Raw genomic sequence first — 57,413 nt, 5'->3', positions numbered from 1 at the left:
AAGACTCCGCTCAAACCGGGCACAGCCATCGCCTACCCGAGCCACCCGGGACCACTCAAGACCTCAAAGCAGCCACCTGTGCACCCGTGAGCCGTTCCACCAACGGAACCGCCCGATACTCCCCGGCGCGACAATCCACCCGCACCGGCCCGGCGATGTGCGGATGCTCTTCCGCCACCCGCAAGGCGGCCGAAACCCGATCGGACGACCAGTCCAGCGCGGACGCGAGCGCCGGAAGTGAGAGGCCTCGGCCGGCGTGGAGGAGTGCGGTGAGCACGGTCAGCGCGTCACCGGCGAAGACTGCGACGCGGTCGTCGTGCATGACTTCGTTGATGCGCGCGTGGAATCGGGAGAGGTCGTCCAAGCGGGCGCCGGCGGGGGTCGCGACACCGAGGACGTCGGCGCCCTGGCGGGAGATCTTGATCCATTCTTGGTTCGAGCGGACGCTTTCGGCCCAGACGCGCTGGGGCATTTCCTCGTCGATGACATACTGCTCCCGGCGGCCGTCCCGGTCTCGCTTGAGCATCGCCTGCGCTTCGAGGTAGGCGACGGCGTTCGAGATCGAGGCCGGGCTGACCTGGAGCCGCCGGGCGAGTTCGGCGGCGGTGAGCACGCCATCGTCGCTGACGGCCAGGCAGGCGAGGACCCGAGCGGTCATCCGGGGCAGTCCGGTCGCCACGATCATCTCGGCGAAGTCGGTTTCGAAGGCGCGTACGGCTTCCGGGTCCCGGCCGTAGCCGTTCTCTACGACGGGGGCGGCACGCTGCTGCGGTTTGCGGCGCCGCGCGCGTTCGCCGGTGACGCGGTTCGCTTCTTCGGCGCGGTAGCCGGACCGGCCGCTGTTGCGCGCGACCTCGCGGCTGATCGTCGACGTCGGCCGCCCGAGCCGCCGGGCGATCTCGGCGTAACCGAGACCGTCCTTGAGCCAGGACGCGATCAGCCGGCGGTCCTCCTGGGTCAGCCTGCCGCCCGGCATGGGCACCTCCTGTGCGTTCACGCGCAGATCATTGCAACGAGACGTTGCATTCATCGACACGACCGTTGCAACGATTTCCGGAAATCTACCAGCATTAACAGTAAAAAGGCCAGCCTGTAGCTTTGAGGAGTTCGTAAATGCAACGTAGCCTTTGAGTATCGGTAAAAACTGGGAGGAACAGAAATGACCACATCGGTGCCTCATCTCACGGAACTGCCCCTCGAACGACCGAAGGGCTGCCCGTTCGACCCGCCTGCCGAGCTCGGCACGCTGCGCGACGAACACCCGCTCGTCCGGCTGACGTTCCCCGACGGTCACGAGGGCTGGCTCGCGACGGGGCACGCGATCGCCCGGGCCGTCCTCGCGGATCCGCGGTTCAGTGCCCGGCAGGAGTTGATGCATTCGCCGCTGCCGGGTACGGCCGCGATGGTGGAGATGCCACCGGCCGCCCCGGGGATGTTCATCAGGATGGACGGCGCGGAGCACGCGCGGTATCGCAAGCTGCTCACCGGCAAGTTCACCGTCCGCCGGATGCGGCTGCTCTCCGAACGGGTGGAGCAGGTGACCACCGAGTATCTCGACGCGATGGAACGGCAAGGTACGTCGGCCGACCTGGTGACGGCCTTCGCACAGCCCATTCCGGCGCTGATGATCTGCGAGCTGCTCGGCGTCCCGTACGAAGACCACGAGTTCTTCCGCCGCAACGTCCTGCCGCTGAACCTGCCGGACGCTCCGGCCGAGGAGCAGGAGGCCGCCATCAACGCGCTGGGGGAGTACCTCTACAAGCTCATCCTGGCGAAACGGTCCGAGCCGACCGACGACATCCTGGGCGAACTGACGACCACGGAACTCACCGACGAGGAACTCACCAGTATCGCGTTCCTCTTGCTGGGAGCCGGTTTGGACACCACGGCCAATATGCTCGCGCTGGGCACCTTCGCCTTGCTGCAACATCCGGACCAGCTCGCGGTCTTGCGCGAGGATCCGGAGCGGATCGAAGGCGCGATCGAGGAACTGCTGCGCTACCTGACGATCGCGCACACCGGTGCGCGTACCGCGCTCGAAGACGTCGAGATCGGCGGCCAGCTCGTCAAAGCGGGGGAGGCGGTCGCGCTGTCGGGCATGGCGGCCAACCGTGATCCGCTGAAGTTCCCGGACCCCGATCGGCTCGACGTCCGCCGGAACGCCGCCGGGCACGCCTCCTTCGGGCACGGGGTCCACCAGTGCCTCGGACAGCAGCTCGCGCGGGTACAGATGAAGGTCGCCTTCACCGGGCTGCTCGCCAGGTTCCCGAAGCTGCGCCTGGCCGTTCCGGCCGACGAGATCCCGATGCGGACGGATTCCGATATCTACGGGGTGTACGCGCTCCCGGTGGCGTGGGACTGATCGCGATGAAACTCGAAGTGGACCGGGAACGCTGTGTGGGCGCCGGAATGTGCGTGCTGACCGCGCCCGCGGTGTTCGAACAGGACGAGGAAGACGGCCGGGTCCGGTTGCTGGACCCGGAACCGGCCGACATCGGCGACGCCGTGCAGTCGTGCCCGGCGGCGGCGATCACGGCGAAGGTGTGAACCCCAGGCCAGGGGGTGCCGGGCGGGCACCCCCTGGCACGGGATCAGCCGATGTCCGCGACGACCTTGCCCGCGTCGGCGCTCTGCACCGCGGTGCCGGCGTAGAGCTGCTGGACCCTGGCCTTCTCCTGGGCGTTGGGGTTCACGCTCTTGCAGCTGACGCCGCCGGTAGAGCCGGACATCAGCGACGAGCACGGGCCGGGCTTCACGTCGGGCAGGCCGAGGCTGTGCCCGAGTTCGTGGGAAGCGATCCGCGGCGTGTAGTAACCCTGCTGAACGGCCTGCCTGCCCATCCACACGGTGACCGTGCCGCTGGGGCGGACCGGGCCGAGCGTGGCGCGCGGCCAGCCGTTGTCGGCGATGACCCGGATGTTGACCCGCTGCCCCGGCGTCGCCTTCACGATCCGGACGTTGGTGACGTTGGTGTTCCAGACGTTGACGCCGGCGGCCACCGCGTCCTTGAACTCCGCGGCCTGGCTGTCGTCGTAGGTCAGGGTGGTCGCCATGATCTCGGCGGCGCCGGCGGAGGGTGCCGAAAGCACCGAGACGGAGAGCGCGGCGCCGGTGAGCACCGCGGCGAAGGTACGTCGAAGCACGTTGAACTCCTCGTGGTAAGGCGTGCTGGAATTTCGGAGCACTGTCGACCCTGACCCTTTCGGGGCGCTCGGGGTACCCGCCGATAGTCGCCTGTCGTTAACCATGATCTTGACGCGACCGGAAGACTGTGCCGTTATGACGACGGCGCGTTTCACCGGACACGAAGAACCGATCCTCGCGGTCGCGGTGAAGGGAAACCGGCTGGTCACCGGCGGTGCGGACCGGACCGTACGGGTATGGGATCTGGAGACCGGAGAGCAGCGTTTCGCGCTGAGCGGCCACGATCGGCCGGTGCTGGCGGTGGGTATTTCGGGGCAGTACGTGGTCGGTTGCGATGGGGCGACGGTGCGGCGCTGGCGGATCACCGGTACCGGTGCGCACGCCCCGGAGGTCCAGACCACCAAGCGGACCGTGGCGGTCGCGGTGGCGAAGGACTTCGCCGTGTCCGGCGCGGGAAGCACCGTCGAGGTCCGGCGGCTGGACGGCGCGACGGTACGAGCCCTGCGCACCGGCGGGCCGGAGGTCGAATCGGTCGCGGTGACCCCGGACGGCCGGGTCGTCGTCGCCGGGGACGACGCCGGTGGCGTGCGGCTGTGGGACGGGGAAATCGTTTCCCACTACCGGTTCGGCGGCGCGGCCGCGGTCCATGTGGTCGCGATCTCCGCCGACGGCAGGCAGGTGCTGTCCGCCGAAGGCGAGATGGTCCGGTTGTGGGGACGCAAGGGCGATCCGGCCCTCGTCTTCCCCGGGCACACCGGCGTGGTGCGGGCGCTGGCCTTCGGCGCGGACGGCAAGTTGGTGCTCTCCGGCGGTTCCGACGGCGAGGTCCGCGTCCGCGAGATCGACGACCCGCGGGACTACACGCTCCTTAAGGGACATCAGGGGAACGTCCGGGCGATCGTCTGCACCGCCGGCAACGAGAAGATCGTCACGGTCGGGGACGATCGCACGATCCGGGTGTGGGACCGCTTCGGCAACCAGATCGACGGCACCGGCTTCGTCGAGCCCAAACCGGGCCGGGCGCGGCCGCGGATCACGCCGGACGTCGAAAGCCCGGTCGACCTGATCGGTTTCCACGACGACGTGCGTACGCTCGCGGCGGTCATCGCGGACCGCGAGACCAGCCCGCCGCTGTGTGTCGCGCTGCTGGGCCCCTGGGGTTCCGGCAAGTCGAGTTTCGTCCGCCAGGTGACCGACCGGGTGGCCGAACTGGCGCGCCGGTCCCGCGGCGACGCCGCCAACAGCGTGTTCGCCGGTGAGATCCGGCAGATCCGGTTCAACGCCTGGCAGTACCACGACGACCATCTGTGGGTCGGGCTGGTGGACCACCTGTTCCGCAATCTCGGCGCGCCCGAGACGCACGCGGACGCCGGCGAGGTCCGCGCCGAACGCGAGGAACTGCGCAACCGGCTCGCGGGGCTGAAGGCGGTCAAGGCGGATTCCCCGCTCACCTGGCGCTGGCGGCTGCTGGTGTCCGGGAAGGACCGGGCCGAACGCCGTCGGCGGAGGCTCGCCGTCGCTGGGTACGCGGTGCTGGGCGTGCTCGGTGTCGCCGGGGCGATCACCGGCTGGGCCTTGTGGCACAACGCGATTCTCGCCGCGGCGGGCGGCATCGTCGCGCTCGGCGCCGTGCTGACCCCGGCCTTCACCACCGCCAGGGCCGCCCTCGCGCCGGTGAAGTCCACATTGGACAATCTGCGGCACGACGTCGACAAACGTGCGGAACGATTCGAGACCGAGGTTCGGGAGACCGAGGAGCGGCTTCGGCGGCTGGACGCGGCAAGCAGGCTCGGCGATCTGATCGAGGAGGCGAAAACCGGCCGGTACGGGGACTACCAAGGGGTTTTCGCCCGGGTCCGCGAAGATCTCGCGAACCTGAGTGCCGATCTGGGGGACGCCAGGGAGGAATGGCTGCGGGCGGGCGGCAAGGGCAAACCGCCGCTGGAACGGATCGTGCTCTACGTCGACGATCTCGACCGTTGCCCGCCTTCGAAGGTGATCGAAGTGCTGGCCGCCGTGCATCTGCTGCTGGCGCTGCCCGCGTTCGTCGTGGTGGTCGCGGTCGACCCGCGGTGGCTGCGGCGCTGCCTCGACCAGCACCACGAAGAACTGTTCGGCGCGGGGGAGGCACGACAGGCGGAGTACCTCGACAAGATCTTCCAGATCGTGTTCGCCCTGCGCCCCATGGGAAGCGCGGCGGACGAGCTGATCGACGCGCTGATGCCGATCGAGGAACGGGCACCGGAGCCATCCGAGCCCGAAGAATGGCCGGAGGACGACGGTGCCCCTGAAGGCGGCGAAACGAGGGAGGTGGTCGTCCAGGAGACGGCCCCGCCGACGTTCTACAACATGCGGCCGGACCGGTTGCGGCTCACCGAGGTCGAACGCGCTTTCGTCCACGTGCTGCGGAAAAGGCTGAACACGCCGCGCGAGATCCGGAAACTGGTCAACCTCTACCGGCTCGTGCGCATCGGCATCCCGGACGCGGAACTGGCGCGGTTCGTCGGGGGTCCCTACCGGGCGGTGCTCGTCCTGCTGACCCTGCTGGTCGCCGATCCGGACGCCGCGCGCAGGACGTTCATCGCCCTTTCCGCCGGGGAATCGGTGCGGGAGGCCTTTCCACCTGAATGGCGGCTAGACGCTGAATCCTTCGATGATCTAAAGGTCTATCGGAATTGGGTGGGCACCCTCGCCCGCTTCAGTTTCGAAACCTACGATCTCGTGACCGAGGAGACAGAACCGGGAACCGCGTTGTAGCTACACTTGCCCGCTACGACGGCTAGGGGGCGGCACATGCGGAGATCAGGCTGGCTTTCGCTCGTCTTCGGCGCGCTCGTCGGGACGCTCGTGATCGTCCTGCTCGCCACCACGGTCACCCCGCCTTCGAACGCGACCAGGGCCGACTGCGTCCGCCTGATCACCAGTTCTTCCACGGAGAAGGGTGATCTGATCGCCGAACTGGCCGAGCGGTACAACAACACCGGCCGGACGTTCGACCGCGGCCGGTGCGCGAAGGTCGAGGCGCACAAGAAGACCTCGGGGGCCACGCTCGACCTCATCGCCGACGGCTGGAACGACCTCGACCAGCACCAGCCCGAGCCCCAGGTCTGGCTGCCCAGTTCGTCGCTCTGGCTCGATCTGCTGCGCCAGCGCGGAAAGGGCGAGCGGATCAAGGCCGGGCCGAAGACCTCGCTCGCGACCAGCCCGATGGTGATCGCGATGCCCGAGCCGATGGCCAAGGCGATGGGCTGGCCCGGCAAGACCCTCGGCTGGGGCGACGTACTGGAAGTGAACCGGAACGGCGGCTGGGCCTCGAAAGGCGCGGCGTATGCCCAGTGGGGGAACTTCACGCTCGGCAAGGACAACCCGCGGCGGTCGACGTCCGGGCTCGCCGCGACCATCGCGACCTACTTCGCCGCGACGGGCGGCGACTACGGCAAGATCGGCACCGCGGAGACCGTGCAGTTCGTCCGCGGGATCGAGGCGTCGGTCGCTTACTACAGCGACGATTCGGTGGCCTTCCTGAAGACGCTGTACGACGAGGACCGCAAGAAACCGACGCCCTACATCAGCGCGATGGCGATGCAGGAGCAGATGGTCTACCTCTACAACCGCGGCGTGCCGACCGGGGATCCGGCTCAGCTGAAGGGAAACCCGGTCGCGCCGCTGCGGCCGTTGGTCGCCGTCCACCCCCGGGAAGGGACGATGCTGATCGACCATCCCTTCCTGGTCACCGCGAACGCGTCCCCGGAACAGCAGGCGGCGGCCAAGGACTTCTACGACTTCCTCCTGGAGACCGAACAGCAGAAACGGTTCCGTGAGCTCGGATTCCGCGACCCCGGCGGTAACGGGACCCCGGAGCTCGCCGGGGTCGTGGGCACCCAGGGAGCCCAAGAGCCGCCGAAGATCGGCGTCCCCACCGGCGAACAGATCCAGAAGATGCTGGACGGCTGGGAGTACACGCAACGGCGCGGCCGGATCCTGCTGGTACTGGACCTGTCCGGCTCGATGAACGAACCGTTCGACAAGAACCGCAAGGACAAGCCGTACTCCGAAAGCCGGATCGCCCTGCTGAAACCCGCGATCCGGAAACAGCTCGAGTACCTGCATCCCGAAGACGAAGTCGGGCTGTGGACGTTCTCCGACGGGTGTGAGGAAAAGATGCCGATCGGCAAGGTGAAGAACGTCCGCGTCCCGATGGTCGACCTGGTCGAAAACCTGACCCCGAAAGGCGATACGGCGCTGTACCAGACCGTGATGGCCGCCAACGAGAAGATGCGGCGGGAGTTCGATCCGAACCTGATCAACGCCGTCGTCTTCCTGACCGACGGCGAGAACACCGAGGCCGGGACGAAGGAGCAGGTGCTGCAGAACGTCGACGCCGAACGGCTGGACAACTCCGTCCGCATCTTCACCATGGCCTACGGCGCGCAGGCCGACAGCCGAGTCCTCGACGAGATCGCGCAGAAGTCCAAGGCCCGCAGCTACCAGGCCGTCGACCCGTACGGCATCGACAAGATGTTCGTCAACGTCTTCAGCAACTTCTGACATGGCCGAGTACGACAATCGTCCGTTCCACGTCGTCGCGGTGGTGCTCAGCCTGATCGCGGGGTTGATCGGCCGCGCGGTGACCTACCCGCATCCGCAGGCCTGGCTGTTCGGCGGCGTCGCCATCCTGGCCGTGCTGATCCCGGCCGAAACCGCGTTCTTCGTGCTGAACGGAAGGCGGCGGAGGCAGGCGCAGCCGAAGCGTGCGCCGGAACCGCCGTCCGATCACTACAGCCTGCTCGGACGGGCGCTGACGGCCATCGAAACGCTGCGGCCGGGCGAGACGGACCTCGCCGGAGTCTTCCGGCAAGCGGTGGCGAGACTGGAAAGCCGGACGGACCGGAGTACTCCCGAAGTCGTCGAGCTACGGGTGACGGTGAAGCAGACCACCGAGAAGCTGGAGCGACACGCGCGGGACGAGAACCCTGATCCGGTGATGCTCGTCGAGCGGATGCGGCTGTACCGGGAAACGCTCGAAGACGCTCTCGCGGCGGTCGAACCGGGGTGAGTGTTCGGTGCCGAACAGACTACGGCCGTGCGTCATGCTGATCTGAGGGCATGCCGTTGATCGGGCGCCGGGTTGTCGAGGGCGTGGAACATGTGGTCGTACCGGTGGAGCACCGGTTCAGCCTGGAGGAGGCCGTGCTGGCGGTGATGGCCGCCAAAAGCACCGTGCGGCCCGCTCCGGGAATCAAGGTCGCTCCGCTGAAGGTGTCGGAGGTACGGTCAGCGCTGCTCTACGCGGCGAAACACGCCGATAGGCGACACCAGATCGTGGACAGCTATTTCGTCGAGGCCGAAGACGGACCGTTGCACCGGCTGGCCGAGTGGATCAGATCGGAGCTGGTCCGGCTGGGCATCTTCACCACTCACGACGGTTCCGCCGCCGGATCGAGTGGCCGACTCGGTTACTCTCCGCGATAGGTGTTCACGACTGCCTGGGAGGGTGTTTCGTGGGTTTGGGCCAGGAGGCCGCCGAAGAAAGAGAACGTCCGTTCCTGGAGCGACTGGACGAACCCGTCCGTGCCCGGTTGCTGGAGATGGGGACCCCGCAGACCTACGAGGGCAGGCAGGCGCTGATGCGGGCGGGCGAGCCCGGCGACTTCGTCATGCTGCTGCGGCACGGCTACGTGAAGGTGACCAGTGCGGACCGGATGGGCGCGACGGTCATCCTCGACGTCGGGGTCCCCGGCGATCTGCACGGCGAGATCGCGGTGATCGCGGGTGGTATCCGGATGGCCGACGTCGTCGCCATCGAGGAGGTGCACGTCCGGCGGATCGCGGCGAGCGAGTTCAACCGGTTCCTGCTGGAGCATCCGGCGGCGATGCGGGAGGTGCTCGTCAGCGTCGCCCGCCGGTTCGTGCTCGCCCAGCGGCAGCGGACCCAGTCGTGGAAACCGCAGGCGGTGGCCAGGGTCGCGACCAGATTGGACTACCTGGTCGACGTCTGTGGCATCCGGACACCCGCCGGCTGGCGGATCGGGATCCCGTTGAGCCAGGACGAACTCGCGCAGTTCATCCCGATGGGCCGGACCATGGTCGCGCAGGCGCTGGACAAGCTCCGGAAGGCGGGAGTGGTGGCCAGTTCGCGCCGTGCGATCACCGTCATCGACCGCGAGGCATTGCGGGTGGTCACGGAAAAAGGTGTGACTTAGCTCACTGGCGTTGACCTGCGCGAGGTCACGTTTTGTTCGGTTCCGAACAGAACTTCCGGTGAGGAGTGGGAACACTGCTTCCTGCCGCCAGTTTTCACCGATCAGGGGAGGGGTCGCAGAGATGCAGGTGCTGACCTCAGGCCGATACAACGCGCACACCCACGCCGTGCTGTCCGTCGACATCGTCGGTTCGTCGAAGGCCAGTGACGACCTGCTGGACCCGATGAAGACCGAGATGGAAACGCTGGTTTCCCGGTCGTTCACCGCGGTCGGGCTCGCGCCGGGGGAAGCGCGTCACTTCCGGGAGACCGGGGACGGGCTGATGGTCGCGTATCCGGACCACGCCGTCGGCCAGCTCTGCGAGGTCGTGTTCCACCTGGACCATCTCCTCCGGACCCGCAACCGCTACGCCCGGGTCCCGATGCGGGCGCGGGTGGCGGTCCACATGGGACCGATGGCGGACAACCACCGCTACCACCGCACGTACATCACGCTGACCCGGTTGCTGTGCGCCTCCACCTTCAACGACGCCGTCGGCTACTGGTGCCGTTCGGATCCGACGGGCGACAAGTTCGGCGCCGGGATGATCGTCTCGCAATCGGTGTGGCGCAACGTGGTCGAGCCGTTCGGGGTCGCGCTGGTCCCGCCCGCCCGCTGCGCGCGGATCAGCGTCACGACCCCGGATTTCGCGGACAGCGCGTGGATCCACCTGCCGGGCCTGGACGCGGAAGCGGTCCTCGCCGAACTGAACCCCGCTGTCGCGGTGCCGCTCGTGTTCGACCGGGTGAGCCGGTTGTCCACGACGGCCTGACCCAGACCGGGCGGTCCGGTTTCCAGGGAGGGAAAGCCGTATCGCTCGCCGGTTCCCGGCCCGGTACCCCTACGCCGGGCCGGGAACCGGACCCCCGGCGCGGGGGGTGGGGGCGCGGGTCATCCCCGCCGCGCCCCCTGCTCGGCCAGTCCGTGAAGGCCTCCTTGAGGGACCCAGAGTCCCTCAAGGAGGCCTTCACGGACTGGCGGCAGGCTCCGCTACTGCCTGCACCTCTTGCCGCTGTTGACACACTTCACCAGCTGGTTCATCAGCCGCTGCGACATGACGTTCGCGAAGTCGTCGTGATCCGAACGGGGATTGTGCTTCTCCTGCGCGAACGCGTCGACCGCGTACTGCCCGGCGGCCTGGACCTCCGGCGGGATGTCGTACACCAGCGTGATCCGCAGCTGCGGCACGTTCTTGAAGCCGCGCGGGCATTTCCCGTTGCGGTCGGAGAACACGATATGCGTCCGGTGGTTGGCGCTGTCGGTGTTCTTCCCGTCCCAGCAGTTCGGGAACGAGTGGATCCGCGTGACCTTGCTGCCCCGCGGGCAGATCGGGTACAGCTCGGTGAGCCGGTCTTCGAAGCCGGTGCAGGTCCAGCTGGGCCGCGCGTTGGCCGGGCCGTTGGTGCTCTGCTTGGCGTCGCCGTAGAGCACGCGCAGGAATTTCGGCATCGCGACGACCCGGCGGGCACCGCCGCTGGTGAAGGTCAGATCGACCTTTTCGGCGCGCTGGATTTCGCCCTCGTTGTCGCCGATCTCGTTGTTGTCGTTCACGCCGGGCAGGTCGGCGGCCTTGCCGTCGGACTTCTTCTTCTCGGCGTCGCCCGCGGCGTTGACGTTGCTGTTGTCGCCGCCGTTGTCGAGGCCGCCCTCGCCGTTCTGCTTCACGGCGCAGCCTGCCAGCTGGTCTTCGTTCTTCGCGACCGGCTTCCCGGCTTGCCGCATGGTGTCGGCGATCTTCTCGATCGACGGCTTCCGCTTGGTCTTCAGTTCGTCGAGTACCTGGGCCGCTTGCTTTCCTTGCGCCAGCTGGTTGTTCGCGTTGTCGGACTCCTGGTCGAGTTTGTCGAGGTTCTCGTCGACCGCGGGCATGGCCTGGTCGGGGACCTCGCTGAGTTCGTCGAGCTCGCTGGCGATGTCGGGGCAGTCGACCTGGGCGGCCGCCTGGTCCTTGGCCGCGTTCACGCGGTCGGCGGCGAGTTTCTCCTCGTTCGCCGCCTCGTTCGCTTCCTCTTCTTCGGTGTTGATCCGGATGACCGGCCAGAAATAGGCCGACTTGTCCCCGTTCTTGCATGTGGTGCCCGCGCGCAGCAGGCTCTTGTTGTTCGAATCCGCGTTGGTCGACAGGTTCCCGACGTAGTCGTGGAGGTGTTCGGCTCCATTGCGGACACCGGGCTGCGCGATGAAGTTGTCGCCGTTGAAGTGGCCGTTCTCGTTGCGGCCGCAGTCCACGGTGAACGTCCCTCGTGCGCCTCGTTTCGCGAGGTCGAGGTTGACGTTGTTACCGCGGGGGACCTTCGTGATGTCGATGAAGAAGGATTTGTCCGCGCCGTCGGCCCTGGCGGCGTCGGGGGTTCCGGTCGTGTTGAGCACGACGATCCCGCCGACGGCGAGGGCGAAGGCGATGGCGCCCGTGGCGACCTTGGTACGGCGCGCCATGCGATGGCGGCCGGCGGTTCTTTGGTTACGGGGCATGAACTTGTTCACCTCGTTCGGTGTCGTTGCGCGGAGCCCGGGGGATGCGGCGCCGGCAGCACCGGCGTCACTGACTCCGCGTTGGCTGAAACGGCCCCGACGGGCACGCGGTTCAAAACGCGATCTCGCCGTTATGCTTTCGTTACCTTACGGCGGTGGTGATAGGCGAGTGCCAGAACGATGGTTATCGGCCCCCAGAGCGCGAGCGGCGCGATGCAGATCGTCGCCAGCGTTTCCCAGGCTTCGTTGACGTAGGCCGCGTTTTCGGTGACGCCGAACAGGGTGAACCGGCGGCCGTCGCCGAGGGGGATCGAGCTGAAGAGCGCGGTGAGGAGCAGACCTCCGGCCACGGCGGGAACGACCGCCGCCATCGGCCGGACTGGTTTGCCGCCGAGGACGGGGATCCATCGGGGCACCACCTCGCCCCAGCCTCGGACCAGTCCGATGGCCAGGAGGGCGATGACCTCGGAAAGCACGCTGAGCGTGAGAACGTACGGGATGCTCAACCAGTAGTCCGGCATCTCGCGATCGTGGACCTGACCCATTTCGAAATGCACGGCGAAGGGCAGCCGCCACAGACACGAAGGCAGCAGAAGCCAGGGGAGCGCGTAGGCCAGGCGTGTCGCCCAGCGGGGAACCGGTCGCTCGGTGTCGCTGACGGCCGGGGGCGCATGCAGGATCTTCATGGAACCGATCCTGTCGCCGCGGGGCGTCGGAAAGATCACTCGCGCGGACAAGTGTCCTCCTTCCGGAGAGGGAGAAGGCCCGGCCTCGGGGCAGTCGAGGCCGGGCCGTATTCCCGCTGGTCAGACGTCCACCTTGTCCTTGGGCTCCGCCTCGGCGGCGGTGGGACGGGCAGGCAGGAAACGTTTGATCAACGGGAAGAACAGGATCACCAGAATGATCACGTAGACCACGATCGCGAACGGGGTGTTGACCAGCCCGGTCAACTCTCCGTCACTGAGCTGCAGCGCGCGCCGCATCTGCTGTTCGGCGGCCGGGCCGAGGATGACGCCGATGATCGCCGGCAGCACCGGCAACCCGTATCGGCGCATCGCGAAGCCGATCAGGCCGATCACGAACATCACCAGCAGGTCGAAGATGTCCGCGTTGACCGCGTACGCGCCGACGCTGGCGAAGAACAGGATGCCCGCGTAGAGGTACGGCCGCGGGATCCGCAGCAGCTTCGCCCACAGCGGCGCCAGCGGCAGGTTCAGCACCAGCAGCAGCGTCAGCCCGACGAACAGCGAGGCGATCAGGCCCCACACCAGCGAAGACTCCCGCTCGAACAGCAGCGGTCCCGGCTGGATGCCGTACTGCTGAAACGCCGCCAGCATCACGGCCGCGACCGCGGTGGTCGGCAGGCCGAGCGTCAGCATCGAGACCAGCGTCCCGGCGGCGGAAGCCGACGCCGTCGCTTCCGGGCCCGCGACGCCTTCGATGGCGCCCTTGCCGAACTCGTCCTTGTGCTTCGAGAGCCGCTTTTCCGTGACGTAGGAGAGGAAAGTCGGGATCTCGGCGCCACCGGCGGGCACCGCGCCGAACGGGAACCCGATGACCGGCCCGCGCAGCCACGGCTTCCAGGTCCGCTTCAGATCGGCACGCGAGAGCCACGGCCTGCCGACCGGGATCGGTTTGAACGCGTTGCGCCGCAGGTGCGCGGCGACCCAGAGCGACTCGCCGACCGCGAACAGCGCGACCGCCACGATCACGACGTCGATCCCGTCGGCGAGATGCAGGGAGCCGAAGGTCAGCCGCTGCTGTCCGGTCATCTCGTCCAGGCCGACCAGCCCGATGGTGAGGCCGATCAGCAGCGACGCCACGCCGCGGATCCGGGAACTGCCGAGTACCGAGGTGACCGCGATGAACGCCAGCACCATGATCGCGAACAGATCCGGGGCGCCGATGTCGACGGCGTGCTTCGCGATCACCGGGGCCAGCACGACCAGCGCGATCGTGCCGAGGATGCCGCCGACGAAATGCCCGATCGCGGCCGCCGCGAGCGCTTGCGCGCCGCGGCCCTTGCGGGCCATCGGGTTGCCGTCGATGGCCGCGACCACCGCCGCGCTCTCACCCGGCGTGTTCAGCAGGATCGACGTCGTCGAACCGCCGAACATCCCGCCGTAGTAGATGCCGGCGAACATGATGAACGCGCCGGTGGGCTCCAGCCCGTAGGTCACCGGGAGCAGCAGTGCCACCGCCATGGCCGGGCCGATCCCCGGCAGGACACCGATCGCGGTGCCCAGCAGCACCCCGATCGCCGCCATCGCGATATGGGTCGGGGTCAGCGCGGTGCCGAAGCCGTCGATGAGTTGCTGGAACATCAGAACACCTCCATCAACGGGCCACCGGGGAGCGGGACTCCGAGCAGGTTGTTGAAGACCAGGAAGGTCACGACGGACATGCCCGCCGCGATCAGCGGGTCACGCACCAGGTTGCGGCTGCCGAGCGCGTACGCCGCACCCCAGAACAGGATCGCGCCCGAGATCGGGAAGCCGACCAGGCCGATCAGCGCCGCGTTGGCGAGGAAGGCGCCGCACAGCAACAGCACCGTGCGCAGGTCGGCGGGCTCGCTGAGGTCGATGTCCTCACCGCCCTCGGCCTCCCCTTTGCCGCCGCGCAGCACGTCGCGCGCCAGCAGGACGGCGACGAGCAGCAGCAGCGAGCCGACCAGGATCGGCACCGCCTTCGGTCCCACCGGGCCGCGCTGGGCGAAGTCGGTGGGGATGCTCAGCGCGTCGGTGAGCACCAGGACACCGAGCACCACGAGCCCGACGCTCACCCCGAGTTCGGAGCGCTCCTTCAGCCACGTCGTCGTCATGCCAGACCCAGCTCTTTCAGCACCGTTGCCACTCGAGTGTTCTCCTCTGCGAGAAACGAACCGAACTGCTCACCTGGCGCGAACGCGCCGGTCCATCCGTTGCGCTGCAAGGCTTCCTGCCACTGCGACGTCTTCTGCAACCGCTCGAACAGGCTCACCAGCTTCGCGCGGTCGGCGTCGGTGATCCCGGGCGGCGCGACGATGCCGCGCCAGTTGGTGAACTTGACGTCCACACCGGACTCCGCGAGCGTCGGCGCGTCGATTCCGGGGATCCGGCTCCCGCTGGTCACCGCCAGCACCCGGAGCGTGCCCGCCGCGATCTGGTCGCGGTACTCGCCGACACCCGACACGCCGAACGCGACCTTGCCGCCGAGGACCGACGCGAGCAGCTCGCCGCCGCCGTCGAACTGGACGTAGTTGACCGCCTTGGGTGCGAGACCGACGGCCTTCGCCATCAGCATCGGCGCCAGGTGGTCCGGCCCGCCCGGCGACGAACCGCCGCCGACCTGTACCGCGCCGGGGTCCTTCTTCCAGGCCTCGACCAGCTGACCGATGTTCCGGTACGGCGAGTCCTTGCCGACCACGACGATGTCCGACTCTTCGATCAGCTTCGCCACCGGTGTGGTGTCGAGCAGCGAAGACGGCGACTTGTTCGTGAACACACTGCCGACCACGCCCAGACCCATCGACATGACGAGCTTGCCGTTGCCGCGTTCGGCGACCGTGCGGCCGAGGCCGACCGTGCCACCGGCGCCGGGGAGGTTGAAGACCTCCGCGTTGCCGAGCAGGTCGGCGTCTTCCATCGCCTTGGTCGCGGTCCGCGCCGTGATGTCGTAACCGCCGCCGGGCGCGTTGGGCACGAGCACCCGCAACGACCGGATCTGCGAGCCCTCGTCGGCCTCGCTGCCCGGGGTGAGCAACGGTGGCACCAGCAAAACGGCGACGAGCGCCGCCGCGATGGCCAACCAGCTACTGGGCTTCACTGTGATCCCCGCCTCTCTGCCGCGTGGTTGGACATGTTGCACTCGTGTAAACAGAGATGTCTCGCTTAGACGCCTAAGGTTTCTTTTGTTCTTTGTGGTCACGCGGAGGTGGCGATGGGTGCTCGGGGTTCCTTGGCCCGCCAGCTCCTCGTGTGGCAACTGGTAGTCGTCACCTGCCTACTGTGCGCGGTGGGCGTGCTGGCCGTCGTCCAGGCGGGGAACAACTTCCGCACGACCGAGGGACGCCGGGCGCTTTCGGTCGCGGAGAGTGTCGCCGCGCAGGGGGTCGTGGGCGACCTCGAGAACGGCCCGTTGGAATTGAACGCGCCCGCGGAGACCGCGCGGAGCCTCTCCGGGGTCGATTTCGTCGTGATCGCGGGAGCGGACCGTTCCGTGCTCGCGTCACCGGATCCGGGTCAGGTGCGGACGCTGCTCGACATCGGCGACAGCTCTGTCCTCTCTGGACGGTCCTGGGTCGGCGAACTCGACGGCTCGATCGTGGCGCACGTCCCGGTGCTCGACGAAAAGGGCGGCAAGGTGATCCGCATGGTCGCGGCGGGTTCGAAGTCGCCCGGCTTCTTCGCCGGTGTGCTCGACTCGCCGGACAACGCGCTGCGCGTGCTGGGGGTCGCGCTGGTGATCGGGGTGAGCGGTTCGCTGCTGCTCGCGCGGCGCGTGAAGAACCAGACGCTCGGCCTGGAGCCGCACGAGATCACCGCGCTGGTCGAGAACCGGGAGGCGCTGTTGCACGGCATCAAGGAGGGCGTCGTCGGCCTGGACCCGCAGCACCGCATCACCCTGGCGAACGACCAGGCCCGCGAGCTGCTGGCGCTGCCGGAGGACGCCGTCGGCCGGTCGGTGGAGGACCTCGACCTCAACGAGCGGATCCGCGACCTGCTCACCGGCCGCGCGACCGGAGCCGACCAGATCGTGTTGCGGCAAGGGAAGGTGCTGACGCTGAACCGGATGCCGATCGACGTACGGGGAGCCGTGGTCACCCTGCGGGACCGCACCGATCTGATGACGTTGCGGGACGAACTCGACGCCAGCAGGCACGCGACCGACACGTTACGGGCGCAGGCGCACGAGTTCAGCAACCGGCTGCACACCATCTCCGGATTGCTGGAACTCGGGGAATACGAAGAGGTTCGCGGCTACGTCAGCCGGATCAGTTCGGCGCAGGGGGAGTGGCGCGCCGAGGTCGGCTCGCGGGTCGGTGATCCGGCGGTGGCGGCACTGCTGATCGCTAAGGCGTCGCTCGCCGCGGAACGCGGGGTCGGGCTGCGCATGGCCCCGGACAGCGAACTCGACCGCGTCGAGGACGCCCTTTCCACCGATTTGGTGACGGTGCTGGGAAATCTCGTCGACAACGCGCTGGACGCGCTGGGTGGTGAGCGGGGCTGGATCGAGGTCGGGGTATGGCAGGAGGAGGACGAAGTGCGCGTGGTGGTCCGTGATTCCGGACCGGGAGTCGCCCCGGAGATCGCGGAAGAAGTGTTCGAACACGGCTTCACCACGAAGGCCGCCGCGCACGGCCAGCGCGGGCTCGGGCTCGCGCTGATCCGGCAGGCGTGCGTGCGGCGGGGTGGTTCCGTCGAGGTGCACAACTCCGGCGGCGCGGTGTTCACGGCGAGGTTGCCGCGATGATCAAGGTCCTCGTCGTCGACGACGATTTCATGGTCGCGAAGGTCCACAGTGGATACGTCACGCGCACCGAGGGGTTCGCCGTGGTCGGGGTCGCCCACACCGGGGCCGACGCGCTCCGTCTCGCCAGGGAACTGAAACCGGATCTGGTGTTGCTCGACGTCTATCTTCCCGATCTCGACGGGCTTTCGGTGCTGCGGGAGCTGCGCGCGACCGAGGACGTCGACGTCATCCTCATCACCGCCGCGACCGACGTGGAAACCGTGCGGCAGGCGATGCGGGGCGGTGTCCTGCATTATCTGATCAAGCCGTTCGAGTACGCGTCCTTGCGCGATCAGCTGACCCATTTCGCGACACTGCACCAGCGGCTGGACCGGCTGGCGGAGGCCGGGCAGGCCGATGTCGACCAGGTCTTCGGCGCGCGGCCGAGCGCGAAACCCGTGCTGCCCAAGGGACTCACGGCGGAGACCGCGCGGCTGGTGGAGACCGCGCTGCGCGGCGCGTCCGGCGGGATGTCCGCGAGCGAATGCGCCGAAGCGACCGGCGTCGCGCGGGTGAGCGCGCGCCGGTACCTGGAGCACTTCGTGGCGACCGGGAAGGCCGAGGTGACCCTCAAGTACGGCGGGACCGGACGGCCGGAGCGACGCTACCTGTGGTCCTGACCCGCAATTCGTCACCTAATTGCGGGTAGTTGGGCACCCGCCCCCGGTGAGCGCGTTGCGAAAGCCACTTTCGCAACGCTCAAGGTTGCGAAAGTGGCTTTCGCAACGCTCCCCCCGGGGCGGCGGGCTCGCGTGTGCGTCGGTCACGACTCACCGGACCGAACGCACCCTCCCGCAATTCGTCACCTAATTGCGGGACGAGAGGAGATCGTTGAGGGTGCCGTAGTCCACGGACTCCTCGAGACGCGAGTACGTGCCCGCCGAGAAGAGTTCCCGGGCGCTTTCCCGCACGACGGCGTACGCGGCCTGGCTGATGCCGGAACCGACGCTCACCCGCGCGACCCCGAGTCCGGCCAGTTCCTTGACGCTGGGCGCGCCCGGGTGGGCCATCACGTTCACCGGCGCGTCGATGCCCTCGACGAGCGCGGTGATCACGGAGGGATCGGTGGTGCCGGGGACGAAGATCCCGTCCGCGCCCGCGGCGAGGTAGGCGGCGGCGCGCTCCAGCGTTTCCGGCACCCCGCCGAGCCCGCGGAGGAAGGTGTCGATCCGGGCGTTGACGAACACCTCGCCGCTGGCCGCGCGGGCCGCCGCGATCCGGGGGACCACCTCTTCGGGCGCTCGCGGGCCGTCCTCGATGTTGATGCCGACCGCGCCCGCCGCGACTACCGCGGCGACGGTTTCCGTGACGCCGCCGGGTGTGTCCGCGTAGCCGCCTTCGATGTCCGCGGTCACCGGAACCGTTGTCACACGGGCGATCCTGGATATCAGGTCCACCGCGAGTGCCCGGCCGAGGCGGTCGCCGTCGGGAGCGCCGAGGCTCCATGCCACGCCGGCGCTGGTGGTGGCGATCGCCGCGGCGCCCGCGTCCTCGACGAGCCGGGCGCTCGCGACGTCCCACGCGTTGGCGAGCACCAGCGGGTCGGACGGGACGTGCAGGGAGCGGAACAGCCGGGCGTCGTCGGTCGTCATGACCTCAGTCCAGCAGTCACGCGACATCCTGGTCTGGCGGATTCGCGACATCGACGTCGGCGCGGAGCCCGGCGATCAGGCGCGCGAGGCCGTATTCGAAGGAGGCGGCCGGATCCTCGTCGTGGTCGCCCTCGACGTGCTGCTGTTCGTCGATGGCGCAGCCGAGCGTGTACCGGCTGATGGCGAGGATCGCGTGCGTCGCGTCCTCTTCGGTGAAACCGGCCCGCAGCAACGGTTTGATCAGCGGCGTCATCGCCGACCGGCCGGTCGGGCGGGAGCCCGCGTGCAGACGGGCGCCGTCCCGGTAGGACAGCAGCGTGCGGCGGATGGTGCGGGCGCGCCGCGCGAGCCACTCGGTCCAATCGTCCATCGCCGAGGGCTCGTCCAGCGGAGCCAGCCGGTCGTCCAGCATGGTCTCGGCCATCTGATCGAGCAACGCCTGCTTGCTCTCGAAGTGCGTGTAGAGCGCGGGACCCCGCACGCCGAGCTTTTCCCCGAGCTTGCGCAGGCTCAATCCGTCCAGCCCGACCTCGTCGAGGAGTTCCAGCGCGGCTCGAACGTAGCCATCCCGTCTCACGACCATGCGCACACCTTCGCCGGTCCGTATCGGACTTGACAACTCGACAGTAGCTTATCACTGTTAAGATCTTAACGGCGATAAGATCAGCAGGTAGGATGATCGGAACTTCCATGGAGCGCTGTGGGGCGGGTTCTTGCCGATGCCCACCTCGACCGTCGCCCTCGGCGCGATCGCGGCCGGATTTCGTGCACTCGCGCTCGCGGGGAGGCCGACCGGCCGGATCGGCGGCGCCCGGGTGATCGCCACCAGGCTGGGTTCGGCGCCCCGAGAGCGAATTGCCCACGCCATTCCGCTCTTCGCCGTGCTGCGACGGATCCTTCGGCACCTCGATTTCGGCGTGCTCGCCGCTCCGGGAAACCGTGGTGGCCAACGCACGCGCCCGCCGGTGGATCGCCGGGATCACCGCGCCGAATCGTCCACAGTGGACTGAGCCGCGGCGGTGGGTTTGTTCCCGCCCGATACGCCCCGAAGGTTCCGAGTGGCATTCGGGACAGCCGGTGGACAACGCCGTAGGCTCAGGTGAATGAGCACGGCACCCACCTCGGAGCATCCGATGGTCGAAACCCGGCACCAGACCCAGCTGCTCACCCTGTTGCGGGATGAGGGACCGATGTCCCGGGTCGAACTGGGGGAGCGGCTGGAGCTGCCACGTGCCCGGGTGGGGGCCGAGGTCGCGCGGCTGGCCGAGGTCGGTCTCGTCGAGACCGCGGGTCCTTCGGCGAGCCGCGGCGGCAGGCGGTCCACGCTGGTGCGGCTGGCGGGAGACCTGCGGGTGCTGTCGGTGGACGTCGGCGCGACGTCGGTCGGGGTCGCCCTCACCGACGCTTCGTGCGAGGTCCTGGTGCACACCGTCGAGGACTGCGACGTCCGGCAGGGGCCGCACGCCGTGCTCAAACGCGTCGTCGCGCTGGCGGAGAAGATCCGCGAAGAGGCGCCGGGCAAGCTGATCGCCGCCGGGATCGGCCTCCCGGGGCCGGTGAGTTTCGCCGAGGGAATGGCGGTCGCGCCGCCGATAATGCCGGGCTGGGACCGATTCTCCGTGCGCGACCATCTCGGCGGGCTGCTGCGCTGCCCGGTCACCGTCGACAACGACGTGAACTCGATGGCGCTCGGGGAACGGCACGCCGGGGTCGCGCGCTCCATCGACGACCTGGTGTTCGTCAAGATCGGTACCGGTATCGGCTGCGGGATCGTGCTCGGTGGCAAGGTGTACCGCGGTGTCGCCGGCACGGCGGGCGACATCGGGCACATCCGCCTCGACGACTACGGGCCGACCTGCGCCTGCGGTGAGACGGGTTGTCTCGAGGCGTACTTCGGCGGCGCCGCGCTCGCCCGCGACGGGCTGACCCTGGCGCGCAGCGGCCGGTCGGCGTACCTCGCCGACGTCGTCGCGGACCGTGGCGTGATCACGGCGCAGGATGTCGGCCGCGCCGCGGCGTCGGGCGATTTCGGCGCGGTCAACCTCATCCGTGACGGCGGGCGGCGGCTCGGGCAGGTGGTGGCCTCGCTGGTGAGTTTCGTGAACCCGGGCATGGTCGTGATCGGCGGCGGCGTGGCGCAGCTCGGGCATCAGCTGCTCGCCGAGATCCGCAGCTCGGTCTACCGTCGGTCGCTGCCGCTCGCGACCGGGAACCTGCCGATCGTGCTGTCCGAACTGGGAGACACCGCGGGTGTCATCGGGGCCGCCTGGTCCGCTACCGATCGGGCCTTCACGCTGAGCAGCTGAGGCGCCTCGCTGCGGCCTATCGCCCGTGCAATGAAGGGGCCTTTCATCGCAAAATTTGCGATGAAAGGCCCCTTCATTGCGCCTGGGAGACGCGCGCGGGAGGCCGCCGTGGAGGCACTGAGGGACCGCCCGGCGGCACGTTGAGCACTCACTCGATTCCGATTAGTAACGTCAAGATCGTACAGACTTTCGCTTGAAAAGTACGAAAGTCTGCGCGGTTCTGGACGGCTATTCGGGTGACGAGGGGTGTTTCTGTCCTGTTGTCACCTTGACGAGTGACACGGACCACCCTACTTTCGCTGGCTAAGTAACAAAGTTTGTTACGGCCGATTCGTAAGTGAGGGCAGTGTGGCCGCGACTGAATCCGGGCAGCTCGACCCGGTCAGCCCACGCACGGCGACCGGCGCCGATGGGTTCTCGGCGGGAAAACGCACCTCGAACCTCGCCGCGCTCTTGCGGGCGTTGCGTGCGGGGCCGCTCTCGCGTACCCAGCTCGCCGCGCGCTGCGGGCTCACCAAGGCGGCCGTCTCCGGGTTGATCACCGAGCTGTCCGAACGCGGTCTCGTCCGGTCCGCCGGACTCCAGGGCGGCGGCAACGGCAGGCCCAGCCAGCTGGTCGAGCTGAACGGGTCCAGTGCCTGCGGGCTCGCGCTCAGTGTCGAGGCCGATCGGTTCGCCGCCGTCGTCACGAACCTCGACGGCCGCGTCGTCGCCGAACGCTCCGAGACCGCCGACGTCGCCGCGCTCGGACTGCACCGGAGCATGGACGAACTCGCCTTCCTCGCCAGGAACGTGCTGCTCGACGACCAGCCGGTCGGGGTCACCGTCTCGGTGCCCGGGCTGGTCGATTCGGCCGCCGCCGTGCTGCGGTTCGCGCCGACCCTGCGCTGGCGCGACGCCGAGATCGCCGACCTGCTCGCCGCAAGGCTCGGTCTGCGGGCCGACGCCATCGCGGTCGACAACGAGGCCAACCTCGGTGCGATCGGCGAGGCCGTCGCCGGAGCCGGTCGAGGTGTGCGGGAGCTCTTCTATCTCAGCGGCGGCACGGGCGTCGGCGGCGGACTCGTGTCCGGCGGCGCGATCCTGCGTGGTGCCAGGGGATTCGCGGGCGAGGTCGGGCACATCACCGTCGACCCGTCCGGCGAACAGTGCCCGTGCGGCCGGGTCGGGTGCCTGGAGACCAAGGCCGGCCTCAGCGCCGTCCTGCGCGGCGCGGCTTCGCCCGGCGACCCGCTGCACGATCCCGCCCTCGGCGTCGACGGCCGGGTCGGGCTGCTCAAGCACCGCGTCCAGCGCGGTGACCAGCGCGCGGTCGCGGCGGTTTCGGAACTCGGGGTCGCGCTCGGCATCGCGGTGTCCACTGTGGTCGACGTACTCGACCCGGACGTCGTCGTGCTCGGTGGCTACTTCGCCGAACTGGGCGAATGGCTGGTCGAGCCGGTACGCCGCGAGCTGTCCGCGCGTCCGCTCGGGCAAGAGCCCACCTGCCGTGTCGAGCCGTCGCCGCTGGGCACCACCGCCCCGTTGCGCGGCGCCGCGCATCTCGCCACCGAACGGCTTTTCGCCGACCCGACGCTAGTTCCCTTCGAGACCGAGGAGGCTCCGGCATGACCCTGCTATCCGTCCGGGGGATCGTGAAGACCTTCCCGGGGGTGCGTGCACTCGACGGCGTCGACTTCGACGTCGAACCCGGCGAGGTGCACTGTCTCCTCGGCCAGAACGGCGCGGGCAAGTCCACGCTGATCAAAACGCTCGCCGGCGCGCATCGCCCCGACGGCGGCGAGATCTTCTGGCAGGGCGAGCCGGTCACGCTGCCCTCGCCGGTCGCCGCGCTGAAGCTCGGCATCGCGACCATGTACCAGGAACTCGATCTGGTGCCCGGGCTTTCCGTGGCGGACAACATCTTCCTCGGCCGCGAGCGCGCGTCGTTCGGGTTCACGCGGATCAGCGAGTCCCGGAGCAAGGCGGCGAAACTGATGGCGCGGCTCGGTCACCCCGAAATCGCACCGTCGACCGAGGTCGGCAAGCTCTCCGCCGCGGGCCAGCAGCTGGTCTCGATGGCGCGGGCGCTCGCGTACGACGCGAAGCTGCTGGTGATGGACGAGCCCACCGCGGCGCTGGCGGGCGAAGAGGTCGACAACCTGTTCCGCATCGTCGGCGAACTGACCGCCGATGGTGTCGCGATCATCTACATCTCCCACCGGCTCGAAGAACTGCGCCGGATCGGCCACCGCGTCACCGTGCTCAAGGACGGCAAGACCGTCTCTACGGGCCTCGACGCCAAGGAGACGCCGACCGCGGACCTCGTCGCGTTGATGGCGGGCCGCAAGGTCGAGACCGTGTTCGGCCCTCGCCACCAGGAGCACGTGGACCCGGACAACGAAGTCCTCAAGGTGGAGAACCTGACCACCGTCGGCGAGTTCGAGAACGTGAACTTCACCGTGCACGCCGGCGAGGTCGTCGGCATCGCGGGTCTCGTCGGCTCGGGACGCAGCGAACTGCTGGAGACGATCTTCGGCGCGCGCAAACAGGACACGGGTTCGGTGTCGGTCGACGGCGAGCCGGTCCGGCCGGGCAGCGTGTCCGCGGCGGTCAAGGCCGGAATCGGGCTGGCGCCGGAGGAACGCAAGAGCCAGGGGCTGTTGCTGGACCTGCCCGTCGTGCACAACGTGACCCTGGCGAGCCTGGGCAAGTACGCGACGTTCGGGTTCACCGAGCGGGGCAGAGAACTCGACGACGCGGGGGAAAGCCTGCGGCGCCTCGATCTCCGGCCCGCCGACCCGCACCGCATCATCCGCACGCTGTCCGGCGGCAACCAGCAGAAGGCGGTGCTCGCCCGCTGGCTGGTCCGCGGCTGCCGGGTCCTGCTGCTGGACGAACCGACGCGCGGGGTCGACGTCGGCGCGCGGGCGGAGCTGTACCGGCTGATCGAAGAACTGGCCGCGACCGGGGTCGCGATCGTGCTCGTCAGCAGCGAGATCCCCGAAGTACTCGGACTGTCCGACCGGGTGCTGGTGCTGCGTGAAGGACGTGTCCTGGCTGAAAAGCCGTCTGCGGAGCTGACAGAGGCGGATGTGCTCGACGTGATTCTCGAGGGGAGTGCGGCGTGACCGACCAGGTCGAATCGGTGCGTACGGGACCCGCCGTGGAACCGTTACCACCCAAGGAAAAGCGAAACTTCTCGCTCGACACCCGGCTGCTCGGGCTCGCCGGGGTGCTGGTCATCCTGTGCATCGTCGGCCAGGTGACGAGGCCCGACCAGTTCTTCACCGACGGCAACATCTCCACGATCCTGCGGCTCGCCGCGGCGATCGGGGTGGTCAGTGTCGGGATGACGTTCGTGATCATCGCCGGTGGCATCGACCTCTCGGTCGGGTCGATCGTGGCGCTCTCCAGTGTCTGGCTGACCACCTTGGCCACCCAGTCCTACGGCCCGTGGGTGATGATCCTTTGTGGACTCCTGGTCGGCCTCGGCTGCGGGCTGATCAACGGGATCCTGGTGTCCTACGGGAAGATCGTGCCGTTCATCGCGACACTGGCGATGTACGTCTCGGCCCGCGGGCTCGCGGAACGCATCAGCGGCCGCCGCACGCAGGTGGTGTCGGAGGCGGGTTTCCTGGACTTCTTCCGCGGTGACCTGCTCGGCATCCCGGTGCTGATCTGGATGTTCGCGCTGGTGTTCGTGATCGGCTGGGTGCTGCTGAACCGCACCACGTTCGGCCGCCGCACCTTCGCCGTCGGCGGCAACGCCGAGGCATCGCGGCTGGCGGGCATCAACGTCAAGCGGCACACCGCACTCGTCTACGGCGTCGCCGGCCTGTGCTGCGGTATCGCCGCGCTGATGGTCGTCGCCCGCACCACCGCGGGTGCCTCGACCAACGGCATGCTCTACGAACTCGACGCCATCGCGGCGGTCGTCATCGGCGGCACGCTGCTCACCGGTGGCCGCGGCTCGCTCATCGGCACCCTGATCGGCGTGCTGATCTTCACCGTGCTGTCCAACATCTTCACGCTCAACAACCTGGACACCGACATCCAGAACATCGCCAAGGGCGTGATCATCGTCCTGGCCGCGCTGCTGCAGTTCCGCTCCGTGAAAAAGACAAAGACGAGCACCTAGTGGTCACCCCCGTCACCGTGGATGGAGAGTCGTCATGACCGAACAATCCCTGCACCGCCGCCGTTTCCTGCTGGGAGGCGCGGCCGTCGGAGCGGGTGCGCTGCTGACCGCGTGCACCTCGAACGAGGCACCGGCGCAGAACAACGCGGCCAACGTGGCCAACGCCGGGGCCAACTCGCAGCCCGGGACGCCCGTCACCATCGGGTTCTCGGCGCCCGCCGCGGACCACGGCTGGATGGCGGCCATCACCAAGAACGCCCGCGCGCAGGCGCAGAAGTTCAGTGAGGTCACGCTCAACGCGACCGAGGGCACCAACGACGTCAACCAGCAGATCTCCCAGGTGGAGACCTTGATCAACGCCAAGGTCAACGTCCTGGTGATCCTGCCGTTCGACGGCAAGGCGCTGACCGCGGTCGGCCAGCAGGCGATGGACGCCGGTATCCAGGTGATCAACCTGGACCGCGTCTTCGACACCCCGCTCGCGTACCGCACCTGGATCGGTGGCGACAACTACCGCATGGGCGTCAACGCCGGGAACTACATCGCCCAGCAGATGAAGGCGAAGAACATCGCCAGCCCGGTGATCGGCGAGGTCGCGGGTATCGACTCCCTGCCACTGACCCAGGAACGCAGCAAGGGTTTCAAGGACGCCTTGGCCCGTCAGGGTTTCCAGGTGGGTCCGCGGGTCGCCGCGGAGTTCACCCCGGAGTCCGGTGAGAAGCAGACGTCGAACCTGTTGCAGTCGGCGGCCAAATTGGACGCTCTCTGGAACCACGACGACGACCAGGGGGTCGGCGTCATCGCGGCGATCAACAACGCCAACCGCAAGAACTTCCTGATGGTCGGCGGCGCCGGCTCGAAGAACGCGATGAACCTGATCAAGTCCGACGCCGAGCCGCTGAAGGCGACCGTGCTCTACAGCCCGTCGATGGCGTCTTCGGCGATCTCGCTCGCGCGGCTGCTCGGCCAGGGCAAGGGGGCCGGTGACTTCGCCGAGCACGAGATCCCCGCCGAGATCACCACGTACTCCGCGGTGGTCACCAAGGAGAACGTCGACAAGTACATGGACGTCGGCTTCGACTCGTAAACCCGCGTACCCGACACACGCACGCATCTAGGAGGGGCATGAGCACGGCAAAGGAAACGATCGGGATCGGCATGGTGGGCCACGCGTTCATGGGCGCGGTGCATTCGCACGCGTGGCGCAGTGTGCACCGGTTCTTCGCGCCACCGCTGATCCCGAGACTCGCCGTGCTCGGCGGCCGTGACGAGGTGCGGACGAAGGCCGCGGCGGAACGGTTCGGCTGGGAAGACGTCGAGACGGACTGGCGCGCGCTGATCGCCCGCGACGACGTCGACCTGGTCGACATCTGCACACCGGGCGACAGCCACGCCGAGATCGCGATCGCCGCGCTCGAAGCGGGCAAGCACGTGCTGTGCGAGAAGCCGCTGGCCAACACCCTCGCCGAGGCCGAAGCGATGGCCGAGGCGGCGGCGAAGGCGCGGGCCGACGGCGTCCGGTCGATGGTGGCCTTCAACTACCGCCGGGTGCCCGCGCTCGCGCACGCCAGGAAGCTGGTCGCGAGCGGGGTGCTCGGCGAGATCCGCCACGTGCGTTCGGTGTATCTGCAGGACTGGTTGTCCGACGCGCAGGCGCCGATGACCTGGCGGCTGCACAAGGACAAGGCGGGCTCCGGCGCGCTGGGCGACCTCGGCGCACACATCGTCGACGCCGCCCAGTTCGTCACCGGCGACACGATCACCGGGGTCTCCGCGCTGACCAACACCTTCGTCAAGGAACGCCCGGACGGCGACGGCGGCACCGGGCAGGTCACCGTCGACGACACCGCGCTGTTCCTCGGCCGGTTCACCGGCGGCGCGGTGGCGAGTTTCGAGGCGACCCGGTTCGCGCTGGGCCGCAAGAACGCGATGCGGCTGGAGATCAACGGGTCGAAGGCGAGCCTCGCGTTCGACTTCGAATCGATGAACGAACTGTCCTTCTTCGACGGCGGCCAGCCCGCCACCGAGGCCGGATTCCGCCGGATCCTGGTCACCGAACCCGAGCATCCGTACGTCGGCGTCTGGTGGCCGCCGGGGCATCTCCTCGGCTACGAGCACACCTTCACCAACGAGGTCGCCGATCTGCTCACCGCGATCGGCGACGGCACGGATCCCGAACCGTCCTTCGAGGACGGGTTGAGGGTCCAGCAGGTCTTGGCCGCGGTCGAGCGCAGCGCGTCCGACGAGGCGCGATGGACCGCCGTGCCCGGCGTCACCGCGAAGGGAAGCAGCTGAGGAGTAGATCCAGCCGAAAGTCGCATGACGACCATCACCGCGACTTGGTTCGATCCGAAACATCCGACCATCGGAGGTCGGGGTTCTCTGGCTGGGAAAGGTGGAGGAAATGCCTGCTCACGAGCGTACGGGCATCTGGTTGATCGGCGCGAGGGGGTCTGTGGCCACCACGGCCGCGGTGGGGCTCCTCGCCCTCCGCGCGGGAGTGACCGGCGGTGGCGGCTGTGTCACCGAGCTGCCCGCGTTCGCCGGGGTTCCGTTGCCGGGCTGGGACGATCTGGTCCTCGGCGGGCATGACATCGCGCATACGCCGCTGGAGAAGCGGGCCGAGCAGCTGGCGCACGCCGGTGTGTTCGGGCACGCGGTGTTCGCCGCGGTGCGGTCGGGGCTGGCCGAGGTGGACGCCGAAATCCGCGACGGCTACCACCCGGCGTCCCACACCGGCGCCCAGGCCGACGCGGCCGCCCGGCTCACGGCGGACATCCGAGCTTTCGCCGACCGGCACGGCCTCGCGCGGGTCGTCGTGGTCAACGTGTCCTCCACCGAGGCTCCGTGTCCCCACCTGCCCGAACACGACGACCTGGCCGCACTGGAAGCGGCGCTCGCCGACCCGGCACGAGCGGTACTGCCGTCGAGCTCCCTTTCGGCTTATGCGGCGCTGAAAGCGGGCAGCCCGTACGTCGAGTTCACGCCGTCCGCCGGGATCACCCTGCCCGCGCTGCGTGAGCTGGCCGAGCGGGAAGGCCTGCCGTACGCGGGCTGCGACGGCAAGACCGGCGAGACGTTGCTGCGCACGGTCCTCGCGCCGATGTTCAGCGCGCGGGCGTTGAAGGTCCGCTCGTGGGCGGGCACCAACCTGCTCGGCGGCGGCGACGGCGAGACGCTGGCCGACCCGGTGACCGCGAACAGCAAGCTCGAGTCCAAAGCACGCGGGCTCGCGGCGCTGCTCGGCGAGGACGTCACCGCGCCGCTGCACATCGACAACGTGCCCGACCTCGGCGAGATCAAGACCGCGTGGGACCACGTCTCGTTCGAGGGTTTCCTCGGCGCGCGCATGAGCCTGCAGTTCACCTGGACCGGCTACGACTCCGCGCTCGCGGCGCCGCTGATCCTCGATCTCGCGAGGCTGGTGACCGCGGCGCACGCCGGCGGCCAGAGCGGCGCGCTGACCGAACTCGGGTTCTTCTTCAAGGATCCGCTGGGCAGCGACGAACACCGGTTCGCCGAGCAGACCGCCCGCCTGATCAGCTGGGCGGGAACCCTGTGAAGGCCTATGTGGAACTCGTGCGGGCGCCCGCCGCGCTGACGGTGCTCGGCGACACGGTCGCCGGATCCGCCGCGGCGGGGCTCAGGATGACCGGGCGACGGCTGCTGCTGCCGTTGTCATCGGTCGCCTTCTACTGGGCCGGGATGGCCCTCAACGACTGGGCGGACCGGAAGCTCGACGCCGTGGAGCGTCCCGAGCGGCCGATCCCGTCCGGGCGGGTGAGTGCCGGCGCGGCGCTCACCACCGGGGCGGCGCTGACCACCGCGGGACTCGGCCTGGCGGCGCTCGGCGGGGGCCGCCGGGCGATGCGGGTCGCGGTCCCGCTCGCGGCGGCGGTGTGGGCCTACGACACCGTGCTCAAGCCGACCCCGGCCGGACCGCTGGCGATGGCGGCCTGCCGCACGCTCGACGTGCTGCTGGGCGCGGGTGACTCTCTGAAGAAGGCGGCCACCGCCGCGGCCGCGGTGGGCGTCCACACGCTCGGCGTCACGGCGTTGTCCACCGGGGAAGTGCACGGAGCGAAACCGGGTACGGCCCGCGCCGCACTGGCCACCAGCTGTGCGGCGACAACGTTGGCATTGACCGGACCGGCGCGGGGCGGCTGGTATCGCGCGGCCTCGATGGCGGCCGGTTCCGGCTACGCGGGCCTGGTCGGAAGGGCGCAGGCGGACGCCGTCCGTGACCCGTCGGCGAAGTCCGTGCGCTCGGCGACGAAATCCGGCATCCACGGCATGGTCCCGCTGCAGGCGGCGGTCACGGCCAAGGGCTCGGTTCTGGGGGCGGCGCTGGTCGCCGCCGCGCTGCCGATCGCCCGCAAGCTGTCGAGGAAGGTGAGCCCCACATGACGTTTTCTTTGGGATACGGCACCAACGGCTTCTCCAACCACCGGCTCGACGACGCCCTCGCGATCATCGCCGACCTCGGGTACACCGGGGTCGCGCTGACCCTGGACCACGACCACCTCGACCCGTTCGCCGACGATTTGGCGCGGCAGGTCGATCACGTGGCCTCCCGGCTTTCGTCGCTCGGCCTGAACCGGGTCGTCATCGAGACGGGCGCGCGGTACCTGCTCGACCCGTGGCGCAAGCACTCGCCGACGCTGCTTGCGGACGATCCCGCGCTCCGGATCGACTTCCTGGCGAGGGCACTGCAAATCGCCGGTGACCTCGGCGCGGACTGTGTCTCGTTCTGGTCCGGTGTGTCCACTGTAGACAACGACCTGGCCTGGTCCCGGTTGCGTGAAGGGGTCGCGACGGTCCTGGAGCACGCCGCGCGGCTGAACGTACGGCTGGCGATGGAACCCGAGCCCGGCCACCTCGTGCAGCATCTGGCGCAGGTCCTGGACCTGCGCAAGGAACTCGGCGAGCCGGACCTCTTCGGGGTCACGCTCGACGTCGGGCACTGCGTCGCGGTTGAGCCGGTCAACGCGGCCGAATGCGTCCGCCTCGCCGGTCCGTTGCTGTGGAACGTGCAGCTGGACGACATGCTGCCGAGAGTCCACGAGCATCTGGAGTTCGGCGACGGACATCTGGATCTGCCGGGGACGCTCGCCGCACTGGCGGAGATCGGCTACACCGGGCTGGCCGCGGTCGAACTGCCCCGGCACAGCCACGCCGCGCCGGACACCGCGCGCCGGGCCTTCGAGGCGCTGACCGCGGCGATGCCGCAGACCTGGTCGGCCAAGGCGGAACGCCGGATCCGGGAGAAGCCGTCGGTGATCGGCTCGCTCTTCCCGGCGGTCGGCCGCGAGGTCGGCCGGGAGGCGCTGCGCCCGGACACCGATCCGCAGGGGCTGGTCCACGGCACCGTCGACGACCGGGAGCGGGTCCGGCTCGTGGCGGTACTGGCCGACGTCCTCGACGACGCCGCGCTGGCCACGGAACTGCGCGACCTCTACCGCTTCGGCGACGACGCCGAGCGGCGCGGCGTCCTGCGGGCGCTCAACGCGCTGGAGTCCCCGGGCGCCGAGGTCACCGATGCCGGGATCAGACTGGTCGAGGACGCTTTGCGCGCCAACGACATCAGGCTGGTCGCCGCCGCCATGGGTGCCTTCGCCCGGTTCCTGGACGACCACACGTGGCGCCACGGCGTCCTCAAATGCGTCTTCGTCGGGGTGCCGCTGGCCGCCGTCGCGGACCTCACTGCCCGCGCGGACGACGAGCTTCGAAGAATGCTCGCCGACTTCGCCGACGAACGCAGGGCGGCCGGGCGTGACGTACCCGCCGACGCCCTCTCCTTGCTCAAGGAAGGCCACTGACCGTGCGTATCTTCGATCCCCACATCCACATGTCCTCCCGGACCACCGACGACTACGAAGCCATGTACGCGGCCGGTGTCCGCGCGCTGGTCGAACCCGCGTTCTGGCTGGGGCAGCCGCGCACCAGCGTCGGCTCCTACACCGACTACTTCGACGCGCTCATCGGCTGGGAACGGTTCCGTGCCGCCCAGTTCGGCATCCGGCACCACTGCACGATCGCGCTGAACCCCAAGGAGGCCAACGACCCCCGCTGCCGCGAGGTGCTCGACGTGCTCCCGAGGTACCTGGCGAAGGACGGCGTGGTCGCGGTCGGCGAGGTCGGCTACGACTCGATGACCAAGGAAGAGGACGAGGTCTTTTCGCAGCAGTTGGCGATGGCGCTGGAGCACGATCTCCCGGTGCTGGTGCACACCCCGCACCGCGACAAGCTGGAAGGCACCAAGCGCACGCTCGACGTCGTGCGCGAAGCCGGCGTCGCGCCGGAACGTGTGGTCGTCGATCACCTCAACGAGGTCACCGTCAAACTGGTCAAGGATTCCGGTGCGTGGATGGGTTTCTCCATCTATCCGGACACGAAGATGGACGAGCACCGGATGGTCGAGATCCTGCGCCAGTACGGGCTCGATCAGATGATCGTCAACTCGGCCGCGGACTGGGGCCGGTCCGATCCGCTGAAGACCGCCAAGACCGGGCAGGCGATGCTCGACGGCGGGTTCACCGAGGCCGACGTCGACAAGGTGCTGTGGCAGAACCCGGTCGGCTTCTACGGCCTGAGCGGCAGGCTCACGCTCGACCCGCTGCCCGGTTTCACCGGCGAGGCCGTGACCTTCGAGGGCAACTCGGTCCTGCGAGGTGCCCGCAAATGATCTCCTACTGTACGAACGTCCACCCCGCCGAAGACGTCGACGGCATCGTCGCGCAGCTGGAGCGGTACGCGCTCCCGGTGCGTGAGCGGCTGGGCGCCGATCGGCTCGGCGTCGGACTGTGGCTTTCCGCGCCGGTCGCGCGCGGGCTCGCCGAAGACGCCGGAGCACGCAAGCGTTTCCGCGCCGAACTCGACGCTCGCGGTCTGTCGGTGTACACGCTGAACGCGTTCCCGTACGGCGGTTTCCACGACGACGTCGTCAAACACGCGGTCTACCGTCCTGAGTGGACGAACCCGGACCGGGTGGCGTACACGATCGACTGTGTGAACGTGCTGTCCGAACTGCTCGCCGAGGATGCTTCTTACGGCAGCATATCCACGCTGCCGTTGGCTTGGCGTGAACCGTGGTCCGAGCACGACGACCGCCGCGCGGCCGAAGCCTTCGGTGAGGTCGTGCGGGCGATCGGTGACCGGCCGATCAAGCTGGCCGTCGAGCCGGAGCCCGGTTGTGTGCTCGACACCGTGGCCGACGCGCTGGCCTGGCTGTCGGGCCGCGTCGACCCGGAACACGTCGGGTTGTGCCTGGACACCTGTCACCTCGCGGTCTCGTTCGCCGACCCGGCGGAGACACTGGCCGCGATCGCGAAGTCCGATGTGGACATCGTCAAGGTGCAGGCTTCCGCCGCTCTGCACGTCGAAGATCCCGCCGAGGCGCGTGAGGCGTTGGCCGTGTTCGCGGAACCGCGCTACCTGCACCAGGTCCGCGAGTTTTCCGGCGGCGCCGTGCGCAAGGCCGACGACCTGCCCGAGGCGTGGACCGACCTGCCGGGGGAGGGGCCGTGGCGCGTGCATTTCCACATGCCGCTGCACCAGGCCCCGGCCGCGCCGCTGTCCACCACCACGGAGGTGCTGCGCACCGTCGCCGCCGGACTGGCCGGCGAACCGCATATCGAGGTCGAGACCTACACCTGGAGCGTGCTCCCGGACGCGGGCGACCTCGTCGGCGGAATCGCCGCGGAACTCGAATGGGCACAGGCGAATCTCGTCAAGGAAGGGGTGTCCGCGTGAAACCCTTGGTCGTCATCGACGTCGTCGGGCTCACCCCGAAGGCGTTGCGGGACATGCCGAAACTGTCCGCCGTCGCGAAGGACGGCTGGCAGGCCGAACTCGGCACCGTGCTGCCCGCGGTCACCTGCAGCGCGCAGTCGACGTTCCTCACCGGGCTCATGCCCGCGCAGCACGGGATCGTCGGCAACGGCTGGTACTTCCGCGAACTCGGCGAGATCTTCCTGTGGCGCCAGCACAACCGGCTCGTCGGCGGCGAAAAGCTGTGGGAGACCGCGCGGGCGGCGCATCCCGGCTACACGGCGGCGAACGTGTGCTGGTGGTATGCGATGGGGATGAGCACCGACGTCACGGTGACCCCGCGGCCGATCTACCACGCCGACGGACGCAAGTCGCCGGACGCCTACGTCCGTCCGCCCGAGCTGCACGACCGGCTGACCGGCGCGCTGGGGGAGTTCCCGCTCTTCCAGTACTGGGGACCGACGGCGTCGCTCAAATCGAGCAAGTGGGTCATCGGCGCGTCCCGGCAGATCCTGCGGGAGAAGCGGCCGGATCTGCTGCTGACCTACGTGCCGCACCTGGACTACGACCTGCAGCGCTTCGGCCCCGACGCGCCGCAGGCCGCGCTGGCGGCGCGGGAACTGGACAACGCGCTCGCGCCACTGCTCGACGACGCCCGCGACGCCGGGGCGACCGTGATCGCGCTCAGCGAGTACGGGATCACGAACGTCAGCAGGCCGGTCGACATCAACCGGGCGCTGCGACGCGAGGGCCTGCTGGAGGTCTACACCCAGGCGGGTATGGAGTATCTCGACCCCTGGGCGTCGCGCGCGTTCGCCGTCGCCGACCACCAGGTCGCGCACGTCTACGTCCGCGACTCCGCCGATGTCGAGCGGGTTCGGTCCATCGTCGGCGAACTGACCGGCGTCGACGAGGTGCTCGACCGCGCGGCACAGGCCCGGTACGGGATCGACCACGAACGCGCGGGCGAACTCGTCGCGGTCGCCGAGCCGGACGCGTGGTTCACCTACTACTACTGGCTCGACGACGAGCGGAAGCCCGACTTCGCACGCGGCGTCGAGATCCACCGCAAACCGGGCTACGACCCCGCCGAGCTGTTCTTCGACCCGGAGGACAAGTTCGCCAAGGCGCGAGCCGGGCTGAACCTGGCGAAGAAGTTCGCCGGGCTCCGGTACGCGATGGACGTCGTCCCGACCGACCCGCGGTGGGTGCGCGGCTCGCACGGGCGTTTGCCGGATGCAGGCGAGGACGGTCCGGTACTGCTCTGTTCGGATCCGGCCTTCCAGCCGTCCGGTCGTGTGGGTGCGACCGACGTGCATCCGTTGCTGTTGTCGTTGCAGGGCCTGAAGTAGAGGAGGTGGCGGGGGTGGTGCGGTCGGTGTGTGTCGCGAAAGCCACTTTCGCGACGTCTGATGTCCCGAAAGTGGCTTTCGGGACATGGCCGCCTGTTTTCGCCGGTACCGACGTTGCGAAAGCCACTTTCGCAACCTTCAACGTTGCGAAAGTGGCTTTCGCAACACCTCGCCCTGGCTGACTCGTCCGAACACCTCATTTCCAACGAAAGGACGCTCCACCCGCATCCCCTTCCTTGATCGCCGCCGCTCATCGAAAGGATCGCCACTGCTATGTCTTTGAAACGACGATGGGGTGTGCTCGTCACATCCGTGGTCACGGCTCTGACAGGCGTCGCGCTACCGGTGCAGACCGCATCGGCGCACGAAGCGGCCACGGTGCTCGTGTTCTCCAAGACCGCGGGCTTCCGGCACGATTCGATCCCCGACGGGATCAAAGCGATCAAGGATTTGGGGGCGCAGAACCACTTCGCGGTGGAGGCGACCGAGGACGCGGCGGCTTTCACCGACGCGAACCTCAAACGCTTCAACGCGGTGGTCTGGCTTTCCACCACCGGTGACGTGCTGAACGCGGACCAGCAGTCCGCGTTCGAGCGATACGTGAAGGGAGGTGGCGGGTACGTGGGCGTGCACGCCGCCTCCGACACCGAGTACGACTGGCCTTGGTACGGCGAGCTGGTCGGCGCGTACTTCAAATCGCACCCGCAGATCCAGCAGGCGAACGTCAAGGTCGAAGACCACGAGCATGTGTCCACTGTGGATCTTCCGGAGACCTGGCCGCGCACCGACGAGTGGTACAACTACCGAGAGAACCCGCGCAGCAACGTCCATGTGCTCGCGAGCCTCGACGAGAAGAGCTACCAGCCCGGCGACGGCGCGATGGGCGACCACCCGATCGCCTGGTGTCACGAGAACTCCGGCGGCCGCTCCTGGTACACCGGCGGCGGGCACACCAAGGCGTCCTACGCCGAACCGGCCTTCCTCAAGCATCTGGCGGGCGGCATCAAGTACGCCACCAAGCTGAGCGAGCCGGGTTGTGCCAACCAGGAGGAAGCCCCGGTCGACGCGGACTTCGACCAGATCACCCTGGCCAAGGGCGAGGAGAAGACCGGTGAGCCGATCGCGCTGTCCGTGCTGCCCAACCGCGACGTCCTGCACACCTCGCGCGACGGCCGCGTCTGGTACACCAGCTCCTCCGCGACGACGTCGCTGGCCGGGCAGATCCCCGTCTACAACCACGACGAGGACGGCCTCCAGGGTGTCGCCATCGACCCGGGCTTCGCCAAGAACCGCTGGGTCTACCTGTACTACGCGCCCAAGCTGAACACTCCGGCCGGTGACGCGCCGGAGAACGGCACCCCCGCCGACTTCGAGCCGTTCAAGGGCTACAACCAGCTCTCGCGGTTCAAGCTGGGCACCGACAACAAGCTGGATCTCGCGAGCGAGCAGAAGATCCTCCAGGTCCCCGCCGAACGCGGGATCTGCTGCCACGCCGGCGGCGAGATCGACTTCGACGCACAGGGCAACCTCTATCTGTCCACAGGGGACGATTCCAACCCGTTCTCCTCCGACGGTTACACGCCGATCGACGAACGCGCCGACCGCAACCCGGTGTACGACGCGCAGCGCACGTCGGCCAACACCAACGACCTGCGCGGCAAGGTGCTGCGGATCAAGGTCGGCTCGAACGGGAAATACACGATCCCCAAGGGCAACCTGTTCCCCCGCGGTACGGCCAAGACCAAGCCCGAGATCTACGCGATGGGCTTCCGCAACCCGTTCCGGTTCGCCGTCGACCGCAAGACCGGCTGGATCCACCTCGCCGACTACGGTCCCGACGCCGGCGCGGCCGATCCCCTGCGTGGTCCCGGCGGCACGGTCGAGTTCAACCTGATCAAGAAGCCCGGCAACTTCGGCTGGCCGTACTGCGTCGGGGACAACCAGCCGTTCATCGACTACGACTTCGCCACCAAGCAGTCCGGCGCCGCCTTCGACTGTGCCAAACCGAAGAACACCAGCCCGCGCAACACCGGGCTGACCGATCTCCCGCCGGTGGAGAAGGCGTGGATCCCCTACGACGGCGGTTCGCTACCCGAGTTCGGCACCGGCCCCGAGTCCCCGATGGGCGGCCCGGTCTACCAGTTCGACGCGAAGAACCCGTCGCAGACGAAGTTCCCGGAGTACTTCAACGGCAAGACCTTCGCCTACGAATGGGAACGCGGCTGGATCAAGGAGATCACCGTCGGCCCGAACGGGGAACGCGGCGCCATCAAACCGTTCTTCGACTCGATGGACCTCGTCCGCCCGATGAACCTCGAGTTCGGCCCCGACGGCGCGCTCTACGTCCTCGACTACGGCACCGGCTACTTCGGCGGTTCCAAGGAATCCGCCGTCTACCGCATCGACTACACCAAGGGCCGCCGGACGCCGATCGTCAAGGTGGCCGCGGACAAGACGTCCGGGCAGGCACCGCTGACCGTCAGGTTCGACCCGGCCGGGACGAACGACCCCGACGGCCAGGCACTGACCTACGCCTGGGACTTCGACGGCAACGGCACGACCGATTCCACCGAAGCCACCCCGGTTTCCCACACCTATCCCACGAACGGCCAGTACACGGCGAAGCTTTCGGTCACCGACTCCACCGGGCTGACCGGCTCGGCGAGCGTGGTGGTCACCGTTGGCAACACCGCGCCGGTGGTCACGCTGAAGACACCGCTCAACGGCAGCGTGTTCAGTTTCGGCGACATGGTCCCGTTCAAGGTCGAGGTGACCGATGCCGAAGACAACCCGATCGACTGCTCGAAGGTGACCGTCGAATACATCCTCGGCCACGAGGGCCACGGACACCCGCTGAGCCGTGCGACCGGCTGTGAGGGCACCATCGCCACCCCCGCCGACGAAGGACACGGCGCGGACGCCAACGTCTTCGGCGTCATCAACGCCAGCTACACCGACAACGGCGGAAACGGTGTGCCCGCGCTCACCGGCGAGGCCGAGTCCATCCTGCAGCCGAAGCTGAAGCAGGCCGAGTTCTACACGCAGTCCAGCGGGATCGAGGTCGTCGCACACGCCGGCGCCAGTGGCGGCAAACGCGTCGGCCACATCGAATCCGGTGACTGGATCAAATTCGACCCGGTGAACCTCGTGGGTGTCGGCGGCATCGGTTACCGGGTTTCTTCCGGTGGCGCGGGCGGCACGATCGAGGTGCGCTCGGGCGCGGTGGACGGGCCACTGGTCCAGACGGTCACCGTCGCCAACACCGGCGGCTGGGACACCTATGCCGACATCCCGGCGTCCGCCATCACCGACCCCGGCGGCACCGGCCCGTTGTTCCTCGTGTTCAGGGGCGGTTCCGGCGGCTTGTTCGACGTAGACGCGATCACCTTCGAGGAGCAAGCATGAGCCGTCCGATCACCCTGTTCACCGGCCAGTGGGCGGATCTCCCGTTCACCGAGGTGTGCAGGCTCGCGAGCGAGTGGGGCTACGACGGCCTCGAGATCGCGTGTTCCGGCGACCATTTCGAGGTCGATCGCGCACTGTCCGAAGAGGACTACGTGCCCGGACGCCTGAAGCTGCTGGCCGACCACGGCCTGAAGGTGTGGGCCATCTCCAACCACCTCGTCGGCCAGGCCGTCTGCGACGACCCGATCGACGAACGCCACCAGGCCATCATCCCGTCCAGGGTGTGGGGCGACGGTGAACCGGAAGGCGTCCGTCAGCGGGCGGCGAAGGAAATGGCCGACACCGCCCGCGCGGCGGCGAAACTCGGTGTGGACACGGTGATCGGCTTCACCGGTTCGAAGACCTGGAAGTACGTCGCGATGTTCCCGCCGGTGTCGCAGGCGGTCATCGACGACGGCTACTCCGACTTCGCCGACCGGTGGAACCCGATCCTCGACGTCTTCGACGAGGTGGGCGTGCGGTTCGCCCACGAGGTCCACCCGTCGGAGATCGCGTACGACTACTGGACCACGAAACGTGCGCTCGAAGCTGTCGGCGACCGTCCGGCATTCGGGCTGAATTGGGATCCTTCGCATTTCATCTGGCAGGACCTCGACCCGGTCGGCTTCATCCTCGACTTCGCCGACCGGATCTACCACGTGGACTGCAAGGACACCAGGAAGCGGTTCGACGGACGGAACGGACGGCTCGGCTCGCATCTTCCCTGGGGAGATCCCCGACGTGGCTGGGACTTCGTTTCGACCGGGCACGGGGACGTGCCCTGGGAGGACTGTTTCCGCGCACTGAATTCGATCGGCTACGCCGGTCCGATCTCGGTGGAGTGGGAGGACGCCGGCATGGACCGGCTCCGGGGCGCGGCGGAAGCCGTGACCTTTCTGCGGGGGCTCCTGTTCGACAAGCCGTCGGCGGCCTTCGACGCGGCTTTCAGCAACCAGAAGTGAGGGCGGTTTCATGTGCGGTGAAGAAGCTGAGCGGTTCCACTCTCGACGATCACTCCTGCGAGGGGCCGCGACGGCGGCGGTCGCGGTGGGCGCGGCGGTAACCCTGCCGGGCCTCGCCAACGCCACCACCGCGGCCACCGAGGCGGAGACCCAGGGACACGGCCACCACGGCCGGGGCCGGGTCCCGGTGGACAAGATCAGCATCCAGCTTTACTCCCTGCGCACCGCGCTGCAGGCCGATCTGCCGGGAACCCTGTCCGCGCTGGCGGACATCGGCTACCGGAAGGTCGAGCTGGCGGGCACCTACGGCCGTACGGCGCAGGAGTTCCGCGGGCTGCTGGACAAGAACCACATCAAGGCGACGTCCACGCACGTCGGCATCGACGGTGACCTCGACAAGACCATCGCGGACGCGAAGATCCTCGGGAACACCCGCGCCAACGTGCCGTGGGCGAACTTCGACACCATCGACGGCTGGAAACAGTTCGCCGGCCGGATGGACACGGCGGCACGGAAGTTCCGCCAGGCCGGTATCCCACTCGGCTACCACAACCACGCGCACGAGTTCGCGCCCATCGGCGGCGTGCGCCCGTACGACGTGCTCACCAGGAACACGAACCCGCGTTACGTGCACCTGGAGATCGACCTGTTCTGGGCGGTGGAAGGCGGGATGGACCCGGTTTCCCTGTACCGGCGGCACTGTCCGCGCGTGGTGCAGTACCACGTCAAGGACCGGACCGCGGCGGGCGAGATGGTCGACCCCGGCAAGGGCGTCATCGACTTCCCACGCATCTTCCGCCACACCCGTCCCCACCTCGCCGAATACATCGTCGAGCACGACAACCCCACGGATCCCCTGAGCACCGCCCAGACCGGATTCACCTATCTCCGCAACGTCCGCTTCTAACCGGGGAATCCACAATGGACAAGCAGAAACGCGGGCTGTCCCGCAGATCGATGCTCGCGGGCACCGCGGCCGGGGTCATCGCCCCGGTCGTGGTGTCGGCCAGCGCGGGCTCGGCGCCGGCCGCCGCGGCCGGGATGACCCGCAACATCACCATCTACGCCGACTACGTTCCCGGTTCGACCCGGGTCGGCTACGGGCTGGAGCCCGGCAAGCCGACGATCCCCGGGCCGCTCCTGGAGTGCTACGAGGGTGACACGCTGGTGATCGAGCTGGTCAACAACACCGACAAGCGGCTGTCGATTCATCCGCACGGCGTCAACTACGACACCAAATCCGACGGTTCGCCGTTCAACGATTCCTTCAACAAGCCCTACGAGACCAAGACCTACACCTGGAAGACCCGCACGGCCTACCAGGCGGCCAACGGTTTCTGGATGCCCGGCAGCGCGGGGTACTGGCATTACCACGACCACGCGTTCGACGGCGACCACGGCACCATCGGCCTGCTGAAAGGCCTCTACGGTGGCCTGATCGTGCGTAAACGCGGCGATCTGCTGCCCAGCAAGCAGTTCACCGTCGTGTTCACCGAGATGTGGATCAACCACCAGATCGCCCCGAACACGCCGATCTTCGAGGCGAACCTCGGCGAACGCGTCGAATTCATCTGCATCGGGCACGGCAACCTGATGCACACCTTCCACCTGCACGCGCACCGCTGGGCGGACACCCGCACCGGCATGCTCACCAGCGCGACCGACAACGCCCCGATCGTCGACAACAAGACCCTGGACCCCGGCAACTCCTTCGGGTTCCAGGTGATCGCCGGTGACGGCGTCGGGCCGGGCGCGTGGATGTACCACTGCCACGTCCAGCAGCACTCGGACGACGGCATGTCCGGGGTGTTCCTGGTCCGCAACGCCGACGGCGGGATGCCCGCGGGCGCCCAGGAGGCGATCGACCGCTTCAAGGGACACCACCACCCGACGTCCACTCCGGACGCCACCGGCGCTTCGGCCCACCACCACTAGACTTCGAAAGGAGCGAGAACTTGAGACGAGTATTTTCGCAACGTCGGCTCCGCAGACGTTCGCTGGCCGCGCTGGCGGTCGGCGCCGTCGTCACCTCCGGGCTTCCGCTGGCCATCGCACCGGTGACCGCCGAAGCCGCGACGAACGTCCCGGTCAATGTCCTGGTCTTCCACGGCACCGCCGCGGACCAGAAGGACCCCGTCTTGCGCGCCACGGACGCGATCGCAAGCCTGGGCCAGGCGAACGGGATCTCCGTTTCGTCCTCTTCGGACCCCGCGGTGTTCACGCAGGCGAACCTCGCGAAGTACCGCGGCGTCGTTTTTCTTTCCGCGCAGGGCATCACGCTCAACCGCGACCAGGAAACCTCGCTGCAGAACTACATGAAGGCGGGCGGCGGCTTCCTCGGCCTGTCCGACGCCGCGCGGGCGCAGGACGGCTCGCAGTGGTTCTCCGGGCTGATCGGCGCCCGTCCGGTGGGGGCGCGTCCCACGCCGGAGGCGGTCGCCTCGGTCACCGCGAGCGCGGAGAACGCGCCCAACGAGACCAAGGAAAAGCTCGCCGACAACAACGAGAACACGAAGTGGCTGGCCTTCCAGCCGACCGGCTGGGTCGCCTACAAGATGGCCGCCCCGGTCGCGGTCAGCAGCTACGACCTCGTGTCGGCGAACGACTTCCCCGGACGTGACCCCAAGAGCTGGACCCTGCAGGGCTCCAACGACGGGACCACGTGGACCGATCTGGACACCCGCACCAACGAGACGTTCGCCGACCGGTTCGTGAGCCGCAAGTTCACCTTCGCCAACACCACGGCGTACGCGAACTACCGGCTGAACATCACCGCCAACGCGGGTGAACCGCTCATCCAGCTGGCCGATTGGAAGCTGTACAAGGACAACTCGACCACCCCGCCGCCGCCGGAGGCCCCGCCGGCCGAAGCCACGGTCGACGTCCTCGACAAGGCGAACCCGGCCACCGCGGGCCTGCCGCAGAAGTGGGTCCGCACCGACCGGTGGCTCAACTGGGAGGTCAACCCGGTGGGCACCGTGCACACGGTCGCGCAGGTCGAGGAGTCGACCTACAAGCCGGGTGTCGGCGCGAACGGCGCCTTCCACCCGATCTCGTGGTGCCGTGACTACGACGGCGGCCGCTCCTTCTACACCGGCATGGGCCGGACCGAGGCGAGCTACGGCGAAGCCCAGTTCCGCAGCCACATCCTCGGCGCGCTGAAGTGGACCACCGGCATGGTGCGCGGTGACTGCAAGGCGGGTATCGCGGCCAACTACAAGGTCGAACGCCTGACCGGGATCAACCAGCCCGGCCAGCTGGACCAGATGGGCGAGCCGCACGGGCTCACCATCGCGCCGAACGGCCGCGTCTTCTACATCGGCCGCGCCGCCTGCGCCGGCAACACGGTGCCCGCGCCGAACGACTGGACCAACCCCGAGATCGGCGCCGGCTGCGGCACGATCCACCAGTGGGACCCGGTCACCAAGAAGCCGAAGCTGCTCACCACGCTGAAGGTGATGGGCAACCGCGGCAGCGGCGACGAACTGGTCAAGAACGAGGAAGGCCTCCTCGGTCTCGTGCTGGACCCGAAGTTCAGCGAGAACGGCTTCATGTACGCCTACTGGATGCCGCACGCGTCGGTCGACATCGACAAGCGGATCGGCAAGCGCACGGTCTCGCGGTTCACCTACGACCTGAAGAACCAGACGCTGGACCAGGCGACCCGCAAGGACCTGCTGTCGTGGGACGTCCAGGTCCACAGCTGCTGCCACGCCGGCGGCGGCATGGACTTCGACAAGGACGGGAACCTCTACATCGGTTCCGGTGACAGCAACTCGTCGCAGGGCTCCAACGGGTACTCCGGCAACAACTGGACCCAGGACTACAAGGGCGTCTCGTTCCAGGACGCGCGCCGCACCGCCGGTAACACCAACGACCTCAACGGCAAGATCCTGCGGATCCACCCGGAGCCGGACGGTACCTACACCAACCCGGCGGGCAACCTGTTCCCCGAGGCCAACGACCCCGGGAACAAGACCAGGCCCGAGATCTACGTGATGGGCGTGCGGAACATCTCGCGTCTGCAAGTCGACAAGAAGACCAACTGGCTGACCGCCGCGTGGGTCGGCCCGGACGCGTCCTCGCCGAGCCCGGAACTCGGCCCGGCCAAGTACGAGACCGCCACGGTCATCACCGAGGCGGGTAACCACGGCTGGCCCTACTGCATGGGCAACAAGCAGCCCTACCGCGACCGCAGCAGCACCGACGCCGCGGTCCTCACCGGCTGGTACGACTGCGACAACCCGGTCAACACCTCGCCGCGCAACACCGGCCTGGTGAACCTGCCGCCGATCAAGAAGAACATGATCTGGTACGCGCCGGACGGCGGCGGGCCGGTGTTCCCCAACCGCCCCAACAGCTCCGTCCCGACGTACAACGCGGCCGAGGCCACCTACACGCAGCCCTACCTCAAGGGCGGCGGCCAGGCGGTCATGACCGGACCGACGTACCACCGCGAACTGGTCAACACCACCAGCGGCGTCGCTTGGCCCGCCTACTGGAACGACAAGTGGTTCATCGGTGACCAGAGCAACGGGCAGAACCGGATCGCGGTCACCCTCGACCCGAACGGCGTCGCGAAGCAGGATCCGCCGGTGTTCGCCGAGACCGTGCGGCAGATCATCCCGACCGGTGGTGGCGACACCAAGCTGAACCAGTGGATGGACGCCAAGTTCGGGCCGGACGGCGCGCTGTACGCGCTCGACTACGGCGGCGGCTTCTTCACCCTGACCAACAACCAGAAGCTGCTGAAGATCAGCTACATCGGCGGCGAGGCCACCCCGTCCGCGGCGGCGGCGTCGACCATGGTGCAGAACAAGCCGCTCACCGCGGCCTTCACCGGGTCGAAGTCCGGCGGCGTCTCCTACAAGTGGGAGTTCGGCGACGGCACGATCTCGACCCAGCCCGACCCGCGGCACACCTACCCGCGCACCGGGCTGTACACCGCCAAGCTGACCGTGACCTACGCGAACGGCGAGACGGTGACCACGCGGAACTCGGTGAGCGTCGGCTGTCTCGTGGCGGATTCCAGTGCCACGGTGACCATCGGCGACACCGACACCGGGGTGACCAACCGCAACGCCGGTGGCGGCTGCACGGTCGACGACATGATCGACGACGAGAGCACGTGGACCTCCCACGCCGGTTTCGTCAACCACGTCACCCAGGCCGTGGACCGGCTGGGCGACCTCGGCGTGCTGAACGCGGCCGAGTCGGACAAGATCAACGCCGCGGCCGCCGCGTCGCCCATCGGCAACAAGGGCGTCACCGGCTACGACGCGATCTACGACGGCACGCCCGAATCGTTCCGCAACTGGTCGCAGGCGCCGTCCGGGCAGTTCGCCATCCAGCCGGACGGGTCACTGCGACCGTCGGGCGGGCTGGGGATGCTGTGGTACTCGGCACGGCAGTTCGGCAACTTCTCGGTGAAGCTGCAGTTCAAGGACATCGCGCCGAACGGCAGCGCCAACAGCGGGGTGTTCGTCCGGTTCCCGGATCCGCGCACGCCGCTGGAGCAGCGTCCGCCGGGCAGCTGTGGCACGGTCGGCTCGGCCAGGACGTCGCAGGCCTGGGTCGCGATCTACTGCGGCCACGAGGTGCAGTTGTACGACGGCGCCACCGGTGAGCCGCAGAAGACCGGGTCGATCTACAACTTCGACCCGCGGCCGCTGGACCAGGCGGGTGTGAAGCCGAAGGGGACCTGGAACGAGTACGAGGTCAAGGTCGTCGGGCAGAAGTACACGATCATCCGCAACGGTGTGGTGATCAACGAGTTCGAGAACGCGCCGGGGATCAACTCGTCGCGGGCGGGCGACCCGTCCACCGACTTCCGGCAGTTCGTCAGCGGGTTCATCGGTCTGCAGAACCACGGTGACAACGACCTGATGGAGTTCCGCAACATCCGGGTGCGGCAGCTGTAGCGCGAAAGCCGGCCGGGCGCGCGGATCCGCGCGCCCGGCCGGTCTCCCTTGTACGGAAGGTTTCCCTGCGATGTCCCCAAGAACCCTCGTCGTGGCCCTCGTGGCCGCGACGCTCGCACTGGCGGGCCTGGTGTTACCGGGCTCGTCCGCTCCCGCCTCCGCCGCCCCCGTCCAGACCCTGGAATGGACCGCGGGCGACAGCACCGACCATTACCTCAGCGCGCCGTCGACCGCGGTGGCCGGTGAGACCACGATCGTCTTCAAGAACACCGAAGAGCTCGGCTCGACGATGTCGCACACGCTGACGTTCGACACGTCGACCGCGGGCTACAACCACGACGTCAACCTCAACATCCTCGCCAACCCCTACGACGACAAGAACGGCGTGCACCAGGCCACGGTGACGCTGACCCCTGGCAAGTACCGGTACTACTGCACGATCCAGGGCCACACCAAGATGATGGGCGAGTTCGTCGTTACCGACGGCGGCGGCGCCGACACCACCCCGCCGACGGTGACCGCGAACGTCACCGGCACCAAGGACACCGCCGGGAACTACGTCGGTTCCGCGACGGTGAACCTGTCCGCTTCGGACAGCCAGTCCGGTGTGGACAAGGTCGAGTACCAGCTGGACGGCGGCGCCTGGACGGCTTACACGGCACCCGTGGCGGTCTCCGCCGCCGGTGCGCACATGGTCCACTACCGGGCGTCCGACAAGGCCGGAAACGTTTCGCCGGAAGGGATGTCGTCGTTCACCGTCGTCACGGGGCAGCCCGGCGACACGACACCGCCGACGGTGACTTCCGAGGTGACGGGCACCAAGGACACCGCGGGCAACTACCTCGACACCGCCACCGTCAAGCTCACCGCGACCGACACCGGATCCGGCGTCGACAAGGTCGAGTACAAAGTGGACGAAGGCGGGTGGACCGCGTACACCGCTCCGGTCGCGGTCTCCGCGCCGGGCATGCACATGGTCCACTACCGCGCTTCGGACAAGGCTGGCAACGTCTCGCCGGAGGGCATGGCGCACTTCACCATCGTCAGCAGTGACACCACCGCCCCGACGGTGACCTCCGAGGTGACCGGAACGAAGGACACCGCCGGGAACTACGTCGGCAAGGCGACCGTGACCCTCACGGCGACTGACACCGGTTCGGGTGTCGGCAAGGTCGAGTACCAGCTGGACGGCGGGCCGTGGCTGACCTACTCGGCGCCGCTCGCGCTCACCGTCGTCGGCGCGCACACCGTGAAGTACAAGGCGACCGACAAGGCGGGCAACGTCTCGACGGAAGGCACGGCGACGTTCACCATCGTCGAGGGCGACGACAGCACCGCGCCCGCCGTTTCGGTGGTGGTGAGCGGTGACCTGGACGGAAGCTGGTCGTACATCGAAGACGCGACCATCAACCTGACCGCGACGGACACCGGGTCCGGTGTGGACAAGATCGAGTACAAACTGGACGGTGGGGCCTGGACGGTCTACACCGCGCCGGTGAAGGTGACCACGCTGGGCACGCACACGCTGGCCTACCGCGCGTCGGACAAGGCGGGCAACGTCTCGGCGGAACAGGGCGGCGCGTTCACCATCGTCGCCGCGCCGCCGGGCCCGGACGCCTGCCCGGACTCCGACGTCCGCGACACCGTGATCCTCGGCGCGGCGGACAGCCAGGTCGAGAACCGCGACACCGGCAACGGCTGCACGATCAACGACGTGATCGACGACGAGTCGGACTACTCGTCGAACGAGCAGTTCGTGACCTACGTGCGGGCCGTGACGCAGGAACTTCTCGACGGCGAGGTCATCTCGTCCGACGAGCGGAACCTGATCGTCACGGCGGCGATCGACTCCGGTATCGGCGGCACGACCGCGGAGCCGGAGCCCGAGCCCGGTAAGAAGAAGCCGGAAACGAAGAACCCCGGCATGAAGAAGACCGTGAAGACGCCGATCCGGGACGTCTGAGCGAGGTCGGTTACCTTTCTCGCGTCGCGCTCGTCATGTCCATGACGGGTTCGGCGCGAGAAAGGTATCGACATGACGGGCGAAGCCCTGGCCAGCGCGTTCGAGGAGCAGCGCGGGCGTCTGGTGGCCGTGGCGCAGCGGATGCTCGGCTCGCGTGCGGACGCCGAGGACGCCGTCCAGGAGGCCTGGCTGCGGCTGGCCCGCCAGGACGCCGACACGATCGACAACCTCTCCGGCTGGCTGACCACCGTCGTCGGCCGCGTCTGCATCGACGTCCTGCGCTCCCGCAAGACCCGCCCCGAGGATTCCTACGACGAGCCGCCCGAGCTGCTGGTGCTGGAGGACTCGCCGGAAGAGGACGCGCTGCTCGCCGAATCCGTCGGGGTGGCGCTGGTCGTGGTGCTCGACACCCTCGGTCCGGCAGAGCGGCTGGCCTTCGTCCTGCACGATCTCTTCGGGGTCCCGTTCGCCGAGGTCGGCGAGATCCTCGGCAAATCCGCGGCCGCGGCCAAGATGCTCGCCAGCCGCGCTCGCCGGAAGGTGCAGGGGCGGCGCCCCGCCGACGAGCCTCGGCAGCACGCGGTGGTCGAGGCGTTCCTCGCTGCCGCGCGCGAAGGAGACTTCGAAGGATTGGTCGAGATGCTCGACCCGGACGTGACGTGGCGCTCGCAGAGCCGGCACGGCGAGGTCGTGCGGCTCGGTGCGGCCGAGGTGGCCACGCGGGTCCAACGCGGGGCGCGCGCCGTCGTCACCACTCGTCCCGCGCTGGTCAACGGCAAACCGGGGATCGTGTCGTGGAGCCGGACCGGCAAGCTGCTGGGCGTGATGTCCTGCACCGTCGTCGACGGCCGCATCGTCGAAATCGAGTCCGTGAGTGACCCGCGTCGCCTCGCGGCCATGGGTGTTACCTCTCGGGAGTCCTCCTCGTCGAAGTAAGTGAAGACCGACGAGAAGGAGAAAACCCATGCAGGCAAGGATCGATTACCTCAAGACCGCTCTCGCGCCGAAGCTGGTGAAGCATCTCGTTTCGGCCGCCAAAGTCGTCGACAGCAGTGAGCTTCCTTTGGCGACAAGGGAATTGGTGAACATCCGGGCCAGCCAGATCAACGGCTGCTCGGGCTGCCTCGACATGCACACCAAGGACGCGGCGCACGCGGGGGAGACCACGACCCGGCTGAACCTGGTCGCATGCTGGCGCGAGGCGACCGTCTTCACCGAGGCCGAACGCGCCGCGCTGGAACTCACCGAGCAGGGCTGCCGTCTCGCCGACGGCAGCGGCGTCACCGACGAGGCGTGGGCGGCCGCCGCCAAGCACTACGACGACGAGCAGCTCGTGGCGCTGGTGACCCAGATCGCCCTCATCAACGCCTTCAACCGGCTGAACGTCATCACCCGGCAGCCGGCGGGCGACTACACGCCTGGCCAGTACGCGGGGCACTGATGGACACCGCGCTGTGGGTCGTCGCCTGGCTGCTGGCCGTCATGTATCTCGTGTCCGGCGTCGGGAAACTGTTCCTGCGAAGGGAAAAGATCGCCGGGGTGGCGTCGGCCGCGGGCTGGGTACTCGATTTCAGCCCCGGCACCGTCAAGTTCATCGGGCTGGTCGAGATCCTGGGCGCGGCCGGCCTGATCCTCCCGGCCTTGCTGGACGTCGTGCCGGAACTCGTGCCGCTGGCCGCCCTCGGCCTGGCGCTGGTGATGGCGGGTGCCGTGGTCGTTCGCCTGCGTCGCCGCGAGCCGCTGGTCGCGCTACTGGATCTCGGCTACCTCGCGTTGTGCGCGTTCGTCGCCATCGGGCGCGCCTGAAGCGCGTGAAGGCCCCCTTCCCTCGGCTCAGCCGAGGGAAGGGGGCCTTCACGCGCGATCAGCTCAGGTGCGCTGCTTCGACCGTCCGAGGATGCGACGGCGGCCGTGGCCGTTCGTGCGTTCCTCGTGCAGTTCCTTCAGCGACAGCATCATCGCGTCTTCCTGCTTCATCAGCGGGTCGTTGCGCAGGTCCTTCCAGACCGACACGCACAACCCGACCATCACGAACACGAACGGCACCGCGATCAGGATCGTGAGGTTCTGCAGACCGGTCAGCGCCTTGTCCCCGCCGACGAGCAGCATCACCGCCGCGACGGCCCCCATCAGCACGCCCCAGAAGATCACGACGGTCTTCTTCGGATGCACGCTTCCGCGCTGGGACAGGGTGCCCATCACCACCGATGCCGCGTCCGCACCGGAGACGAAGAAGATGGACACCAGGATCATCACCAGGATCGCGATCGGGATGAACCACGGCAGGGTCTCGAGCAGTTCGAACGTCGCCGACTGGGCACTGCCCGCGCCCGCGATGTCCGTCCCCGCTCGCTGCCTGCTGATCGCCGCGCCACCGAAGATCGCGAACCAGATCAGGCTCACGACGCTCGGGATCGCGATGACACCGAAGATGAACTGGCGGATCGTGCGACCGCGCGAGATCCGCGCGATGAACATGCCGACGAAGGGCGTCCACGAGATCCACCACGCCCAGTAGAAGACCGTCCAGCCGCCGAGCCAGGTCTGCATCTCCTCGCCGCCGGTCATCCCGGTGCGGCCCGACATCTCCGCCAGTTCGCGGAAGTAGTCGCCGATGGCGCCCGGCACGATGTTCAGGATCAGCACGGTCGGCCCGACCACCAGCACGAACACCGCGAGCACCGCGGCGAGCACCATGTTGATGTTGGACAGCCACTGGATGCCCTTGGCCACACCGGAAACCGCCGAAGCGATGAACGCGATGGTGAGGATCGCGATGATCGCGACCAGCAGGCCCTTGCCGGGGTCGTCGATCCAGCCGACGGCACCCATGCCGCCGCCGACCTGGAGCGCGCCGAGACCGAGGGAAGCGGCGGAGCCGAACAGAGTGGCGAAGATCGCCATGATGTCGATCGCCTTGCCCAGCGGGCCTTCGGTGCGCCGCTTGCCGATCAGCGGCGCGAACACCGAGCTGATCAGCTGGGTGCGGCCCTTGCGGAAGGTGCTGTAGGCGATCGCGAGACCGACGACCGCGTAGATCGCCCAAGGGTGCACGGTCCAGTGGAACAGCGTCGTCGCCATCGCGGTGTGGACGGCTTCGTCGGAATTCGGGGCCGCGGTGCCCGGAGGCGGGCTCGCGAGGTGGGAGACCGGTTCGTACACCCCGAAGAACATCAGGCCGATGCCCATACCGGCGCTGAACATCATCGCGATCCACGAGGACGTCCGGAATTCGGGCAGTTCCTTGTCCCCGCCCAGCGGGATCCGGCCGTAGCGGCTTATGGCCAGACAGACCGCGAAGAGCACGAAACCGCTCGCGGTCAGCACGAAAGCCCAACCGCCGTAAGGGATCACGGCATCGTTCAACAGGGTCGACGCGACACTCGCCAGATTTTCCGGGGCCAGCACGCCCCAGACGATGATCGCGAGCGCGAGCACCGCCGCGACACCGAAAACGGTCCGGTCGGTCTCGGCGGGTCGTTCGGAGGCGAGGTCGAGGGGGACGTGCTCATCGGGCGGGTGGCCCGGGCCCGTCGTGTCCGGTGCGTGGGCAAGGTCGGTCGCGGTCTCCGCGACGACCTCTTCTTCCGCTTGTTTACCGTCCTGCGAACTCATGTTCAGTGACGCGCCGACTGCGGCGCGCGCTCCTTCCGCCCGATGTTAACCCGTTTGCACCACTGCACCCTAACCAGAAAACTGGTAACCGGCAGAAAATACGGGCGAAGTGGTTTAAAGCCGTGATTGCGGGCTTGACCTCGGCGGATGCGGGTCCGGTCGGGGGTCTCGGCGGGGAACGTGGCGCTCGTGACACGGGCGGTCCGGAGAACGGGCCGAGGTTCTCGCGGAGAGCCCTGGTGAACGGCGGTCTTTGGCGAGGGTTTCCTCACGGCCCTCGGACTTGACGCCCGTCACGGTCGAGCACGCGGAGGGACGGGCTCTGGGGGAAGTCGAGGCGGTCGACGACGAGCCGTCGCTGGTCGCAGGCGTGGATGATGCCGTTCTCTTCGGACAGGCCTTCGATCCGCGGCTCGCGGGCGCACCGCGGTGAGCCGGCCGGGATCCGCACCTGGAGCAGGAGGGTGCGGTCGTGCCCGTGGTCGTGACGGTCGAGGTCGCCTCGGGGAGTACGGCTTCGGCCTAGGGGCCTAGACCGTGGCGCCTCCTCTCCAGAAGGGTCGGCCGAGCGGGTCTCCGCCGGCGGTGTCCGGGCGGCCCTGGCGCGTGTGGTTGCGCTCCAGGAGGTAGCCGACGAGGGCGATCAGGGCGAGGGTGACGATGATTGCGGTCATGGCAGTAAGTTTGCGCCACCCGACATCCTGCCAGAAGTGGCAGTTCTGTCGTTGTGCGGCAAAATCCTGCCAGCTAGGCTGCGGCCATGCTGAAGAGCGTCGCCGTGGTGCTGCTGGACGATTTCGCCGCCTTCGAGTTCGGTGTCGTCTGCGAGGTGTTCGGCTACGACCGCACCGATGACGGAGTGCCACTGCTCGACTTCCGTGTATGCGGGGAGCGGGCGGGAGTACCGCTCAGCCTCGGTCACGGTGTCAAAGTGACGCCGGAACACGGTCTCGAAGCGACCGAGGACGCGGATCTCGTCGTCGTCTCCGCCTGCGACGTGCGCGACGAATATCCGCCCGCGGTGCTCGAAGCGCTCCGTGCGGCTTCGGAGCGTGGCGCGACGCTGCTTTCGGTCTGCACGGGCGCGTTCGTGCTGGGCGCCGCCGGCTTGCTCGACGGGCGGCGGTGCACGAACCACTGGCGCCACAGCGCGGCGTTCCGGAAACGGTTCCCGCGGGCCCAGCTGGATCCGGACGTCCTCTTCGTCGACGACGGCGACATCGTCACCAGCGCGGGCACGGCCGCCGGTATCGACGCCTGCCTGCATCTGGTCCGGCGTGAACTCGGCTCCGCGGCGGCCACCGCGATCGCGCGGCGCATGGTGGTGCCGCCGCAGCGGGAAGGCGGGCAGCGCCAGTTCGTCGAGGTGCCGATCCCGGAGTGCACCGGGGACAGCCTTCAGCCGGTGCTCACCTGGATGCTCGACACCATCGCCCACGAACATCCGGTCGCCGAACTCGCCCGCCGGGCCCGGATGTCCGAGCGCACCTTCGCGCGCAAGTTCGTCGCGGAGACGGGCACCACGCCACATCGATGGCTTTCGACGCAACGGGTTCTGCACGCGAGGTCGCTGCTGGAGGAGACGTCGATGAGCATCGACGAGGTCGCGCGCCGCTGCGGCTTCGGCTCGGGAGCCTTGCTACGGCACCATTTCCACAAGGTCGTCGGTGTTTCCCCGCAGGACTATCGCCGGACCTTCGCGCCGCAGCGAGTTTGACCGACGGCCTCGACGCTGACGGACCGGTCCCTAATCCTTCGGCGCCTTGGTGAACAGGCCGAGGGATTGAGCCAGCGCCGCCCCGCCAGCCAGGAACACGAGCGGCAGTGTCTTGGCCCAGAAAGCGCCGACGTCGAGCGAGATGAGCAACGCGAGCAGCCCGCCCGCCAAGGCGGCCAGAACGAGCATTCCCAGTGCGAGGCGGGGCTTCGAGACCATGTGACCTCCAAGAAACGGATTCGGAAGAGCCAGCCTCGCGACGATCCCGCTGCGGAAAGAGGTCATTTTTGCCGCAGCCGGGAATTCAGAGCGAACCCCAGGCGCGGGCGCGTTCCAGCAGCCTGTCGCGGATGAGGGTCACCACCGGCCGCGCCGTCCCAGCCCGGTGCGCGAGATAGATCGTGTTGAGTGGCGGCACCACCGGGGTGTGCACGGTCTCGACCGAGCCAGCATCGAGCGCGGCCGCGGCGATGTAGCGCGGCAGCACGCTCACCCCGGCGCCCGCGACGACGACGGCGAGGATCGCGCGGAGGTCGGGAACGACCATGGCGACCCGGTTCGGCGGCCGCCGCCCGAATTCGCTGCGCCAGTAGCGGCGGATGATCGGCAGATCGTCGGCGTACGCGATCAGCGGCAGGTGGGCCAGCGCGGGTACCGGGTCGGTCGCGAGCAGGGCGGGATCGACGCTCCGCGCGAGGGCGGGAGCGGCGACGAGGACGAATTCCTCGTCGATCAGCGGAATGGCGGTGATACCGCGACGGCGCGGGCGGACCGAGGAGATCACGAGGTCCAGGCGCGCGGCTTCGAGTGCGGACAGGAGTTCGTCGGCGAGCCCGAGGGTGACGGTGATGTGCAACCCGCGTTCGGTCAGCGGAGCCAGCGCGGGCAGGAACCGCCTGGCCATGCCGTCGCTCGCACCGCCCAGCGCCACCCGTTCGCGATACTGGACGTTGTCGTCGCCGGCCGTGAGCGCGCCCCGCAGTTCGTCGATGCGGGTGCCGATCCTGGCGGCGAGTTCGGCCGCGCGGGCGGTCGGTGCCGCGCCCTGCCGTGACCGGACGAACAGCTGCTCGCCGAGTTCCTCCTCGAGCTTGAGCAGCTGCCCGGTAACGGCGGGCTGACTCAAGCCGAGTTCCGCCGCGGCCGCGGAGAGCGAGCCCTGACGGTAGATGGACAGGAAGGTCGCCAGCCGATCCAAGTTGGGCATTCAAGTCACCTTCCATAAGAAATCTTATGGATAGTAACCGTCGGGAAGGAGTACGCGCGGCCATGACCTCGTTGAAGGCGGCAGTGGGGCACACGCCCCGGAACAACGAAAGGAACAGTCATGGCGCGGATCCTCATGATCGTCTCGGCCGCCGACCACGTGCGGCTCACCGACGGCACCGACCACCCGACCGGGTTCTGGGCCGAAGAGGTCGCCGCATCGCATCGGGTGCTCGCCGAGGCCGGTCACCAGGTGGAGATCGCGACCCCGGCAGGGCACCGGCCGACCGTCGATCCCATCAGCGTCGACGAGCGCGGCGGCGTCGACCCCGCCGAGGGGGCGAAGTTCGCGGAGTACCTCCAAGGGCTGGATCTTTCGGCGCCGCTCAAGCTTTCCGCCGTCTCAGCCGACGACTACGACGCCTTCTATCTGCCGGGCGGGCACGGTCCGATGACCGACCTGGTCGACGACGCCGACCTCGGCGCCCTGCTGAACGACGCCGACGCGCGTGGCAAGACCATCGCCGCGCTCTGCCACGGGCTCGCCGCCTTGCTCAGCGCGCGTGGCGAAGACGGGTCGTTCACCTTTGCCGGCCGCTCGATGACGTCGTTCAGCGACGAAGAGGAACGGCAGGGGGGCCTGGGCGACAAAACTCCGTTCTTCGTCGAGGCCCGGCTTCGGGAGCAGGGCGCGATCGTCACTCCGGCGGCCGCCTGGTCGAGCGAGGTCGTCGTCGACGGAAACCTCGTCACCGGCCAGAACCCGCAGTCCAGCGTCGCGACCGCGGAGCGTGTGCTGGAGCTCCTGAAGACGGCGTGAGCAGGGCTGTTGCGCCGTGGCTGCATCCGGGCATACGATCAGGGCAGTCGTACAGGACGAATGCCCTAGGAGATGAACCGGTGGCAGGCTCCCCGGCCGCGGCGCGCGGCCAGCTCGTTCGGCGGCGGTTGCTCGAAGCGGCCGTCGCGCTCGTGCCCGAGCTCGGCTGGTCCGCGGTCAGCACCCGGATCCTGGCCGAACGCGCGGGCGTCACGCCGAGCGTCGTGCACTACCACTTCCCTTCGCTGCAGGCGTTGATGATCGAGGCCGTGCTGGGGGCGATGCGCGAGGTCGCGCTCGCGTTCGAGCCGGCACTGGAATCCGTCGAAACGCCGGCGGACGCCGTGGACGCGCTGCTGGCGTCGGTCGGCGGCTATTCCGGCACCGACCCGATGTCGTTGCTGTTCGCCGAGGCCTACCTCGCCGCTACCCGCGATGACACCCTGCGCCAAGGCATCCGCGAGCTGCTCGCCGACCTGCGCACCCGGCTGGGCGGCTGGCTGGCGCGGCATGGGGTGGCCGACGCCGACGACACAGCCGCGGTCCTTCTCGCGGCGGTGGACGGGCTTCTGCTGCATCGGGCGCTCGGGCCGGATTCGGGCGATGTCTCTCCTGCCGTCCTGCGCAGGCTCGTCGACTGAACCGAAAGGGAGGACCCCCATGAAGGTGGCGATCTGCGGCGCCGGGATCACCGGGCTCGCACTGGCGCACCGGCTCGCGACGCTGGACGTCGAGGTCGTGGTGCTGGAGCGGGCGTCGGGGCCGCGCGAGCAGGGCTACATGATCGACTTCTTCGGCCCCGGTTTCGACGCCGTCGAGGAGATGGGCCTGTTGCCTCAGGTCGAAGATGTGGCGTACCGGGTGGACGAGGCGAGTTTGCTGGACGAGCACGGTCGCCGACGGGCGGCCATCGACTACGTCCGGTTCGCCAAATCGGTGCAGGGAAGGCTGTGCAGCATCATGCGCCCCGATCTGGAAGGTGTCCTGCGCACCGGTCTGCCGTCCACAGTGGACGTCCGGTTCGGTGCCGGGGTCACGGGAGTCGAGGATCTCGGCGACCGGGTGCTGGTCACTACGGCGGACGGCGAGACACTCGAAGCCGATCTGCTGATCGGGGCCGACGGGATCCATTCGACCGTGCGGCGGCTGGTCTTCGGTGAAGAGAGCCGGTTCTTGCGTCATCTCGGGTTTCATACGGCGGCCTTCGTTTTCGAGGACGAGGAGATTCGTGCGCAGGTGGGGGAGCGGTTCTGCCTGACCGACACGATCGGGATGCAGATGGGTTTCTACGGTCTTCGCGACGGCAAGCTCGCGGCGTTCGCCGTGCACCGTACGACGGATCCAGCCCTGCCGGATGACGCGCGAGCAGCCCTTCGCACGACCTACGGTTCACTGGGCTGGGCGGTACCCCGAGCGCTCGCTCTGTGTCCGCCTTCCGGCGAGGTGTACTACGACCAGGTCGCGCAGATCGAGATGCCGTCATGGAGCCGCGGCCGGGTCGTGCTTGTCGGCGATTCCTGTTATGCCGTCTCCCTTCTCGCCGGACAAGGTGCCTCGCTGGGGATCGCGGGCGCGTTCGTGCTGGCCGAACAGCTCACTCGGTCGTCCTCGGTCGAGACCGCGCTCGCCGAGTACGAGCGACTGGTCCGCCCGGTGGTGACCGAAAAGCAGCAGGTGGCCCGCCGCGGCGCGCGATGGTTCCTGCCAGCCAACCGTTTCCTGCTCCAGGCGCGCCGTCTTTTTCTTCACGTGGCCCGCCTTCCCGGCCTCGAACGGCCGCTCGCGGCCGCTGTCACGGGCAAGTCGACGGCGCTGGTGACGAATCTGAGGCACGGAGCCGAGATCCGGAGCCGGTGATCTCACGGCGCGTCTTATGCTGCGCCGGTTTTGGGAGGCGGGGTTCCGGCGGGTCTGGATGGAGGCGGTTACGAGGGTTGTGGCCTGCTGGTCTCCGGTGCGGTCGGGCCGATGAGATGGAGCCCCGTGGTCCGACGTCGAAGCCGCGCCGGCCGATGTCGCGGACCGGCGTCTCCGGGGCGACTTGGTTTCGGAGGATTCACGGGTGCGGTCTATGTTCTGAGGTGCATGGTGTTGCGTCTCGGTGTGCCGGTGGGGTCGAGGTAGGCGGGCGGGGTGAAGTCGGGGAGTCCGTCTTGGGCTATTTGGACTTTCCATTCGCTGTGGTGGATCAACCGGTGGTGTTTGGTGCAGAGCAGCACGAGGTTGTCGATCTTTGTTTCGCCGTGGTGTCGCCAGAAAACGATGTGGTGGGCGGTGCAGCGGGGGACGGGCATGTCGCAGCCGGGGAATGCGCAGCCCCCGTCGCGGAGGGTGAGTGCGTATTTTTGGGCGAGGGACACGGTGCGTTTGGACCGGCCGATGTCGAGGGGTTCTCCGGCGGTGCCGAGAACACCGGGGCGCACCCGGGCATCACACGCGAGGATCCTCGCGTCAGTGGCGCTGATCGGGCCTACCAAATCCAGGTGTGCTTCGCCGATGTCGCGGATGAGGTCGTCGTAGGACATGGTGACAAGGATGTGGGTGGCTTCGCCTGCTTGGCCGGGGAGGTTGCGGCTGGTGGTTTTCAGGCGGACGTAGTCGGTGAAGGCGTCTCCGTAGCGTTCGTCTTGGGTGCGGGAGTCGCGGATGCCGTCGATGGCTTTGTGGGGTTTGGCCAGGGGGTCGAGGTCGGATTTGAGGCGGGCGTAGGTTTCGAGGTCGAGTCTGGCTTTGAGGCCGAGGGTGCCGTCGCGGTGGGTGACGAACCGTAGTTCGGGTCGGGTGTCTTTGGGGTCGTCGTTGCGGGGTTCTTTCCCGTCGGGGTCGAGTTTGTCCAGCAGGCGGCGTCCGGCGCGGGCGATCTGCCGGGGCCCCGCGCGGCGGGCGAGGTCGACGAGGATTTTCTCTCCGGTGCGCACCTCCTCCTCGGGGACCGTGGATGGGATCCGGGCGAGAGTCTTGATGATGGCGTCGATCTGCGATCCGCCGATCGCGCCCTCCGCCGCGGCTTCAGCCGTCAATGGCGCCAGGGGCGGCTCGGGGTCTCCGCCGATGGACGGGCCGGGATGCAAAGCCAGGACCCGGTCTGCGCGTGCACTGGCTTCCTTGTCGGTCACGAGGAAGTCCTCGAAGATCAGTGCCGCCAAGGTCGAATGACCGCTGCACCCACGAATCCCGCGGGAATTGATTTCCGCGAGGATCGCGTTCTGTTCCGCATCCGCCCGGCGCTTCACAATCTCGAGTTCTTGTTTACGGGCATGCAGCGTCGCGGTATCGA

At 68.3% G+C, this 57,413-nt stretch carries 51 protein-coding genes (1 of these 51 cut by a window edge); 36 read left to right on the top strand and 15 right to left on the bottom strand.

Translation table 11 applies throughout. The features are described from left to right. Window positions 1-55 precede the first annotated feature (55 nt). A complete protein-coding gene (locus CVV72_RS22225) occupies window positions 56-976 on the bottom strand; it encodes a helix-turn-helix domain-containing protein (RefSeq protein ID WP_219154058.1) in 921 nt (306 codons plus the stop codon). 183 nt (window positions 977-1,159) lie between these two features. Between CVV72_RS22225 and CVV72_RS22220 the strand changes: the two genes are divergently transcribed. Together CVV72_RS22220 and CVV72_RS22215 are read left to right on the top strand one after the other, a co-directional pair. Next, window positions 1,160-2,362 (top strand): cytochrome P450, encoded by a 1,203-nt coding sequence (locus tag CVV72_RS22220; RefSeq protein ID WP_219145639.1) that lies wholly within the window; start codon window positions 1,160-1,162, stop codon window positions 2,360-2,362. 5 nt (window positions 2,363-2,367) lie between these two features. Further along, on the top strand, window positions 2,368-2,547 hold the full coding sequence (locus CVV72_RS22215; protein WP_219145638.1) for a ferredoxin: 180 nt from the start codon (window positions 2,368-2,370) through the stop codon (window positions 2,545-2,547). A gap of 44 nt (window positions 2,548-2,591) precedes the next feature. Here the strand turns inward: CVV72_RS22215 and CVV72_RS22210 are convergent, their stop codons facing one another. After that, window positions 2,592-3,143 (bottom strand): snapalysin family zinc-dependent metalloprotease, encoded by a 552-nt coding sequence (locus CVV72_RS22210; RefSeq protein ID WP_219145637.1) that lies wholly within the window; start codon window positions 3,141-3,143, stop codon window positions 2,592-2,594. Between the two features lie 136 nt (window positions 3,144-3,279). On the opposite strand from CVV72_RS22210, the gene CVV72_RS22205 reads away from it, so the two are divergent. The 6 genes from CVV72_RS22205 to CVV72_RS22180 all read left to right on the top strand — a co-directional run bounded on the left by CVV72_RS22205 (window position 3,280) and on the right by CVV72_RS22180 (window position 10,158). Next, window positions 3,280-5,901 carry a P-loop NTPase fold protein gene (locus tag CVV72_RS22205; RefSeq protein WP_219145636.1) on the top strand — a complete coding sequence of 874 codons (2,622 nt, stop codon included), beginning with the start codon at window positions 3,280-3,282 and terminating at the stop codon, window positions 5,899-5,901. A 36-nt stretch (window positions 5,902-5,937) separates the two neighbouring features. Further along, entirely contained in the window at window positions 5,938-7,692 is a 1,755-nt protein-coding gene (locus tag CVV72_RS22200) for a substrate-binding and VWA domain-containing protein (protein WP_219145635.1), read from the top strand. Between the two features lies 1 nt (window position 7,693). After that, entirely contained in the window at window positions 7,694-8,200 is a 507-nt protein-coding gene (locus CVV72_RS22195; RefSeq protein WP_219145634.1) for a hypothetical protein, read from the top strand. Window positions 8,201-8,250: 50 nt separating this feature from the next. Further along, on the top strand, window positions 8,251-8,616 hold the full coding sequence (locus CVV72_RS22190; RefSeq protein ID WP_219145633.1) for a hypothetical protein: 366 nt from the start codon (window positions 8,251-8,253) through the stop codon (window positions 8,614-8,616). A 29-nt stretch (window positions 8,617-8,645) separates the two neighbouring features. Next, window positions 8,646-9,347, top strand: a complete 702-nt coding sequence (locus tag CVV72_RS22185; protein ID WP_125680634.1) for a Crp/Fnr family transcriptional regulator — start codon at window positions 8,646-8,648, stop codon at window positions 9,345-9,347. Window positions 9,348-9,468: 121 nt separating this feature from the next. Beyond that, on the top strand, window positions 9,469-10,158 hold the full coding sequence (locus CVV72_RS22180) for a hypothetical protein (RefSeq protein WP_034317906.1): 690 nt from the start codon (window positions 9,469-9,471) through the stop codon (window positions 10,156-10,158). Window positions 10,159-10,376: 218 nt separating this feature from the next. Here the strand turns inward: CVV72_RS22180 and CVV72_RS22175 are convergent, their stop codons facing one another. From CVV72_RS22175 to CVV72_RS22155, 5 genes are all read right to left on the bottom strand, one after another. Next, window positions 10,377-11,858, bottom strand: coding sequence for a DUF1996 domain-containing protein (locus CVV72_RS22175; protein WP_255632213.1), 1,482 nt, complete (start codon window positions 11,856-11,858; stop codon window positions 10,377-10,379). Window positions 11,859-11,989: 131 nt separating this feature from the next. Further along, on the bottom strand, window positions 11,990-12,544 hold the full coding sequence (locus tag CVV72_RS22170; protein WP_219145632.1) for a hypothetical protein: 555 nt from the start codon (window positions 12,542-12,544) through the stop codon (window positions 11,990-11,992). A gap of 120 nt (window positions 12,545-12,664) precedes the next feature. Further along, entirely contained in the window at window positions 12,665-14,182 is a 1,518-nt protein-coding gene (locus CVV72_RS22165; RefSeq protein ID WP_219145631.1) for a tripartite tricarboxylate transporter permease, read from the bottom strand. Beyond that, a complete protein-coding gene (locus CVV72_RS22160; protein ID WP_034317933.1) occupies window positions 14,182-14,679 on the bottom strand; it encodes a tripartite tricarboxylate transporter TctB family protein in 498 nt (165 codons plus the stop codon). The genes CVV72_RS22165 and CVV72_RS22160 overlap by 1 nt, the downstream gene beginning before the upstream one ends. Further along, window positions 14,676-15,644: a tripartite tricarboxylate transporter substrate binding protein gene (locus CVV72_RS22155; protein ID WP_219154056.1), complete on the bottom strand. Its 969-nt coding sequence runs from the start codon at window positions 15,642-15,644 to the stop codon at window positions 14,676-14,678. The genes CVV72_RS22160 and CVV72_RS22155 overlap by 4 nt, the downstream gene beginning before the upstream one ends. 132 nt (window positions 15,645-15,776) lie before the next feature. Between CVV72_RS22155 and CVV72_RS22150 the strand changes: the two genes are divergently transcribed. After that, on the top strand, window positions 15,777-17,309 hold the full coding sequence (locus CVV72_RS22150; RefSeq protein WP_219145630.1) for a sensor histidine kinase: 1,533 nt from the start codon (window positions 15,777-15,779) through the stop codon (window positions 17,307-17,309). Further along, window positions 17,306-17,968, top strand: coding sequence for a response regulator (locus CVV72_RS22145; protein ID WP_219145629.1), 663 nt, complete (start codon window positions 17,306-17,308; stop codon window positions 17,966-17,968). Before CVV72_RS22150 ends, CVV72_RS22145 begins: the two co-directional genes overlap by 4 nt. 186 nt (window positions 17,969-18,154) lie before the next feature. Here the strand turns inward: CVV72_RS22145 and CVV72_RS22140 are convergent, their stop codons facing one another. Both CVV72_RS22140 and CVV72_RS22135 read right to left on the bottom strand, forming a co-directional pair. Then, on the bottom strand, window positions 18,155-18,940 hold the full coding sequence (locus CVV72_RS22140; protein WP_219145628.1) for an isocitrate lyase/phosphoenolpyruvate mutase family protein: 786 nt from the start codon (window positions 18,938-18,940) through the stop codon (window positions 18,155-18,157). A gap of 16 nt (window positions 18,941-18,956) precedes the next feature. Then, complete coding sequence (locus CVV72_RS22135) at window positions 18,957-19,523, bottom strand: TetR/AcrR family transcriptional regulator C-terminal domain-containing protein (RefSeq protein WP_219145627.1); 567 nt, start codon at window positions 19,521-19,523, stop codon at window positions 18,957-18,959. A 136-nt stretch (window positions 19,524-19,659) separates the two neighbouring features. On the opposite strand from CVV72_RS22135, the gene CVV72_RS22130 reads away from it, so the two are divergent. The 22 genes from CVV72_RS22130 to CVV72_RS22025 all read left to right on the top strand — a co-directional run bounded on the left by CVV72_RS22130 (window position 19,660) and on the right by CVV72_RS22025 (window position 48,584). After that, the gene (locus tag CVV72_RS22130) at window positions 19,660-19,950 is read left to right on the top strand and encodes a hypothetical protein (protein ID WP_219145626.1); all 291 of its coding nucleotides are present in this window, start codon (window positions 19,660-19,662) and stop codon (window positions 19,948-19,950) included. A 93-nt stretch (window positions 19,951-20,043) separates the two neighbouring features. Beyond that, on the top strand, window positions 20,044-21,246 hold the full coding sequence (locus CVV72_RS22125; protein WP_034317955.1) for an ROK family transcriptional regulator: 1,203 nt from the start codon (window positions 20,044-20,046) through the stop codon (window positions 21,244-21,246). A gap of 348 nt (window positions 21,247-21,594) precedes the next feature. Next, the gene (locus CVV72_RS22120) at window positions 21,595-22,857 is read left to right on the top strand and encodes an ROK family protein (RefSeq protein ID WP_219145625.1); all 1,263 of its coding nucleotides are present in this window, start codon (window positions 21,595-21,597) and stop codon (window positions 22,855-22,857) included. Further along, entirely contained in the window at window positions 22,854-24,356 is a 1,503-nt protein-coding gene (locus tag CVV72_RS22115) for a sugar ABC transporter ATP-binding protein (RefSeq protein ID WP_219145624.1), read from the top strand. The genes CVV72_RS22120 and CVV72_RS22115 overlap by 4 nt, the downstream gene beginning before the upstream one ends. Then, window positions 24,353-25,366 (top strand): ABC transporter permease, encoded by a 1,014-nt coding sequence (locus CVV72_RS22110; protein WP_219145623.1) that lies wholly within the window; start codon window positions 24,353-24,355, stop codon window positions 25,364-25,366. The genes CVV72_RS22115 and CVV72_RS22110 overlap by 4 nt, the downstream gene beginning before the upstream one ends. 34 nt (window positions 25,367-25,400) lie before the next feature. Continuing rightward, window positions 25,401-26,453 carry a substrate-binding domain-containing protein gene (locus CVV72_RS22105; protein WP_219145622.1) on the top strand — a complete coding sequence of 351 codons (1,053 nt, stop codon included), beginning with the start codon at window positions 25,401-25,403 and terminating at the stop codon, window positions 26,451-26,453. 38 nt (window positions 26,454-26,491) lie between these two features. Next, on the top strand, window positions 26,492-27,661 hold the full coding sequence (locus CVV72_RS22100; protein WP_219145621.1) for a Gfo/Idh/MocA family protein: 1,170 nt from the start codon (window positions 26,492-26,494) through the stop codon (window positions 27,659-27,661). A 109-nt stretch (window positions 27,662-27,770) separates the two neighbouring features. Beyond that, window positions 27,771-28,928 (top strand): inositol-3-phosphate synthase, encoded by a 1,158-nt coding sequence (locus CVV72_RS22095; RefSeq protein WP_219145620.1) that lies wholly within the window; start codon window positions 27,771-27,773, stop codon window positions 28,926-28,928. Then, a complete protein-coding gene (locus CVV72_RS22090; RefSeq protein ID WP_219145619.1) occupies window positions 28,925-29,773 on the top strand; it encodes an SCO3242 family prenyltransferase in 849 nt (282 codons plus the stop codon). The genes CVV72_RS22095 and CVV72_RS22090 overlap by 4 nt, the downstream gene beginning before the upstream one ends. After that, window positions 29,770-31,185 (top strand): EboA domain-containing protein, encoded by a 1,416-nt coding sequence (locus CVV72_RS22085; RefSeq protein WP_219145618.1) that lies wholly within the window; start codon window positions 29,770-29,772, stop codon window positions 31,183-31,185. Before CVV72_RS22090 ends, CVV72_RS22085 begins: the two co-directional genes overlap by 4 nt. Window positions 31,186-31,187: 2 nt before the next feature. Then, window positions 31,188-32,051 (top strand): TatD family hydrolase, encoded by an 864-nt coding sequence (locus CVV72_RS22080; RefSeq protein WP_219145617.1) that lies wholly within the window; start codon window positions 31,188-31,190, stop codon window positions 32,049-32,051. Further along, window positions 32,048-33,118: a metabolite traffic protein EboE gene (eboE, locus tag CVV72_RS22075; RefSeq protein WP_219145616.1), complete on the top strand. Its 1,071-nt coding sequence runs from the start codon at window positions 32,048-32,050 to the stop codon at window positions 33,116-33,118. The genes CVV72_RS22080 and eboE overlap by 4 nt, the downstream gene beginning before the upstream one ends. Beyond that, the gene (locus tag CVV72_RS22070; protein WP_219145615.1) at window positions 33,115-34,488 is read left to right on the top strand and encodes an alkaline phosphatase family protein; all 1,374 of its coding nucleotides are present in this window, start codon (window positions 33,115-33,117) and stop codon (window positions 34,486-34,488) included. Before eboE ends, CVV72_RS22070 begins: the two co-directional genes overlap by 4 nt. 273 nt (window positions 34,489-34,761) lie before the next feature. Beyond that, on the top strand, window positions 34,762-37,893 hold the full coding sequence (locus CVV72_RS22065; protein ID WP_219145614.1) for a ThuA domain-containing protein: 3,132 nt from the start codon (window positions 34,762-34,764) through the stop codon (window positions 37,891-37,893). Continuing rightward, complete coding sequence (locus CVV72_RS22060; protein ID WP_219145613.1) at window positions 37,890-38,894, top strand: sugar phosphate isomerase/epimerase; 1,005 nt, start codon at window positions 37,890-37,892, stop codon at window positions 38,892-38,894. The genes CVV72_RS22065 and CVV72_RS22060 overlap by 4 nt, the downstream gene beginning before the upstream one ends. A 10-nt stretch (window positions 38,895-38,904) precedes the next feature. Then, window positions 38,905-39,801 carry a sugar phosphate isomerase/epimerase gene (locus CVV72_RS22055; protein WP_219145612.1) on the top strand — a complete coding sequence of 299 codons (897 nt, stop codon included), beginning with the start codon at window positions 38,905-38,907 and terminating at the stop codon, window positions 39,799-39,801. Window positions 39,802-39,815: 14 nt separating this feature from the next. After that, the gene (locus CVV72_RS22050; RefSeq protein ID WP_219145611.1) at window positions 39,816-40,829 is read left to right on the top strand and encodes a multicopper oxidase domain-containing protein; all 1,014 of its coding nucleotides are present in this window, start codon (window positions 39,816-39,818) and stop codon (window positions 40,827-40,829) included. 20 nt (window positions 40,830-40,849) lie between these two features. After that, on the top strand, window positions 40,850-44,815 hold the full coding sequence (locus CVV72_RS22045; RefSeq protein ID WP_219145610.1) for a ThuA domain-containing protein: 3,966 nt from the start codon (window positions 40,850-40,852) through the stop codon (window positions 44,813-44,815). Window positions 44,816-44,885: 70 nt separating this feature from the next. Continuing rightward, on the top strand, window positions 44,886-46,778 hold the full coding sequence (locus CVV72_RS22040) for a copper-binding protein (protein WP_219145609.1): 1,893 nt from the start codon (window positions 44,886-44,888) through the stop codon (window positions 46,776-46,778). A 72-nt stretch (window positions 46,779-46,850) separates the two neighbouring features. After that, a complete protein-coding gene (locus CVV72_RS22035) occupies window positions 46,851-47,714 on the top strand; it encodes a sigma-70 family RNA polymerase sigma factor (RefSeq protein WP_219145608.1) in 864 nt (287 codons plus the stop codon). A gap of 28 nt (window positions 47,715-47,742) precedes the next feature. Next, window positions 47,743-48,219: a carboxymuconolactone decarboxylase family protein gene (locus CVV72_RS22030; RefSeq protein WP_219145607.1), complete on the top strand. Its 477-nt coding sequence runs from the start codon at window positions 47,743-47,745 to the stop codon at window positions 48,217-48,219. Continuing rightward, window positions 48,219-48,584 carry a DoxX family protein gene (locus CVV72_RS22025; RefSeq protein ID WP_219145606.1) on the top strand — a complete coding sequence of 122 codons (366 nt, stop codon included), beginning with the start codon at window positions 48,219-48,221 and terminating at the stop codon, window positions 48,582-48,584. The genes CVV72_RS22030 and CVV72_RS22025 overlap by 1 nt, the downstream gene beginning before the upstream one ends. 63 nt (window positions 48,585-48,647) lie before the next feature. On the opposite strand, the gene CVV72_RS22020 is transcribed toward CVV72_RS22025, so the two are convergent. From CVV72_RS22020 to CVV72_RS22010, 3 genes are all read right to left on the bottom strand, one after another. Further along, complete coding sequence (locus tag CVV72_RS22020) at window positions 48,648-50,393, bottom strand: BCCT family transporter (protein ID WP_219145605.1); 1,746 nt, start codon at window positions 50,391-50,393, stop codon at window positions 48,648-48,650. 268 nt (window positions 50,394-50,661) lie between these two features. Beyond that, complete coding sequence (locus CVV72_RS22015) at window positions 50,662-50,844, bottom strand: hypothetical protein (protein ID WP_219145604.1); 183 nt, start codon at window positions 50,842-50,844, stop codon at window positions 50,662-50,664. 79 nt (window positions 50,845-50,923) lie between these two features. Then, the gene (locus CVV72_RS22010) at window positions 50,924-51,067 is read right to left on the bottom strand and encodes a hypothetical protein (RefSeq protein ID WP_219145603.1); all 144 of its coding nucleotides are present in this window, start codon (window positions 51,065-51,067) and stop codon (window positions 50,924-50,926) included. Between the two features lie 86 nt (window positions 51,068-51,153). Here CVV72_RS22010 and CVV72_RS22005 point away from each other — a divergent pair, with 86 nt between their 5' ends. Beyond that, window positions 51,154-52,110 carry a GlxA family transcriptional regulator gene (locus CVV72_RS22005; protein WP_219145602.1) on the top strand — a complete coding sequence of 319 codons (957 nt, stop codon included), beginning with the start codon at window positions 51,154-51,156 and terminating at the stop codon, window positions 52,108-52,110. 30 nt (window positions 52,111-52,140) lie between these two features. Here CVV72_RS22005 and CVV72_RS22000 read toward each other — a convergent pair whose 3' ends face one another. Then, the gene (locus tag CVV72_RS22000) at window positions 52,141-52,329 is read right to left on the bottom strand and encodes a hypothetical protein (RefSeq protein ID WP_034313661.1); all 189 of its coding nucleotides are present in this window, start codon (window positions 52,327-52,329) and stop codon (window positions 52,141-52,143) included. 85 nt (window positions 52,330-52,414) lie between these two features. Next, window positions 52,415-53,317 carry a LysR family transcriptional regulator gene (locus CVV72_RS21995; protein WP_219145601.1) on the bottom strand — a complete coding sequence of 301 codons (903 nt, stop codon included), beginning with the start codon at window positions 53,315-53,317 and terminating at the stop codon, window positions 52,415-52,417. Between the two features lie 120 nt (window positions 53,318-53,437). Between CVV72_RS21995 and CVV72_RS21990 the strand changes: the two genes are divergently transcribed. The 3 genes from CVV72_RS21990 to CVV72_RS21980 all read left to right on the top strand — a co-directional run bounded on the left by CVV72_RS21990 (window position 53,438) and on the right by CVV72_RS21980 (window position 55,993). Then, complete coding sequence (locus CVV72_RS21990) at window positions 53,438-54,136, top strand: type 1 glutamine amidotransferase domain-containing protein (RefSeq protein WP_219145600.1); 699 nt, start codon at window positions 53,438-53,440, stop codon at window positions 54,134-54,136. Between the two features lie 80 nt (window positions 54,137-54,216). Beyond that, complete coding sequence (locus tag CVV72_RS21985) at window positions 54,217-54,777, top strand: TetR/AcrR family transcriptional regulator (protein WP_219145599.1); 561 nt, start codon at window positions 54,217-54,219, stop codon at window positions 54,775-54,777. Window positions 54,778-54,796: 19 nt separating this feature from the next. Continuing rightward, the gene (locus CVV72_RS21980; RefSeq protein WP_219145598.1) at window positions 54,797-55,993 is read left to right on the top strand and encodes an FAD-dependent monooxygenase; all 1,197 of its coding nucleotides are present in this window, start codon (window positions 54,797-54,799) and stop codon (window positions 55,991-55,993) included. A gap of 212 nt (window positions 55,994-56,205) precedes the next feature. On the opposite strand, the gene CVV72_RS21975 is transcribed toward CVV72_RS21980, so the two are convergent. Beyond that, window positions 56,206-57,413: the 3' portion of an HNH endonuclease signature motif containing protein gene (locus CVV72_RS21975; RefSeq protein WP_219145597.1), read on the bottom strand. The gene runs 49 nt beyond the window's last position; only the last 1,208 of its 1,257 coding nucleotides appear in the window; the start codon falls outside the window, past its right edge; the stop codon is at window positions 56,206-56,208.

The organism is Amycolatopsis sp. TNS106 (assembly GCF_019330265.1).
GTDB classification, from domain to species: Bacteria; Actinomycetota; Actinomycetes; order Mycobacteriales; family Pseudonocardiaceae; genus Amycolatopsis; species Amycolatopsis lurida.
The sequence above is the reverse complement of the archived record's forward strand: the minus strand, read 5'-3'. Positions and strand labels throughout refer to the sequence as shown.

What these genes read in the sequence shown, in the direction of transcription:
- CVV72_RS22085 (WP_219145618.1), top strand. Translation starts at nt 29,770, where the DNA reads ATGACGTTTTCTTTGGGATACGGCACCAACGGCTTCTCCAACCACCGG.
- eboE (WP_219145616.1), top strand. Translation starts at nt 32,048, where the DNA reads ATGATCTCCTACTGTACGAACGTCCACCCCGCCGAAGACGTCGACGGC.
- CVV72_RS22160 (WP_034317933.1), bottom strand. Translation starts at nt 14,679, where the DNA reads ATGACGACGACGTGGCTGAAGGAGCGCTCCGAACTCGGGGTGAGCGTC.
- CVV72_RS22020 (WP_219145605.1), bottom strand. Translation starts at nt 50,393, where the DNA reads ATGAGTTCGCAGGACGGTAAACAAGCGGAAGAAGAGGTCGTCGCGGAG.
- CVV72_RS22195 (WP_219145634.1), top strand. Translation starts at nt 7,694, where the DNA reads ATGGCCGAGTACGACAATCGTCCGTTCCACGTCGTCGCGGTGGTGCTC.
- CVV72_RS22205 (WP_219145636.1), top strand. Translation starts at nt 3,280, where the DNA reads ATGACGACGGCGCGTTTCACCGGACACGAAGAACCGATCCTCGCGGTC.
- CVV72_RS22150 (WP_219145630.1), top strand. Translation starts at nt 15,777, where the DNA reads ATGGGTGCTCGGGGTTCCTTGGCCCGCCAGCTCCTCGTGTGGCAACTG.
- CVV72_RS22055 (WP_219145612.1), top strand. Translation starts at nt 38,905, where the DNA reads ATGTGCGGTGAAGAAGCTGAGCGGTTCCACTCTCGACGATCACTCCTG.
- CVV72_RS22140 (WP_219145628.1), bottom strand. Translation starts at nt 18,940, where the DNA reads ATGACGACCGACGACGCCCGGCTGTTCCGCTCCCTGCACGTCCCGTCC.
- CVV72_RS22225 (WP_219154058.1), bottom strand. Translation starts at nt 976, where the DNA reads ATGCCGGGCGGCAGGCTGACCCAGGAGGACCGCCGGCTGATCGCGTCC.
- CVV72_RS22030 (WP_219145607.1), top strand. Translation starts at nt 47,743, where the DNA reads ATGCAGGCAAGGATCGATTACCTCAAGACCGCTCTCGCGCCGAAGCTG.
- CVV72_RS22100 (WP_219145621.1), top strand. Translation starts at nt 26,492, where the DNA reads ATGAGCACGGCAAAGGAAACGATCGGGATCGGCATGGTGGGCCACGCG.
- CVV72_RS22175 (WP_255632213.1), bottom strand. Translation starts at nt 11,858, where the DNA reads ATGCCCCGTAACCAAAGAACCGCCGGCCGCCATCGCATGGCGCGCCGT.
- CVV72_RS22135 (WP_219145627.1), bottom strand. Translation starts at nt 19,523, where the DNA reads ATGGTCGTGAGACGGGATGGCTACGTTCGAGCCGCGCTGGAACTCCTC.
- CVV72_RS22025 (WP_219145606.1), top strand. Translation starts at nt 48,219, where the DNA reads ATGGACACCGCGCTGTGGGTCGTCGCCTGGCTGCTGGCCGTCATGTAT.
- CVV72_RS22040 (WP_219145609.1), top strand. Translation starts at nt 44,886, where the DNA reads ATGTCCCCAAGAACCCTCGTCGTGGCCCTCGTGGCCGCGACGCTCGCA.
- CVV72_RS22035 (WP_219145608.1), top strand. Translation starts at nt 46,851, where the DNA reads ATGACGGGCGAAGCCCTGGCCAGCGCGTTCGAGGAGCAGCGCGGGCGT.
- CVV72_RS22215 (WP_219145638.1), top strand. Translation starts at nt 2,368, where the DNA reads ATGAAACTCGAAGTGGACCGGGAACGCTGTGTGGGCGCCGGAATGTGC.
- CVV72_RS22095 (WP_219145620.1), top strand. Translation starts at nt 27,771, where the DNA reads ATGCCTGCTCACGAGCGTACGGGCATCTGGTTGATCGGCGCGAGGGGG.
- CVV72_RS22105 (WP_219145622.1), top strand. Translation starts at nt 25,401, where the DNA reads ATGACCGAACAATCCCTGCACCGCCGCCGTTTCCTGCTGGGAGGCGCG.
- CVV72_RS22000 (WP_034313661.1), bottom strand. Translation starts at nt 52,329, where the DNA reads ATGGTCTCGAAGCCCCGCCTCGCACTGGGAATGCTCGTTCTGGCCGCC.
- CVV72_RS22005 (WP_219145602.1), top strand. Translation starts at nt 51,154, where the DNA reads ATGCTGAAGAGCGTCGCCGTGGTGCTGCTGGACGATTTCGCCGCCTTC.
- CVV72_RS21980 (WP_219145598.1), top strand. Translation starts at nt 54,797, where the DNA reads ATGAAGGTGGCGATCTGCGGCGCCGGGATCACCGGGCTCGCACTGGCG.
- CVV72_RS22065 (WP_219145614.1), top strand. Translation starts at nt 34,762, where the DNA reads ATGTCTTTGAAACGACGATGGGGTGTGCTCGTCACATCCGTGGTCACG.
- CVV72_RS22220 (WP_219145639.1), top strand. Translation starts at nt 1,160, where the DNA reads ATGACCACATCGGTGCCTCATCTCACGGAACTGCCCCTCGAACGACCG.
- CVV72_RS22145 (WP_219145629.1), top strand. Translation starts at nt 17,306, where the DNA reads ATGATCAAGGTCCTCGTCGTCGACGACGATTTCATGGTCGCGAAGGTC.
- CVV72_RS22180 (WP_034317906.1), top strand. Translation starts at nt 9,469, where the DNA reads ATGCAGGTGCTGACCTCAGGCCGATACAACGCGCACACCCACGCCGTG.
- CVV72_RS22010 (WP_219145603.1), bottom strand. Translation starts at nt 51,067, where the DNA reads ATGACCGCAATCATCGTCACCCTCGCCCTGATCGCCCTCGTCGGCTAC.
- CVV72_RS21995 (WP_219145601.1), bottom strand. Translation starts at nt 53,317, where the DNA reads ATGCCCAACTTGGATCGGCTGGCGACCTTCCTGTCCATCTACCGTCAG.
- CVV72_RS22190 (WP_219145633.1), top strand. Translation starts at nt 8,251, where the DNA reads ATGCCGTTGATCGGGCGCCGGGTTGTCGAGGGCGTGGAACATGTGGTC.
- CVV72_RS22170 (WP_219145632.1), bottom strand. Translation starts at nt 12,544, where the DNA reads ATGAAGATCCTGCATGCGCCCCCGGCCGTCAGCGACACCGAGCGACCG.
- CVV72_RS22050 (WP_219145611.1), top strand. Translation starts at nt 39,816, where the DNA reads ATGGACAAGCAGAAACGCGGGCTGTCCCGCAGATCGATGCTCGCGGGC.
- CVV72_RS22200 (WP_219145635.1), top strand. Translation starts at nt 5,938, where the DNA reads ATGCGGAGATCAGGCTGGCTTTCGCTCGTCTTCGGCGCGCTCGTCGGG.
- CVV72_RS22130 (WP_219145626.1), top strand. Translation starts at nt 19,660, where the DNA reads ATGCCCACCTCGACCGTCGCCCTCGGCGCGATCGCGGCCGGATTTCGT.
- CVV72_RS22060 (WP_219145613.1), top strand. Translation starts at nt 37,890, where the DNA reads ATGAGCCGTCCGATCACCCTGTTCACCGGCCAGTGGGCGGATCTCCCG.
- CVV72_RS22165 (WP_219145631.1), bottom strand. Translation starts at nt 14,182, where the DNA reads ATGTTCCAGCAACTCATCGACGGCTTCGGCACCGCGCTGACCCCGACC.
- CVV72_RS22125 (WP_034317955.1), top strand. Translation starts at nt 20,044, where the DNA reads ATGAGCACGGCACCCACCTCGGAGCATCCGATGGTCGAAACCCGGCAC.
- CVV72_RS21990 (WP_219145600.1), top strand. Translation starts at nt 53,438, where the DNA reads ATGGCGCGGATCCTCATGATCGTCTCGGCCGCCGACCACGTGCGGCTC.
- CVV72_RS22115 (WP_219145624.1), top strand. Translation starts at nt 22,854, where the DNA reads ATGACCCTGCTATCCGTCCGGGGGATCGTGAAGACCTTCCCGGGGGTG.